Origin of the sequence: Sphingomonas parva (ex Maeng et al. 2020) (genome assembly GCF_004564275.1) — a bacterium.
In the GTDB taxonomy this organism is placed as follows: Bacteria; Pseudomonadota; Alphaproteobacteria; order Sphingomonadales; family Sphingomonadaceae; genus Allosphingosinicella; species Allosphingosinicella parva.
Genome location: NZ_SPDV01000007.1, coordinates 1 through 56159 on the forward strand (window position 1 = coordinate 1; position 56159 = coordinate 56159).

At 66.6% G+C, this 56159-nt stretch carries 54 protein-coding genes and 1 other RNA gene (1 of these 55 running past the window's edge); 24 read left to right on the plus strand and 31 right to left on the minus strand.

Annotated elements, in window-relative coordinates; genetic code table 11:
* Window positions 1–96 precede the first annotated feature (96 nt).
* From E2493_RS04040 to E2493_RS04055, 4 genes are all read right to left on the minus strand, one after another.
* Window positions 97–1296 carry a DUF932 domain-containing protein gene (locus tag E2493_RS04040; RefSeq protein WP_135083985.1) on the minus strand — a complete coding sequence of 400 codons (1200 nt, stop codon included), beginning with the start codon at window positions 1294–1296 and terminating at the stop codon, window positions 97–99.
* Between the two features lie 144 nt (window positions 1297–1440).
* Window positions 1441–1902: a DUF6527 family protein gene (locus tag E2493_RS21695; protein ID WP_225421133.1), complete on the minus strand. Its 462-nt coding sequence runs from the start codon at window positions 1900–1902 to the stop codon at window positions 1441–1443.
* The gene (locus tag E2493_RS04050) at window positions 1903–3087 is read right to left on the minus strand and encodes a ThiF family adenylyltransferase (RefSeq protein ID WP_135083987.1); all 1185 of its coding nucleotides are present in this window, start codon (window positions 3085–3087) and stop codon (window positions 1903–1905) included.
* Window positions 3062–3721, minus strand: a complete 660-nt coding sequence (locus E2493_RS04055) for a multiubiquitin domain-containing protein (RefSeq protein ID WP_135083989.1) — start codon at window positions 3719–3721, stop codon at window positions 3062–3064. Before E2493_RS04055 ends, E2493_RS04050 begins: the two co-directional genes overlap by 26 nt.
* Window positions 3722–3860: 139 nt before the next feature.
* Between E2493_RS04055 and E2493_RS04060 the strand changes: the two genes are divergently transcribed.
* Together E2493_RS04060 and E2493_RS04065 are read left to right on the plus strand one after the other, a co-directional pair.
* On the plus strand, window positions 3861–4250 hold the full coding sequence (locus tag E2493_RS04060; RefSeq protein ID WP_135083991.1) for an MbcA/ParS/Xre antitoxin family protein: 390 nt from the start codon (window positions 3861–3863) through the stop codon (window positions 4248–4250).
* Window positions 4225–4947 carry an RES family NAD+ phosphorylase gene (locus E2493_RS04065; RefSeq protein ID WP_135083993.1) on the plus strand — a complete coding sequence of 241 codons (723 nt, stop codon included), beginning with the start codon at window positions 4225–4227 and terminating at the stop codon, window positions 4945–4947. Before E2493_RS04060 ends, E2493_RS04065 begins: the two co-directional genes overlap by 26 nt.
* Window positions 4948–5308: 361 nt before the next feature.
* Here E2493_RS04065 and E2493_RS04070 read toward each other — a convergent pair whose 3' ends face one another.
* From E2493_RS04070 to E2493_RS04085, 4 genes are all read right to left on the minus strand, one after another.
* On the minus strand, window positions 5309–7159 hold the full coding sequence (locus E2493_RS04070) for a HipA domain-containing protein (protein ID WP_135083995.1): 1851 nt from the start codon (window positions 7157–7159) through the stop codon (window positions 5309–5311).
* Window positions 7160–7466: 307 nt separating this feature from the next.
* Window positions 7467–8357, minus strand: a complete 891-nt coding sequence (locus tag E2493_RS04075) for a plasmid partitioning protein RepB C-terminal domain-containing protein (RefSeq protein WP_135083997.1) — start codon at window positions 8355–8357, stop codon at window positions 7467–7469.
* Between the two features lie 7 nt (window positions 8358–8364).
* The gene (locus E2493_RS04080; protein ID WP_135083999.1) at window positions 8365–9243 is read right to left on the minus strand and encodes a plasmid partitioning protein RepB C-terminal domain-containing protein; all 879 of its coding nucleotides are present in this window, start codon (window positions 9241–9243) and stop codon (window positions 8365–8367) included.
* On the minus strand, window positions 9240–10808 hold the full coding sequence (locus E2493_RS04085; RefSeq protein ID WP_135084001.1) for a recombinase family protein: 1569 nt from the start codon (window positions 10806–10808) through the stop codon (window positions 9240–9242). Before E2493_RS04085 ends, E2493_RS04080 begins: the two co-directional genes overlap by 4 nt.
* Window positions 10809–10881: 73 nt before the next feature.
* On the opposite strand from E2493_RS04085, the gene E2493_RS04090 reads away from it, so the two are divergent.
* Window positions 10882–11298 carry a hypothetical protein gene (locus tag E2493_RS04090; RefSeq protein WP_135084003.1) on the plus strand — a complete coding sequence of 139 codons (417 nt, stop codon included), beginning with the start codon at window positions 10882–10884 and terminating at the stop codon, window positions 11296–11298.
* A gap of 284 nt (window positions 11299–11582) precedes the next feature.
* Complete coding sequence (locus E2493_RS04095; protein ID WP_135084005.1) at window positions 11583–12071, plus strand: hypothetical protein; 489 nt, start codon at window positions 11583–11585, stop codon at window positions 12069–12071.
* Between the two features lie 38 nt (window positions 12072–12109).
* Here the strand turns inward: E2493_RS04095 and E2493_RS04100 are convergent, their stop codons facing one another.
* On the minus strand, window positions 12110–13261 hold the full coding sequence (locus E2493_RS04100; RefSeq protein ID WP_135084007.1) for a PQQ-dependent sugar dehydrogenase: 1152 nt from the start codon (window positions 13259–13261) through the stop codon (window positions 12110–12112).
* A 230-nt stretch (window positions 13262–13491) separates the two neighbouring features.
* Here E2493_RS04100 and rimP point away from each other — a divergent pair, with 230 nt between their 5' ends.
* The 11 genes from rimP to pnp all read left to right on the plus strand — a co-directional run bounded on the left by rimP (window position 13492) and on the right by pnp (window position 25102).
* Entirely contained in the window at window positions 13492–14019 is a 528-nt protein-coding gene (gene rimP, locus E2493_RS04105; RefSeq protein ID WP_135084009.1) for a ribosome maturation protein RimP, read from the plus strand.
* Window positions 14020–14021: 2 nt separating this feature from the next.
* Window positions 14022–15620, plus strand: coding sequence for a transcription termination factor NusA (nusA, locus tag E2493_RS04110; protein ID WP_135084011.1), 1599 nt, complete (start codon window positions 14022–14024; stop codon window positions 15618–15620).
* A 46-nt stretch (window positions 15621–15666) separates the two neighbouring features.
* Window positions 15667–16344, plus strand: a complete 678-nt coding sequence (locus E2493_RS04115) for a DUF448 domain-containing protein (RefSeq protein WP_225421134.1) — start codon at window positions 15667–15669, stop codon at window positions 16342–16344.
* Window positions 16345–16346: 2 nt separating this feature from the next.
* Window positions 16347–18905 carry a translation initiation factor IF-2 gene (infB, locus tag E2493_RS04120; protein ID WP_135084015.1) on the plus strand — a complete coding sequence of 853 codons (2559 nt, stop codon included), beginning with the start codon at window positions 16347–16349 and terminating at the stop codon, window positions 18903–18905.
* Between the two features lie 161 nt (window positions 18906–19066).
* Entirely contained in the window at window positions 19067–19480 is a 414-nt protein-coding gene (gene rbfA / locus E2493_RS04125; protein WP_135084016.1) for a 30S ribosome-binding factor RbfA, read from the plus strand.
* Window positions 19477–20022, plus strand: a complete 546-nt coding sequence (locus tag E2493_RS04130; protein ID WP_318531673.1) for a GNAT family N-acetyltransferase — start codon at window positions 19477–19479, stop codon at window positions 20020–20022. Before rbfA ends, E2493_RS04130 begins: the two co-directional genes overlap by 4 nt.
* Window positions 19997–20689: a site-2 protease family protein gene (locus E2493_RS04135; RefSeq protein ID WP_225421135.1), complete on the plus strand. Its 693-nt coding sequence runs from the start codon at window positions 19997–19999 to the stop codon at window positions 20687–20689. Before E2493_RS04130 ends, E2493_RS04135 begins: the two co-directional genes overlap by 26 nt.
* Before the next feature lie 45 nt (window positions 20690–20734).
* Complete coding sequence (locus E2493_RS04140; RefSeq protein WP_135084018.1) at window positions 20735–21361, plus strand: thymidine kinase; 627 nt, start codon at window positions 20735–20737, stop codon at window positions 21359–21361.
* A gap of 1 nt (window position 21362) precedes the next feature.
* On the plus strand, window positions 21363–22274 hold the full coding sequence (gene truB / locus E2493_RS04145; RefSeq protein WP_225421136.1) for a tRNA pseudouridine(55) synthase TruB: 912 nt from the start codon (window positions 21363–21365) through the stop codon (window positions 22272–22274).
* Window positions 22275–22290: 16 nt separating this feature from the next.
* Window positions 22291–22560 (plus strand): 30S ribosomal protein S15, encoded by a 270-nt coding sequence (gene rpsO / locus E2493_RS04150; RefSeq protein ID WP_135084022.1) that lies wholly within the window; start codon window positions 22291–22293, stop codon window positions 22558–22560.
* Window positions 22561–22732: 172 nt separating this feature from the next.
* Window positions 22733–25102, plus strand: coding sequence for a polyribonucleotide nucleotidyltransferase (gene pnp, locus E2493_RS04155; RefSeq protein ID WP_135084024.1), 2370 nt, complete (start codon window positions 22733–22735; stop codon window positions 25100–25102).
* A 92-nt stretch (window positions 25103–25194) separates the two neighbouring features.
* Here pnp and E2493_RS04160 read toward each other — a convergent pair whose 3' ends face one another.
* The 4 genes from E2493_RS04160 to ssrA form a co-directional block, all read right to left on the minus strand.
* A complete protein-coding gene (locus E2493_RS04160; RefSeq protein WP_167737376.1) occupies window positions 25195–26238 on the minus strand; it encodes a sensor histidine kinase in 1044 nt (347 codons plus the stop codon).
* A 268-nt stretch (window positions 26239–26506) separates the two neighbouring features.
* Complete coding sequence (locus E2493_RS04165) at window positions 26507–26758, minus strand: hypothetical protein (RefSeq protein ID WP_225421137.1); 252 nt, start codon at window positions 26756–26758, stop codon at window positions 26507–26509.
* 60 nt (window positions 26759–26818) lie between these two features.
* Window positions 26819–27286, minus strand: coding sequence for a GreA/GreB family elongation factor (locus E2493_RS04170; RefSeq protein ID WP_135084031.1), 468 nt, complete (start codon window positions 27284–27286; stop codon window positions 26819–26821).
* Window positions 27287–27418: 132 nt separating this feature from the next.
* Window positions 27419–27784: a transfer-messenger RNA gene (ssrA, locus tag E2493_RS04175) on the minus strand.
* A gap of 62 nt (window positions 27785–27846) precedes the next feature.
* Between ssrA and E2493_RS04180 the strand changes: the two genes are divergently transcribed.
* From E2493_RS04180 to E2493_RS04195, 4 genes are read left to right on the plus strand one after another with little or no spacing between them, the layout of a single operon-like run.
* Window positions 27847–28452, plus strand: coding sequence for a LemA family protein (locus tag E2493_RS04180; protein ID WP_135084033.1), 606 nt, complete (start codon window positions 27847–27849; stop codon window positions 28450–28452).
* A 9-nt stretch (window positions 28453–28461) separates the two neighbouring features.
* On the plus strand, window positions 28462–29256 hold the full coding sequence (locus E2493_RS04185; RefSeq protein ID WP_135084035.1) for a TPM domain-containing protein: 795 nt from the start codon (window positions 28462–28464) through the stop codon (window positions 29254–29256).
* Complete coding sequence (locus E2493_RS04190; RefSeq protein WP_167737377.1) at window positions 29250–29930, plus strand: TPM domain-containing protein; 681 nt, start codon at window positions 29250–29252, stop codon at window positions 29928–29930. The genes E2493_RS04185 and E2493_RS04190 overlap by 7 nt, the downstream gene beginning before the upstream one ends.
* Complete coding sequence (locus E2493_RS04195; RefSeq protein WP_135084039.1) at window positions 29927–30475, plus strand: NUDIX hydrolase; 549 nt, start codon at window positions 29927–29929, stop codon at window positions 30473–30475. Before E2493_RS04190 ends, E2493_RS04195 begins: the two co-directional genes overlap by 4 nt.
* Here E2493_RS04195 and E2493_RS04200 read toward each other — a convergent pair.
* The 3 genes from E2493_RS04200 to hrpB all read right to left on the minus strand — a co-directional run bounded on the left by E2493_RS04200 (window position 30425) and on the right by hrpB (window position 33869).
* The gene (locus E2493_RS04200) at window positions 30425–30742 is read right to left on the minus strand and encodes a hypothetical protein (protein WP_135084041.1); all 318 of its coding nucleotides are present in this window, start codon (window positions 30740–30742) and stop codon (window positions 30425–30427) included. The genes E2493_RS04195 and E2493_RS04200 overlap by 51 nt on opposite strands.
* Window positions 30743–30999: 257 nt before the next feature.
* Window positions 31000–31278 carry an ETC complex I subunit gene (locus tag E2493_RS04205; RefSeq protein ID WP_135084043.1) on the minus strand — a complete coding sequence of 93 codons (279 nt, stop codon included), beginning with the start codon at window positions 31276–31278 and terminating at the stop codon, window positions 31000–31002.
* Window positions 31279–31331: 53 nt separating this feature from the next.
* Window positions 31332–33869 carry an ATP-dependent helicase HrpB gene (gene hrpB / locus E2493_RS04210; protein ID WP_135084045.1) on the minus strand — a complete coding sequence of 846 codons (2538 nt, stop codon included), beginning with the start codon at window positions 33867–33869 and terminating at the stop codon, window positions 31332–31334.
* A gap of 68 nt (window positions 33870–33937) precedes the next feature.
* Between hrpB and E2493_RS04215 the strand changes: the two genes are divergently transcribed.
* On the plus strand, window positions 33938–34249 hold the full coding sequence (locus tag E2493_RS04215) for an ExbD/TolR family protein (RefSeq protein WP_135084047.1): 312 nt from the start codon (window positions 33938–33940) through the stop codon (window positions 34247–34249).
* Between the two features lie 6 nt (window positions 34250–34255).
* Here E2493_RS04215 and E2493_RS04220 read toward each other — a convergent pair whose 3' ends face one another.
* The gene (locus tag E2493_RS04220; RefSeq protein ID WP_135084049.1) at window positions 34256–34471 is read right to left on the minus strand and encodes a hypothetical protein; all 216 of its coding nucleotides are present in this window, start codon (window positions 34469–34471) and stop codon (window positions 34256–34258) included.
* Window positions 34472–34639: 168 nt separating this feature from the next.
* Here E2493_RS04220 and E2493_RS04225 point away from each other — a divergent pair, with 168 nt between their 5' ends.
* From E2493_RS04225 to E2493_RS04235, 3 genes are read left to right on the plus strand one after another with little or no spacing between them, the layout of a single operon-like run.
* Entirely contained in the window at window positions 34640–36454 is a 1815-nt protein-coding gene (locus E2493_RS04225) for an ABCB family ABC transporter ATP-binding protein/permease (RefSeq protein ID WP_135084051.1), read from the plus strand.
* Between the two features lie 40 nt (window positions 36455–36494).
* On the plus strand, window positions 36495–38282 hold the full coding sequence (gene recQ / locus E2493_RS04230) for a DNA helicase RecQ (protein ID WP_135084053.1): 1788 nt from the start codon (window positions 36495–36497) through the stop codon (window positions 38280–38282).
* Window positions 38279–38674, plus strand: coding sequence for a TIGR01244 family sulfur transferase (locus E2493_RS04235; RefSeq protein WP_135084055.1), 396 nt, complete (start codon window positions 38279–38281; stop codon window positions 38672–38674). Before recQ ends, E2493_RS04235 begins: the two co-directional genes overlap by 4 nt.
* 28 nt (window positions 38675–38702) lie before the next feature.
* On the opposite strand, the gene E2493_RS04240 is transcribed toward E2493_RS04235, so the two are convergent.
* From E2493_RS04240 to E2493_RS04265, 6 genes are all read right to left on the minus strand, one after another.
* A complete protein-coding gene (locus E2493_RS04240) occupies window positions 38703–38903 on the minus strand; it encodes a putative signal transducing protein (protein WP_135084057.1) in 201 nt (66 codons plus the stop codon).
* A 7-nt stretch (window positions 38904–38910) separates the two neighbouring features.
* Window positions 38911–39453: a DUF924 family protein gene (locus E2493_RS04245; RefSeq protein ID WP_135084059.1), complete on the minus strand. Its 543-nt coding sequence runs from the start codon at window positions 39451–39453 to the stop codon at window positions 38911–38913.
* On the minus strand, window positions 39453–40883 hold the full coding sequence (gene tldD, locus E2493_RS04250) for a metalloprotease TldD (RefSeq protein ID WP_135084061.1): 1431 nt from the start codon (window positions 40881–40883) through the stop codon (window positions 39453–39455). The genes E2493_RS04245 and tldD overlap by 1 nt, the downstream gene beginning before the upstream one ends.
* Window positions 40880–41488: a hypothetical protein gene (locus tag E2493_RS04255; RefSeq protein WP_135084063.1), complete on the minus strand. Its 609-nt coding sequence runs from the start codon at window positions 41486–41488 to the stop codon at window positions 40880–40882. The genes tldD and E2493_RS04255 overlap by 4 nt, the downstream gene beginning before the upstream one ends.
* Before the next feature lie 98 nt (window positions 41489–41586).
* A complete protein-coding gene (locus E2493_RS04260) occupies window positions 41587–41793 on the minus strand; it encodes a zinc-finger domain-containing protein (protein WP_135084065.1) in 207 nt (68 codons plus the stop codon).
* A 43-nt stretch (window positions 41794–41836) separates the two neighbouring features.
* A complete protein-coding gene (locus tag E2493_RS04265) occupies window positions 41837–42565 on the minus strand; it encodes an SIMPL domain-containing protein (protein ID WP_135084067.1) in 729 nt (242 codons plus the stop codon).
* A 124-nt stretch (window positions 42566–42689) separates the two neighbouring features.
* On the opposite strand from E2493_RS04265, the gene E2493_RS04270 reads away from it, so the two are divergent.
* Window positions 42690–43256 carry a hypothetical protein gene (locus E2493_RS04270; RefSeq protein ID WP_135084068.1) on the plus strand — a complete coding sequence of 189 codons (567 nt, stop codon included), beginning with the start codon at window positions 42690–42692 and terminating at the stop codon, window positions 43254–43256.
* Window positions 43257–43261: 5 nt separating this feature from the next.
* Here E2493_RS04270 and E2493_RS04275 read toward each other — a convergent pair whose 3' ends face one another.
* From E2493_RS04275 to E2493_RS04310, 8 genes are all read right to left on the minus strand, one after another.
* Entirely contained in the window at window positions 43262–43804 is a 543-nt protein-coding gene (locus tag E2493_RS04275) for a hypothetical protein (RefSeq protein ID WP_191992962.1), read from the minus strand.
* Complete coding sequence (locus E2493_RS04280; RefSeq protein WP_135084350.1) at window positions 43801–44274, minus strand: DUF2269 family protein; 474 nt, start codon at window positions 44272–44274, stop codon at window positions 43801–43803. Before E2493_RS04280 ends, E2493_RS04275 begins: the two co-directional genes overlap by 4 nt.
* Window positions 44274–45560 (minus strand): SDR family oxidoreductase, encoded by a 1287-nt coding sequence (locus tag E2493_RS04285; protein ID WP_135084070.1) that lies wholly within the window; start codon window positions 45558–45560, stop codon window positions 44274–44276. The genes E2493_RS04280 and E2493_RS04285 overlap by 1 nt, the downstream gene beginning before the upstream one ends.
* A gap of 54 nt (window positions 45561–45614) precedes the next feature.
* Window positions 45615–48131, minus strand: a complete 2517-nt coding sequence (locus E2493_RS04290) for an ABC transporter permease (protein ID WP_135084072.1) — start codon at window positions 48129–48131, stop codon at window positions 45615–45617.
* Window positions 48132–48141: 10 nt separating this feature from the next.
* Entirely contained in the window at window positions 48142–50622 is a 2481-nt protein-coding gene (locus E2493_RS04295; protein ID WP_135084074.1) for an ABC transporter permease, read from the minus strand.
* Window positions 50623–50631: 9 nt separating this feature from the next.
* Complete coding sequence (locus tag E2493_RS04300) at window positions 50632–53133, minus strand: ABC transporter permease (protein WP_135084076.1); 2502 nt, start codon at window positions 53131–53133, stop codon at window positions 50632–50634.
* A 14-nt stretch (window positions 53134–53147) separates the two neighbouring features.
* Window positions 53148–55643 carry an FtsX-like permease family protein gene (locus E2493_RS04305; protein ID WP_225421138.1) on the minus strand — a complete coding sequence of 832 codons (2496 nt, stop codon included), beginning with the start codon at window positions 55641–55643 and terminating at the stop codon, window positions 53148–53150.
* Window positions 55644–55746: 103 nt separating this feature from the next.
* A protein-coding gene (locus E2493_RS04310) for a GIN domain-containing protein (RefSeq protein ID WP_135084078.1) crosses the window boundary here: on the minus strand, window positions 55747–56159 show its 3' portion. It continues 145 nt past the right edge of the window; the window shows 413 of its 558 coding nt (coding positions 146–558); its start codon lies off the right edge, out of view — the gene reads right to left on this strand; its stop codon occupies window positions 55747–55749.

The following is a 56159-nucleotide window of genomic DNA, read 5'->3' on the forward strand; positions in this document are numbered from 1 at the left end:
ACTCTCCCGACACCTCGAACCGTCACGAAGCGCAGCGCCGCCCTCTTCCGCTGAAGAAGGCGACGCCGCGCACCGACATAGCGATGACAGGCAGGGCTATGCCGCCACCCGGTCGAACAGCTTCTTGGCACGACCCTCCAGATCGAGACGCGCATCCTGCTGGGACTTGCTCCGGGCGAAAGCGGTGATGCCCTGGACGAAGTCGAACACAGACTCGGGCGGGCGGGCCTCTTCGGCCAGCACGGTGTCGATGATCTTGGCGGTCTCGGCCTTGCCGAACCCGCGCTTTCGTAGGAAATCGGTGCGGTCCTCGTCGGAGCGCGCGACGATGCGCTCGCGCGCCTGCCGGATGCCGTTGACGAACGGGAGCGGCGAGGAATCGGCGAACCGGGTCAGCGCCGGTGCCGCCTCATGTGCAAAGCGGTTGGCGGCGTACTTGCTGTGCCGGATGCTGATCTCCTCGAAATCTTCAACGCCCCAAAGGTTGCGGTTCTGGCAGACGGCGCGGAGGTAGAAGCTGGCGATGCCGAGCGTCTTGGCGCCCACCTCACTATTCCAGCAGTAGAAGCCGCGGAAATAGAGGTCGGGCGATCCATCGGGCAATTTGCCCGCTTCGATCGGGTTGAGATCGTCAACCAGGAACAGGAAAATGTCGCGGTCGCTGGCATAGAGCGTGGTCGTATCGACGCTGATATCGACCATAGGATTGTAGATGCCGGTCGACCAATCGAGTACGCCGGGCACTTTCCAGCGCGTATCGCCTGTGCCGTTGCCGGCGATGCGCTGGACGGCGGCAACCAGTTCATGGTCATAGATGCGGCCATAGTCAGGGCCAGTGACGGCGCGCAATTCCATCCTGCCGTCCTCGGTCTCCAGCGTCTTGACCTGCTCGGCGCGGTGGTTGGTGAGGCCATATTGCAGGTTGATGCCGGCGAGGGGTGCCGGAAGCTGACGCAGGTACGCCGCTGGCGCACCGACCAGCGCCGCCAGCTGGCCGAAGCTCCAATGGGTCGGAGCAATCGGCTGCTCGGCGCCGGGCAGGATCAGATCGAGCCGTTCGGCATTGTCGCGGCTGGCTTCGACCCGGACGGCGGCGCTCTCTACCGTCCGCGTTCGGCTGCGCTCGGCCCGGCCTTTCACCGATGCCATTAGCGCATCGAGCGACAGATAGCGTTCATCGGCCGGACGGCTGAACCATTCCGACGATACCCGCCCGATCCGCTGGCCGCGACCGACATCGACCTTGTAGCCACCGCTCCGGTCGGGGCTCGCATCGAGAACTTGAACTTGCGTCATGACTTGTCTCCGCGACGGCCCGGCCGGAAGCCTCTCTCCCGACACTCGAACCGTCACGGCGACAGCCGCCGCCCTCTTCCTCTCATAACGCCAGGTCCTAAGGTTAAGCGCTGCGGCAAAGTCGGTGAACTCTGCCGAAGTACTTTATTGTAAGCCGATGAGTTTGCGATAGACCGCCTTGACCCAGTCAAGTGTGCGTTGGGCCAAACCAATTCTAGACGGCGGCGCGGGCGTGGGTGCTGGCATTGAGGAAGGCACCGGGATTGATGCTGGAGGTCGCTTCAGCCTACGATCCCGCTCTCGTCCCGCCTCGATCGCAAACCGAGACATCCTGTCTGCCCAGAGGATTTCGCCCTGCTTGATCACATAATGTGAAGCACAAGCGAAGTCGTGATTGCCGATCGAGGGCCAGATCGATGCTGCACCCCCTTCCATCGTCAGTCGATATTCGGTGCGCACGAGAGGCGTGGACACTTCTTCCCCGCACCCACATGCGCAATTATGCAGGGCGACGTAGCATTCCTCCGAGACATACAGAATACCGTCTTCGAGGATCTCGGGTATCGCATCCACGAAAACGGTTTTGAGCCTATCGACCCGGGCCATTTACGCGGCCCTGTTCGAGATGTTGTTGCCTTCGATCATGTAAACCGAGTTCACCTCGTTCCGCTCGTCGCGAAAATAGTTCGACCATCGCTTCCATCGCATGATCGCCATGATGGCGTTGAGCGAATTGACGGCCGCGATCTGAATATCCGTGCGATAAAGGTCGTCCTCCTCCTTATCATCGCCGAATGGCAGTAACCGTTCGACTTCGGACCAAGCCATGCCGGGGCGGATGAAGGTTGCTCGGGCGCAACCATCAAGACAATCCTCTTCCAGGCCTACTCCGATCCCTGTGTCGACGAAGGGGACCTCCAACCGAAGCAACCCATTGGCTATCTCACGACGTGAAGACCCCTTATCCACGCAGACGAACACGAAATCGAAGCCTGCCAGCTCGTCCACATTGGCCTCCGTCACCCGAACAGGATGTGGGGTGATGCCGGTATGCATCCGGGCATAGACCTGCGCGTAATAGGCTACCTTGTACGGGAAATCCTTGAGCAGTTCCGGCTCCGGCGAGCCAGGGGACCGGAATAGATTGTGGTTCAAGAGTTGGTCGCCATCATAAAGATGGATTTCGGTGACCCAGGTCTTCGCCAAGAGATCGAGCAGAAAAGATCCGGTTCCTCCCAGACCAATGATCGCGACCCGCCCTTTCAGTTTGCGGTTCACGCCGCCGATCCGATAGCGGGCCGAGGCAGAATCGGGAATGGCGAACGGGCTATCGTCATTGGCGATCATCGCCTTGGCATGAGTCCGGGCGTTGGCCGTCAGATCGAGAGACCGGGCGGCACCGCCGATCAGGCGTTCATAGGCGACCACCTTGTCATAGATATTCTCGTACCGGTGGGTGACCTCGGGCTTGGACGAGAGATAATGATCCACGTCCAATTCGCCGCAGCGCTGTTTCTGGGAATTGTTGATGATGTTTGCCATTGGGGCGCCATTGCGATGGCACGGCGTCCCGCCAGCGAAATACATCGTGTGATCGCCCTGCGGCGTTGCAGTGAGGCCAGTCCCGTCGAGCGACAGGGCGCAGGTGAGGACGCCCCTTGCCAAATTCCCGTCAACCGTGACGTGCGGAACGCTCCGCACGATCAAATGGCTGTTGCACACCTCGATCTCAAAGCCCTCGTCAGAGAGGCGCTTGAGATGGGGATCACGACTTATCAGAGCGGCGGACATTGAAGACCATCCCTTTCTTCACCTGAATGGTCTCGCCTTCGACGAGATCGCCCTCGGCGCCATCGACGCCGTAGAGATAGGTGATCGTGTAGTTGAAGTTCTCAAAGTCGGGGTTGGGGTATGCGATCGCCGCGATCTCCCGGTAGCTGTGCGGGCGCTTTTCCACGGACCTGGGGCGTCCATTGACCTTGATGGTTACCAACTTGGGTTCACGACTGCGGATCCGTTCGACCCCGGCGCCATCCAGCGTCACCTCACCATCGCTGGAGATGACGGCATCGCCAGCGCTGTCGAGGATGAGCTCAAGCTCTTCGTCGATCTCGCCATAGCGATAGAGGTCGGCGGCGAGGATCGTCGGGGAACCCCATTCCCAGCCCCGCTCATTGACGGTGAAGTTGTAGGTGCGGTCGCTGGCGAAAGAGAGAAAGGCCGCGATCTCGCCGTTGGCGAACTTGACCTCCTCCTCGATGCTGATCGAGCGGGCGAGCCCTGCGGCAATCTGGATCAGAACGAAATCGCTGGCGGGTGACAGTCCCGCAATCTCGCGAATCTGGCTACCATCCAAGACTTTATCGTTGGTGCCATGAAGAGCACCGTTGACGGTAAACTGAAATTTTTCGCGGCCTTTGGCCATAACGGTGCTCCATCTTCTGGCGACTCTTGATCCCAACTCCACCTTGGACTAGGATTGCCATCGAGTCCCGATGTGGACCATCTATATCGGGACTTTTTGGCGTTTCAAGTCCAAATTTGGATGAGAGGGAGAATTATGCGTGGCTAAGCTCGAACCCACCGCCCAACCGGGCGAGGGTCGATCTGCGATTCCAGCGGCAATGGAGGCATTCCAGGGGCTGGCGGAATTGTGGCAGCTGTCGACCGAGGACCAGTTACTACTTCTAGGGTCACCCGGCCGATCGACCTTTTTCAAATGGAAGAAGGATGGCGGATCGCTCCCGCGCGACACGGTCGAACGCGTTTCCCACCTGCTGGCGATTCATAAAGCGCTTGAGATTCTTTTGCCCGACGCTCGCGCTGCCGATGGTTGGATTCGCCGTCCCAATGCCCAGTTCAACGGGCAAAGCGCCCTTGATGTCATGCGCTGCGGTCAGGTGATGGATATCTATCGCGTGAGACAATATGTGGATGCGCAACGTGGCGGATGAATTCATCGCGGAAGATATAGAGCAGCCCTTTTTCACGCTCATTCCATCGCGTTTCCCTACCATCGACGTTTTCGCCCGTGTGGCGAATGATCGCAGCGAAGCGCTGGCCGAGATTGAATCGCTGACCAATCCGCGCTTGCGCGAACGGAACCGTCTGATGACCGGGGCGAAAGTCGTGGATGGCAATGGTCCCCTTCTGCAAAACTGGAACCACGCGCCATTCACCTACCCGAACCCGGACGGCACGCGTTTCTTCGACGCGGATCGCCCCGCGCTCGAGTTGGCTGCGGATATGCAGACGGCACTGGCCATCTCGATCCGAAAGCGCGAGACGTTCCTCAGCAAGACTGGTGAAGCACCGATCGGCCTGGAAATGCGCGAACTCTCGCGGCAGGTTAAGGGACGATTTGTCGATGGGCGCGACTGGGATCCGGAGCTTGATCTTGCGGAACGGCGCCGTCGCGGTCGGCAGATCGCAGAAGCGGGCTTCGATGGACTTCTTTTCCGGCCCGCAGAGCGACCGTCAGGCCTTTGCGTGAGTGTGCTTAGGGGCGAGGTGCTGGAGCGCGCCGTTCAACGCGATCATTTCAAGTTCGTTTGGGATGGCAGCCGTGTATGCACCGTTTACTCATTCGGCTCTAGCGTCCAATATTCCCGGGACGACTTGTGCGGGATCGACCAAGTTCTTGCTGCCTAGCGGGGTGTCGACGGGTTCATTGGGCCTAGCTGAAATCCCAAGCCTTGAAAGTACGTCCAGCGAGAACAACGGATCGAACAAATTTTGGAGCTGACTGAAGCCGACTTGCGTTCATCCCGGGCGCTAGACCGTCGACCAATTCGACAGTCTGACGGCAGGTAAACACATCTTGCCTGTTAGCATTGCCGGCCCAAGGTCTGCCTCGTCCAAATGGCGGCTTCCTACAGTGCTAGGTCTTAAACAGATAGCGCATGGAAGAGTGCGCTTACCTAATGTGATCAAGTCGAAAAGCTTTCAGTCGGCTATAAGGTATGCCGATTTGTTGGCGTGTAGGCGTTTATTTTGAAGTCGGCGCCTGGTTTTATCGCGCGGCCGCCAGCGCAGTGCAGCGGTCTGCAATGATCGATGCCATCTGATCCTGGATAACCCGCGCGCCATCGATCTCGGCCGCGAATGCGGGAAGGCGCAAGTGCGGTGTCGCCGCTTGGACTTGTTCGACGAGTTCGGTCAGTGCTGCGTTGGCCTCGCCCTCGGTAAGCCCGATGGTGCGCGCCGCAGCGAGAAAGTCTCCGCACGACAGCCGATCATCTTTGCCATTGAGTTTGAGAGCCATCCGATCACTGCCGAGGCCTGGAAAGACCCGGGTGGTGACAGCATCATAGAGCGGCGCAAAGCGAACCGATGTGAAGACTTTCGCATCGGGCTCGGCGATTTTGAGGAGAGCCAAGTTCTTGAGATGCATGTCGCCATCGGCGATCAGCCAGGCAAAGATCGCACGGCGAAACAGAATAGCGAGGTCGGCGGCTGGATCCGTCGAGAGCGATCGCAATCCGCGTGCCATGCGCTCGATTGTGCCATCATATTTGGCTGACGACGGAAGATCGAGGACCGAGCAAAAGTCTTCCAGCGCAAGTCGGCGCCGGTCATCGTTTCTAAGACGAATATCGAACCGCTCGACGAGGAGCGCTGGGGACATTCCATCCGGCATCGGGGTCAGCGCGATATCGGGTGTTACGAAACCGGCAGCGCGGCCCAGTTCCAGACAGAGCCACTCGACGATCGGCAGCATTTCGAAACCCGCTGTCCCGGCAGGCTTCAAGATATGGGTGAATGGCAGGTCGATGGCCGGAGAGAGCGCGCCGTCGGCTGCGAGATGCATCGGGGCCTTGATCTGAACGCCGGAGAGGCGCGGCGTCTCCGCACGCGCGAAGATCTGCGCGAGGTTCTTCTCGAAACCCCCCTCGATCGCGCCACGCGTCGGCCCGTGGTAGCGGCCAATGAACTGCCCGGCCTCTACGAAGCCGTCCAATCTCGTTGTCAGGACATCCGATGGCAGGGCCGTCAGCTGATCGCGAGCCTCGACTATGTTGACATTGGACATGTAGCGTCTGCCACGCTTGAGCGCTTCACGATCATCGCGCTCATGAAGCACCCGTGCCAACCAGCCTTCTGGCAACAGTGATTCGACGAACGCCGGAAGTTTTCCCGGTTTGGTCTCGCGAACCAGCGGTGGCGCGGATCTTCTCGCTGGCTTCCAGCGCCATTCGAAACCATCATGGGTCAGGTGCCCGAGCGGTTCGCCATGCCAGGCCACGACCAGATCAAGCGCCGCCTTGTTGGCGGGTGCCTTTGCCGCTCCGATCTGCGCCAGCAGATAGCGCGCAGCGCCTTCGCCCTCGCGATACCAGCCATTCTCGCGTGCCAGCGCCCACACCGCATCTGCCGCCTCCTCAGGCGTGCCATGCTCCTCCACGAGCCGCGCGGCCATTTGCGCCCGCATCTCGGCTGTAATCCCGCTGGCATGTTCGCTGCGCAGCCGGAAAGCTTCGAGGAAACGCTGCCGCGGTGAGGAGACGTCGATGCGCAATTCGCCTAAGTCGTCGCCGACCACCGCTGCGGCGGTCGAAGGATGGGGCGGCGCCTCGTTCTGAACGATCTCTAGGCTGCGCAACCGGGTGCGTTGATTGCGGCGACCGCTGATGAACAGCCGTCCATCCGGTGTTGACGCAAGCAGCGCCGCACTGGCTGAGGAGAGATAGGCGTTGGGATAGAGGTAATGCGCAATGCGCACTGCATGGCTGAGGATGGCGGCATCGACATCGACGCCCTGCTCGACATAGATGCCCCGCATGAGCTGGACAAGTTCGCCCGACTGCGCGCGTTGATGCGCGCTCTTTGCATCGATCGTCTCGCCTACCAGATGCATTGCCATAGAATTATCTCGCCTCTCAGATGCGTGATAATTCTATGGTCGATCAAAAGGCAAGGATTATCTCGCATCTCACATGCGCGATAATCCTAAGTAGAAAGAGTGGAGCGCGCCGACCGCCGCCTCGGATCGGCGCGCTCCTTGGACCATCATGCCGAAAGCACGGCATGCAGCCAGCCCTATGACGGCTGGCCTAGCGGGCTCCGAACGGGTTCGCCGCCATCCCCGCCACCGTCCTTGATCCGCCCGACACGACGGCTTCTCCGACGGTCCCGGCGCTTTTGGGTCCCGGTCCCCACATCTTGAGGTGTCAGGTCGATATCGATTGATCTAGCGATGTCGCCTGCACGATAGACCGGAAATTCTCCAGAAACTCAGGATGGCGGCGCGCCAGAAAGCCCTCAATCTCGGGTTTGGAAAGGAGCCGCTCGATAAAACCCGAAGCGACTACGAGGACAAGCATGTCGTCGCCATAGGAGGCTTCGAGTTCCTTATAGTCTTCGCTCACCGCCGCCATCTCGCGCTCAAGCCGAGCCATCTGCTCGGCAGATAGTCCGGTCGCCTTTTTCAACTCATCCGGCTTATGGAGATCCGCCGGCTTCGATGTGGCGAGCAGCGCCTTGGCATAGCTCACCGTGTAATTGTTCGCCGAAACCATCAGTTCTGCTACCTCGAGCTGGCGGATCGGCTTCATCTTGCGCAGCTTCTGAAAGGCATGATGCCCGACTGGCTTGTCCTTGAGCAGCTCCGCGACATCCGGGCAAATCCCGGCCAACAAGTGGCGGCGCTGCCGGATCACCTTCACATCGACATTGAGCGCGCGCGCAAGCTTCTCCTCGGGCACGCCTCGATCAAGCGCGCGTACGATCATATAATGCTCCTGGATCGTGGCGAGGCGATTCACCCGCTTGTTGTATGTGAACGACTCATCGTCATCGGCCACAACACAAGGTGCCTCGGCAGTACCCAGCGATCGCAGGGCGTCGAGGCGCATATGGCCGTCGAGAAGCAGATAGCTCCCATTCTTCTGCCGGGCGATCGACAAGGGTTCAATCAGGCCCACCTCAGCCACAGAGGCCGCAATCCGACGGTATTTGACCGTCTCGCGGACGCCGGCCGGTAGTGCCTTGGTCGGTAGCAGCTCGGTGATCGGCAAGATCAGGACCTTTTGTTCGAAGGCGATCTTCACAAGTTCAGACATGCTGCACCTATGCCGGCTCGATGCGCTCGGCGAGCGCGCGCGGAAGCGTGCTGAGGCCTTCGGCGCGCAGCAGCGTCACGAAATGCTCGTCTGCGAGGAGGCGGCGCATCGCATTGGCAACGAACAACAGGCGGCTTCGCGCCAGCGAAGCGCGTTTGATGAGGAGCTTCTGCCTTTCGGTCTCACGCTGATAGGCGCGTATCAAGTTCTCCGAGGTGACTGGCCTTGCGACACGGCCCACCCTTGACCCTTGCTTATGAAGCTGTTTGCCACTGGTGTTACGCTGGTCGATGATCTTTCGGATGGCGAGCACCTGATTGCCTGGGATCGTCTTTTCCTCATAGGCTTGTGCAAGCGCGCGCTGGACCTCGCCATCCTTGGCCCGGGCTATCTCCATGGCGATTGTGTGCGGTATCACCCCTCGCTCGACCGCAGCGATCAGCTTCTCTTCTCCATTGTCGAGCAGCAGACAGATGGCGCTTACATACTCAACCGAGAAATCCACCTTCGCGGCGATCTCAGCGTAAGAATAGCCACGCGCATGGAGCGCGCCAATGGAATGGACCAGCTCGAGCGGGCTGTGCTGACGCCGCGCGAGGTTCTCGACGAGGCTCATCACGAAACAGTCTTCTTCAACCGCATTGACCACGATCGCCGGAATTTCTGTCTGACCAAGAGCGATGAACGCCTCAAGGCGGCCTTGGCCGCAAACCAGATCGTATCGTGCCTTCCCCGGGCGTTGGCTCACGGTAATCGGCTTCTTGAGCCCAAGATGAGCGATGCTGTTCACGAGTTCCTGAAAAATGCGTTTGTTGCGCACCCGAGGATTGAGGATCGTGATTAGATCGATCGGGACTGACCGAATTTCTGGGGTAACCTCGGTCATGCCGCAACCTTGAGCGGCACCCGCCGAGACAGTTCAAACAGCGCGTCGAGTGTGTCGAACCGATAGGCATCGAGGAGAGTGCCGTTTTCTGGGGCGAGCCGCAGATTGGCGGATGAGCCGAAATCCAGCCAGGGCAGGAGGTAGAAGTCGCGGATTGCGCGATTATCTTCGTCCATCCGCGCAACGATCGTGATGCTGGGGCGCAGCCCGCCGTCGAACCGCACTTTCCAACGCGAACCGCCGGCACCGGTCATGTTGCAACGAGCAATCACCAGCGAAGCGCTGAACTCCTCGTTGATGTAGAGAAGATCGGTGGCTGGGTCGCGACGCACCGATCCACCGGCCGCAACAATATCCTCAACCACTTGAGCGACGACATCCGGATGAAGCGCCCGAAGCGCCCGGTTCGTCTCAATGTAGCGATAATCTCGCGACGGGGTGTAGCCGACCAGTTGGTAGGCCCGAACGAGGCTTCCGAAGCGATGTCGAAAAGTTGAACTCGACGGCATATCCTCGATCTCGTCGATGACGAGCCCGGATAGCCAACCCTTGTCGGCAAGTAGGGCCGACAAACGGCTCAATAACTCTTCATCTGTGAAGCGCCGGCTGCGCTCCTGGATAATGCGTTGGGCCGCTTCGAAAAAATCGCGCTCCACGATTGCTTCGAACGCTCCGTCACTGCGGACCCACATATCGGGGGTGTTCACAACACGCTTGGCCTTCAGCTTGAATGAGGCACGGTTATAGACGTTGTTCCCGATATACTTCTCGTTGGTCAGCACTTGATGGACGGTCCCTCGTGTCCAAGGGCGGCCCAGATCGGTGAGGATGCCTTCCTCATTCAGCACCTTGGCGATCTCGGTTTCGGTGCGCCGCTGCACCACGAACATCCGATATAGCCGCCGCACCACTTCCACCTCTTCGGGCGGCCCAGGCTTTAGGATCACGCGGTCGGTTTGTAGGCTTTTCTGCTCGCCATGATTGAGTACGGCCTTGGTTTGGCGATGCTCATCTACGAGGTAGCGCCGCAATCCAAACCCCGCAGCGCCGCCCTGCCGAAAACCAAGGCGGATCAGACGGCATTGGCCAGTAAAAACCTTTACCGACAGTTCGCGGCTGTATTCGCCCGCCATCGCTCGTTTCATGCTTTTGATGATTGTGGCGCTCAGGCTGCCATCATTTTCGAACTGTTCGGCACAGTAGTGGACTGCGATCCCAACCTCCCGGCAAATGAACTCATAGTAGGCGCTCTCGTCGGCATCCTGAAAGCGACCCCAGCGGCTGACATCGTAGACGAGTATAGCCTTGAAGTCGGTCTCGCCGCTTCGCACGTCAGCGATCAATTGCTGAAGTGAAAGACGCCCGTCCAGGCGTAGGCCGCTCTTGCCCGAATCTTCATATGTTTTGACGATCTTGAATCCGCGGCGCGCGGCATATTGGGCGATGACTTCAGCCTGATTCTCGGTTGAGTACTTCTGATGCTCGGTCGACATGCGGACATATTGTGCGGCGCGGATCGGTTCGCGCGGCACAGAGTCAGCAGAGGTCGGTTCCGGCAAATTCATTACGCATGCTGCTTTCGTTGACCTCAAGCGGACTGGTTCGAATTCCCGCCAATCTTATTGGGAGTGCGAGCGAATGTCGTTTTCCAAAAAAGACCGAAAACTTCAGCCCAAAACCGGAAAAACTTTTCCTTCGTCGATCAAGGACGAGCCGTTGGCGATCGCCATCGCGGCAGCGCTCAGGGAGGAGTTTGGCGATACGCCGTCCGCCCTCAAAACGATTGCACGCCTGACCCGGTCGAATGAGCGTGCTGTGCGTAACTGGTTTGAGGGCAAAAACAGCCCCAGCGCAGCGAACCTCGTCATTCTGATGCGCAATTCCGATCGCATTTTGCGGACGGTTCTTACGCTTGCTGACCGGCACGATCTTGTCGTGGCGGCAGGCTTGGCGGGGCTCAGGAGGCAACTCTTGGATGCCGTCGCGGCGATCGATGGGTTGCCGGTCGGCGGGTTCAGCAGCGGTTCGCACAATGCGGAATCCGATACGACCTAAGGAAATTGGAAGTTTGCTATAAGCAAGATGATCTTTGCAGCAGTCTCATGGTGCAGCGCGACAGCCGTCCCCGCTGGACAAGCGCATGCGAACTCATATGTTCACAGATACGACATAGGCCGCCATCTGCGCGAAAAACGGTGATTACCCGGTGCTTACTTCAGCAAAATCTACTGATGCAATGTCGAAGTTTTTTCACATAATATCAAATATATATGCCGAATTCGTAACCAAGGTATGGTATTTCCGCTACCGCAGAGCGTGAGACGCGAAAGGGCCGTGAGATGCGAAAGGCAATCGCCGGACTGCTGCTGATCCTCGCCGCCGAGGGGACGGCGCTCGCCTGCTCCTGCCTGCGGCCCGGGACCCCGGAGCAATCGCGCAGCCATGCCCGCGAGGCGGTGAAGCGGGCGGTCGCGATCGTCCAAGCCGAGGTGCTGAGCGAGTATCGCCCAGGCGGCCCCGGCGAGCGGGTGCGGGTCGACAAGGTGCTGTGGGGCGAGTCGCCGGCCGAGCTGCGCATCGCGCGCGGCGAGTTCGCCAGCGGCGCATCGTGCGACCTGCTGCTCGGCGCGGGCCAGCGCAAGGTGCTGATCCTCTACGATCCCGGCGACGCGCCGCACCGGCTTGACGACCGGCGTGCCCCGGCGGGCAGCTACGCGATCCAGAGTTCCTGCTCCGACTATCTGGTCAGCGAAGACGAGTTCCTCGCGGTGACGCTCGACGAGGCGCGGCGGCGAGAAGCTTTGCCGGTCACGGGCGAGCGGGGCTAGACGCGCTTCATCCTCCCCTTGCAGGGGAGGATGAAGCTCTACCGTGCCGGAACCAGCCTCAGCAACCGGGCCCCGTCGCCGTCCTCGAGCAAATAGACGGAGCCGTCCTGGCCCTGCTCGACCTCGCGGATGCGCTTGCCCATCGGGAAGCGCTCGGCCTCGCGGGCAGAGTCGCCGCTGAAGCTCACCCGGATCAGCGCCTCGCTGGACAGGCCGCCGATCAGGGCGCTGCCGCGCCACGCCGGGAAGCGATTGCCGGTGTAGAAGATCATGCTGGAGGGCGAGATCACCGGCGTCCACCACGCTTCCGGCGCGTTGAATTCGGGCCGGGTCGGGTGGTCCGGAATGTCCTTGCCGTCGTAATGATCGCCGTTCGAAACGATCGGATAACCGTAGTTCGAGCCGCGCTCGATCCGATTGAGCTCGTCGCCGCCCTTCGGCCCCATCTCGTTGGTCCAGAGCCGACCGTCGGGTGCGAAGGCGATGCCGAGCAGGTTGCGGTGGCCGAGCGTCCAGACCTGGGCCGCGACCCCGCCCTGAGCCGCGAACGGATTGTCGGCGGGCACCGAGCCGTCGTCGTTGAGGCGGATCACCTTGCCGAGGTTCTGGTTCATGTCCTGGGCCGGGGTGAACTTCTGCCGCTCGCCGCTGGTAATGAAGAGCTTGCCGTCCGGGGCGAAGGCGATGCGATGCGAGAAATGGCCGCGCCCTTCTACCTTGGGCGACTGCCGCCAGATCACCTGTAACCCGTCGAGCCGCGCCGCACCGCCGTCGCGGACCAGCCGGGCGCGGCCGACCACGGCGCCGCGGGTGTCGCCGTCGCCCGCCTCGACCCAGCTCAGATAGACGAGGTTGTTGGTGGCGAAATTCGGGTGGAGCACGACGTCGCCGAAGCCGCCCTGGCCGCCGTAATCGACCCGCGGCACGCCGGCGACCTCGATTCGCGACGCGCCGTTCGGCGCCAGCAGGATCAGCTTGCCGGCTTTCTCGGTGACCAAGGCGTGGCCGCCGGGCAGGAAGGTCATCGCCCACGGCTCTTCGAAGCGAGCGACCTCCTCGATGGCGAACGGGCGCTCTCCGGTCGCCGCCGGAGCGGCGCCGTTGCCGCTGGCCAAGCCGTCGCCCTGGGCGTTGCATGCCGCCGCGCCGAAGGCGAGGACGGGAAGGGCGAAGAAGCTGAACGCGCGCATCGGGGCCTCCTGTAAGTGTCGTCCCGAGCCCTGCGCACCGGGCGCGGATGCGTCAAGCGGCCTTTGTAAGGGGGCGGGCCGAGTTGCTCCGCAGCGGAGCTTTGGCGGCTTGTGGTCTCCTGCGTTCACGCCTATATGGCCTCCACCTTCCTCGACATCGTTAAAGTGTTGAGGCTGGTCCCGGGGGTTCGGGGCCGGCGCGGGGAAGCATTGTTTTTGGGAAAGACCGGATGGCGGATCTCGCCGCATTGCAGGAACTGATCGAGCCCGCGGCGCGCTCTGAGGGGCTGGCGCTGGTGCGCGTCAAGATGATCGGCGGCACCTCCGATCCGACGCTGCAGGTGATGGCCGAGCGCCCCGATACGCGCCAGCTGACGCTCGAGGATTGCGAGCGGCTGTCGCGCCGGATTTCCGATATTCTCGACGAGACGGACCCGATCGAGCACGCCTACCGGCTCGAGGTCAGCTCCCCGGGCATCGACCGGCCGCTCACCCGGCTCCAGGACTTCGCGGACTGGAAGGGCCATCAGGCCCGGGTGACGCTGAAGGAGCCGCTCGCCGGCCGCAAGCAGTTCACCGGAGACCTGATCGGCACCGAGGGCGAGACCGTGCTGATCGAGGTTCCGGGCATGGGTCCGACCGGCCTGCCCTTCGCCGGCCTCCATTCCGCCAAGCTCGTCATGACCGACAGGCTCATCGCCGCGACCGCCCCGCTGTCCGCCGAGGGCGCCGATCGAATTCAAGTAGAGGAAGACTGACCATGGCCACCGCCGTTTCCGCCAACAAGGCCGAGCTGATCGCGATCGCCGACGCCGTCGCCCGCGAGAAGCTGATCGACCGCGGCATCGTCATCGAGGCGATGGAGGACGCGATCCAGCGCGCCGCCCGCGCCCGCTACGGCGCCGAGAACGACATCCGGGCAAAGCTCGACCCGCAGTCCGGCGACCTGCGCCTGTGGCGCGTCGTCGAGGTGGTCGAGGAGGTCGAGGACCATTTCAAGCAGGTCAGCCTGAAGGACGCGCAGAAGCTGCAGAAGGGCGCCGATCTCGGCGACTTCATCGTCGATCCGCTGCCGCCGATCGAGTTCGGCCGCATCGCCGCCCAGGCCGCCAAGCAGGTGATCTTCCAGAAGGTTCGCGACGCCGAGCGCGAGCGCCAGTACGAAGAGTTCAAGGACCGCGTCGGCGAGATCATCACCGGCGTCGTCAAGCGCGTCGAGTTCGGCCATGTCGTCGTCGATCTCGGTCGGGCCGAGGGCGTCATCCGCCGCGACCAGCAGATCCCGCGCGAGGTGGTTCGCGTCGGCGACCGCGTGCGCTCGCTGATCATGTCGGTGCGCCGCGAGAACCGCGGGCCGCAGATCTTCCTCTCCCGCGCCCATCCGGACTTCATGAAGAAGCTGTTCGCGCAGGAAGTGCCCGAGATTTACGACAACATCATCGAGATCAAGGCGGCGGCGCGCGACCCGGGGAGCCGCGCCAAGATCGGCGTGATCAGCCACGACAGCTCGATTGACCCGGTCGGCGCCTGCGTCGGCATGAAGGGCAGCCGAGTCCAGGCCGTCGTGCAGGAGCTGCAGGGCGAGAAGATCGACATCATCCCCTGGTCCGAGGACCTCGCGACCTTCGTCGTCAACGCGCTGCAGCCGGCGACGGTCAGCCGCGTCGTGATCGACGAGGAAGAGAGCCGGATCGAGGTGGTGGTGCCCGACGACCAGCTGAGCCTGGCGATCGGCCGCCGCGGCCAGAACGTGCGCCTCGCCTCGCAGCTGACCGGATCGGCGATCGACATCATGACCGAGGCCGACGCCAGCGAGAAGCGCCAGCGCGAGTTCGTCGAGCGCTCGCAGATGTTCCAGGAAGAGCTGGACGTCGACGAGACCCTCGCCCAGCTGCTGGTCGCCGAAGGCTTCGGCGCGCTCGAGGAAGTCGCTTATGTCGAGCTCGACGAGCTCGCCTCGATCGAGGGCTTCGACGACGAACTGGCCAGCGAGCTGCAGAGCCGCGCCGCCGAAGCGCTCGAGCGCCGCGAGGAAGCCTCGCGCGAGGAGCGCCGCGCGCTGGGCGTCGAAGACGCGCTCGCCGAGATGCCCTACCTCACCGAGGCAATGCTGGTGACGCTCGGCAAGGCCGGCATCAAGACGCTCGACGACCTCGCTGATCTCGCCACCGACGAGCTGGTGCAGAAGAAGCGGCCCGAGCAGCGCCGCCAGCGCGAGAGCAACCGTCCCGAGGACAAGGGCGGGATCCTCGCCGAATACGGCCTCTCGGACGAGCAGGGCAACGAGATCATCATGGCTGCCCGCGCGCACTGGTTCGAGGACGAAGGGGAGGACGCGGTTGCGGACACCTCCCAATGAGAGCCTAGGACCCGACACCTCCTCCCGTCCGCGGGAGGGGAGCCACGTGCCCGAGCGCAAGTGCATCCTCTCCGGGGAGCATGAGCCGCGCGCCGATCTCATCCGCCTCGCTCTGGGACCAGACGGCCAGGTGGCGCCCGACGTGCGCGCCAAGGCTCCCGGCCGCGGCGCCTGGATCGGTGTGGACCGGGCGACGCTCGAGCAGGCGCAGGCCAACGGCAAATTGCGCGGCGCGCTCGCCCGCGCCTTCAAGGGACCGGTCGCCGCGCCGGCCGATCTCGGCGCGCGGATCGAGGCGGCGCTCCGCCAGGCCGTGCTCGACCGACTCGGCCTGGAAGCGCGCGCCGGCACGCTGATCACGGGCAGCGAGAGAATCGAGGTCGCCGCGCGCAAAGGCGACGTCCACCTGCTCCTCCACGCGGCCGATGCCGGCGAGGACGGCAACCGCAAGCTCGAACAGGCGCTGCGCGTCGGCGGCCAGGACGAGGACGGCAACCAGATTCGCGAGGCCCAAGGGCTGGTTTTTCCAGCGGATAGGACCATATTGTCGTTGGCCCTGGGGCGGCAGAATGTGGTACATCTCGCGATGATCGATCGCGCTGCCGCTCAGCGCGTACGCCATGCGCTCCAGCGCTGGCGCGATTTTATTGGGCAAGAGGTCGGGGCAAGCGCCGCATCGGCGGGTACGCCGGGTGCGTCGGCTATGGATGTGAACGAAGGATAGTAATGAGCGATACGACTGATAAGCCGAAGCTTGGAGCGCGCGCGCCGCTGGGCCTGAAACGGACCGTCGAGACCGGCAAGGTGAAGCAGAGCTTCAGCCACGGCCGTTCGAACACCGTCGTCGTCGAAGTGAAAAAGCGCCGCGTCCTGGGACGCCCGGGCGAGGAAGCGCCGCGCACCGAGGAAGCGCCCGCCGCGGCTGCGCCCGCGCCGGCTGCCGCCGCCCCTGCGCCGAAGCCCGCCGCCCCGGCCGCACGCCCGGCGGCCCCGGCCCGTCCGCCGGTGAACGACGCCGCCTCGCGCCGCGAGCTTCAGGAGCGCCTGCTCCGCGAGGCCGAGGAAGCACGCCTGCGCTCGCTCGAGGAAGCGCGCCGCCGTGAGGATCGCCAGGCGCAGCAGGCCTCCGAGGAGGAGCGCCGCCGCGCCGAGGAAAACCGCCGCGCCGAGGAAGAGGCGCGCCAGCGCGCCGAGGCCGAAGCCGCCGAGGCTGCCCGCCGCGCCGCGGAGGAGGCTGCCGCCCCGGCCCAGTCCGCGCAGCCGGCCGCGCCCGCCGCGACTCCGGCAATCCCGCGCAACACCGACGAGGACCGCCGCGGTCCCGCGCCGCGCCCGAAAGCGCCCGCGCCCGCTCCGAAGCGCCCCGAGCCGGCCCGCCCCGGCCGCGGCCGCGATGATCGCCGCCACGCCGGCAAGCTCACCGTCACCCGCGCCCTTTCGGACGACGACGGCCGCGCCCGCTCGCTGGCGGCGCTGCGCCGCGCCCGCGAGAAGGAGAAGCGCTCGCACCAGCAGTCCGGCCCCTCGGCCAAGCAGGTCCGCGACGTCGTCGTGCCGGAGACGATCACGGTCGGCGAGCTCGCCAACCGCATGGCCGAGCGCGGCGCCGATCTGGTGAAGTCGCTGTTCAAGATGGGCATGGTCGTGACCGTCAACCAGGCGATCGACCAAGACACCGCCGAGCTGCTGGTCACCGAGTTCGGGCACAACATCAAGCGCGTCTCCGAAGCCGACGTCGAGATCGGCATCGGCGGCGAGGACGATGCGCCCGAGACGCTGCAGTCGCGTCCGCCCGTGGTCACGATCATGGGTCACGTCGATCACGGCAAGACCTCGCTGCTCGACGCGATCCGCGGCGCCAACGTGGTGTCCGGCGAGGCCGGCGGCATCACCCAGCATATCGGCGCCTATCAGGTCCAGTTGCCCAACAAGGCGAAGATCACCTTCCTCGACACGCCGGGCCACGAGGCGTTCACCGAGATGCGCCAGCGCGGCGCCAACGTCACCGACATCGTCGTGCTGGTGGTGGCGGCCGATGACGGCCTGAAGCCGCAGACGGTCGAGGCGATCAACCACACCAAGGCGGCCGGCGTGCCGATGATCGTGGCGATCAACAAGATCGACAAGGACGGCGCCCGTCCGCAGCGCGTCCGCGAGGAGCTGCTGCAGCACGAGATCGTGGTCGAGGATCTGGGCGGCGACGTCCAGGACGTCGAGGTCTCCGCGCTGAAGAAGACCAACCTCGACGGGCTGCTCGACGCGATCGCGCTGCAGGCCGAGATCCTCGAGCTCAAGGCGAACCCGGACCGGGCCGCGGAAGGCGCCGTGGTCGAGGCCAAGCTCGACAAGGGCCGCGGCCCGCTCGCCACCGTGCTCGTCCAGCGCGGGACCCTGCGCGTCGGCGACGTGTTCGTGGTCGGCGCGGTGCCGGGCAAGGTCCGCGCGATGATCGACGACAAGGGCCGCCAGGTGAAGGAAGCCGGCCCGTCGGTTCCGGTCGAGGTGCTCGGCCTGTCCGGCGTTCCGTCGGCCGGCGACGTGCTCACCGTTGTCGAGAACGAGGCGCGCGCCCGCGAGGTCGCCGACTATCGTCAGGGCCTGCTCGACCGCAAGCGGACCACCTCCGCTCCGGTCAGCCTCGAGAACATGTTCGCCTCGCGCGCCAGCCAGACCAAGGAATTCCCCCTGGTTATCAAGGCCGACGTGCAGGGCTCGGCGGAAGCGATCGTCAGCGCGGTCAACCGCATCTCGACCGAGGACATTCGCGCGCGGATCCTCCATTCGGGAGTCGGCGGCATCACCGAGAGCGACGTGATCCTGGCCAGCGCGTCCAAGGCGCCGATCATCGGCTTCAACGTCCGTCCGAACGCCAAGGCGCGCGAGATCGCCGAGCGTAACGGCGTCGAGTTCCGCTATTACGACGTCATCTACCACCTCACCGACTGGGTGAAGCAGGCGATGGCGGGCGAGCTCGGACCGGAGATCGTCGAGACCGTGCTCGGCCGCGCCGAGGTCAAGGAGGTCTTCCCGGCCGGCAAGAAGGACAAGGCCGCGGGTCTGCTGGTGCTCGAGGGCGTCATTCGCAAGGGGCTCCACGCGCGCCTCACCCGCGACGACGTCATCGTCTCCAAGACGACCATTTCGTCGCTCCGCCGGTTCAAGGACGACGTCGCCGAGGTCCGCGCGGGCCTCGAGTGCGGCGTGCTGCTGGCCGACACCAACGACATCAAGGCCGGGGATCACCTCGAGGTCTTCGAGGTCGAGGAGCGCGCCCGCACGCTGTAAGGCGTCCGCCGGCATCAAGCTCTCTCCCCTTCAGGGGAGAGGGTTGGAGAGGGGCAGTCTCCAATTTCTCAGTGGTCGGCGAGACTCCCCTCTCCCGGCCTCTCCCGCAGGTTCCATCAAAGTAATACTTTGATGAGGTCCCTTGTTGGGGAGAGGGGAAGATGAAACGCAACGAGAGCCCCGAGGGACGTTCGGTCCGCCTGCTTCGCGTCGGCGAGCAGGTGCGCCATGCCCTCTCCGACATATTGATGCGGGGCGACGTCCATGACGCCGTCCTCGCCAGCCACCTCGTCTCGGTGACCGAGGTGCGCATGTCGCCGGACCTGCGCCACGCGACCGTGTTCGTGAAGCCGCTGCTCGGCCAGGACGAGGCGACCGTCCTGAAGGCGCTGAGGACCAACACCGCCTATCTGCAGCGCACCGTCGCGCAGCGGGTGAACACCAAATATGCCGCGAAGCTGAAGTTCATCGTCGACGAGAGCTTCGACGAGGGCAGCCACATCGACCGCATCCTGCGGTCCCCGGTGGTGGCGCGCGACCTCGGCGAGCAAGACGAACCCGCAGGGGAAGAGTGACGCTCGGCGATGTCATGCAGGACGGCCTGCTCCGACTGGAGCCCCTGGCCGAGCATCATCGCGCCGCGCTGAAGGCTGCCTGCGCTGAGGATCGCGAGATCTGGGCGATCTACGCGACATCCTACGATCCAGAGCATTTCGACGCGAGCTTCGACAGGATTCGCGCGCGGCCCGACTGGCGCTGCTTCGCGATATTCTCCTACGAGCGACTGATCGGGATGAGCTGCTTCCTCGGGATCGACGAGGAACGCCGCGTGCTCGAGATCGGCAACACCTATTATGTGCCGGACGTGCGCGGCACCGGCCTCAACCGCAGGATCAAGGATCTGATGCTCGGCCGGGCTTTCGGCTGCGGTTTCCGCCGGGTCGAGTTCCGGGTCGACGCGCGCAATCGCCGCTCGCAGGCGGCGATGACGAAGATCGGCGGCGTGCGCGAAGGCGTGATCCGTCAGGACCGCATCACCTGGACCGGTCATGTCCGCGACACCGTGCTGTTCTCGATCCTCGCCGACGAATATGAAGATCGCCGTGCAGAGCGATAACATCGTCTTCCGGATCGCGACCTGGCTGGTGCCGCTGGTCATCGCGATCGTGCTCCACGAGATCTCGCACGGCTGGGTGGCGAATGCGTTCGGCGATCCGACCGCCAAGGAGCGCGGCCGGCTCAGTCCCAATCCGATCCGTCACGTCGATCCGCTGGGCACGGTCATCCTGCCGCTGGCGCTCGCCGTCGTGGGCGCGCCGGTGTTCGGCTGGGCGAAGCCGGTTCCGGTGGTGGCCAAGCGCCTGCGCAACCCCCGCGTCCACATGATGATCGTCGCTTTGGCCGGGCCGGCCATGAACCTTGCCCTGGCCCTGCTCGCGGCGCTCGGCCTCGCCGCCGTGGTGCCGGCGGCGGAGCAGGGTTCGACGGCGATGGCGTTCGTCGCGGCGAACCTCGCCAATTTCCTGATGATCAACCTGTTCCTCGCGATCTTCAACCTGCTGCCGATCCCGCCGTTCGACGGCAGCCATGTCGTGGAGGGCCTGCTGCCCCGCTCCGCCGCGAGGCGCTATCGCCGGCTCGGCCGCTTCGGCTTTCCGCTGCTGCTGTTCCTGCTGGTGATCCTGCCGACCATCGCGCCCGATGCGAACGTCGTCGCCCGCCTGGTCGTGCCGCCGGTCCGCGCGATCGCCGGCTTCCTGTTCGGCCTCGTCGGGCTCGCCTGATCTTCCTGGCTTCCGGCGCGGCCACCAGCCGCTAAAGAGAGAGGCATGGCAAAGCTCTATTTCTATTATGCGTCGATGAACGCGGGGAAGTCGACGATCCTGCTCCAGACCGACTTCAACTATCGCGAGCGCGGCATGGAGACGATGCTCTACACCGCCGGAATCCACGACCGATCCGGTTTCGGCATCATCGACTCCCGCATCGGCATCACCGCCAGGGCCAATACCTTCGATCCGAAGACCAACATCCGGGCGGAAATCGAGGCCGAGCTGGCGAAGCGGCCGCTGCATTGCGTGCTGATCGACGAATCCCAGTTCCTCAGCCGCGAGCAGGTGCTGCAGCTTGCCTCGGTCTGCGACGAGCTCGACGTTCCGGTGCTCGCCTACGGTCTCCGCACCGATTTTCAGGGCAATCTGTTCGAGGGCAGCGCCACTTTGCTCGCCCTGGCCGACAAGCTCGTCGAGCTGAAGGCGATCTGCGAATGCGGCCGCAAGGCGACGATGAACCTGCGCGTCGACGCCGAAGGCCGCGCGGTGCGGAGCGGTGCCCAGACCGAGATCGGCGGCAACGACCGCTATATCGCCATGTGCCGCCGCCACTTCCATGAGCGGCTGCGTGAGGCGGAGGCCCGGCAATTGCCGCTGCAGCTGGCCCAGACCGGACGCGCCTGACGTGCACGGCTGGCTGGTGATCGACAAGCCGGTGGGCCCCGGCTCGACCGACGTCGTCTCGCGCGTGAAGAGGGCGTTGCGTGAGGGCGGCTATCCGAAGACGAAGGTCGGCCACGGCGGCACGCTCGACCCGCTCGCCAGCGGCGTGCTGCCGGTCGCGCTCGGCGAGGCGACCAAGCTCAGCGGGCGGATGCTCGATGCCGACAAGATCTACGACTTCACAATTGTGTTCGGCGTGGAGACCGACACGCTGGATGCCGAAGGCCGCGAGGTCGCCGCCTCGGACGTGCGGCCGACGCGCGCCGCCGTCGAGGCGGTGCTCGGCCGTTTCACTGGCGAGATCGACCAGGTGCCGCCGGTCTATTCCGCGCTGAAGGTGGACGGGAAAAGAGCCTACGATCTGGCCCGCGCCGGCGCCGAAGTGGAGATGAAGACGCGGCGGGTGACGGTGCACGAGCTGCATATCCTCCCTGCAGGCGGGGAGGATCGAAAGGAACTGGAGGAGGTCACCCTCTCCGCCCGCGTCTCCAAGGGCACCTACATCCGCAGCCTCGCACGGGACATCGCGCATGCTCTTGATAGCGTCGGCCACGTCACCATGTTGCGCAGGACCAAGGCGGGCCCGTTCGTGCTCGATCAGGCGATTTCTCTGGACAAATTGGGCGAAGTCGCTAAGGCCCGCCAGCTTGAACAGACACTCTTGCCGTTGACGGCGGGGCTGGACGACATCCCGGCTCTACCCGTCACCCCCGATCAGGCAAGGCTGCTCCGCCAGGGGCGGGTTTTGATCGGGATCGCCGCACAACAAGGCCTCCATCTTGCGACCGACCAGTCTGTTCCGGTTGCGCTCGTGGAAGCCGGCGGAGACCCTCTCCGCCCCGAGATCCGGGTGGTGCGCGGCTTCAACCTCTAGTTTGAAAGGATAGACGATGTCGGTTACCGCCGAGCGCAAGCAGGAAATCATCAGCGACAACGCCCGTGGCACCACGGACACCGGTTCTCCCGAGGTCCAGGTCGCGATCCTGACCGAGCGCATCACCAATCTCACCGAGCACTTCAAGACCCACGCCAAGGATAACCACAGCCGTCGCGGTCTGTTGATGCTCGTCAACAAGCGCCGCTCACTCCTCGACTATCTCCGTCGCAAGGACGAAGCGCGCTACCAGGCACTGATCACGAAGCTCGGTCTTCGCAAGTAACACAAAGCGGCCCCACGGGGCCGCTTTGCATATCGGGCGCCTGCAATCCGGCAGCGCCCGATCGGGCCATCGAGGTCCATCAAGACGGGCGATAGCGCCCGCATGGCTCCGGCGGACAAGCCGAGCCGCACAGGCCCCGGCCGCATAGGGCGGCCGGACGGAAGGAAACCACATGTTCGACACGAAGAAAGTAGAAATCGAGCTGGGCGGAAAGACCCTCACGCTCGAAACGGGGCGCGTTGCCCGCCAGGCCGACGGCGCGGTGATCGCGACCATCGGCGAGACCGTCGTCCTCTGCGCAGTGACGGCCGCGAAATCGGTGAAGCCGGGGCAGGACTTCTTCCCGCTGACCGTCCACTATCAGGAAAAGTTCGCCTCCGCCGGCCGCATCCCGGGCGGCTTCTTCAAGCGCGAGCGCGGCGCGACCGAGAAGGAGACGCTGACCAGCCGTCTCATCGATCGCCCGATCCGCCCGCTCTTCCCGGAAGGCTTCTACAACGAGATCAACGTCATCGCCCAGGTGCTGAGCTATGACGGCGAGAACGAGCCGGACATCGTCGCGATGATCGCCGCCTCCGCCGCCCTCACCATCTCCGGCGTTCCGTTCATGGGCCCGATCGGCGCCGCGCGCGTCGGCTACAAGGACGGCGAGTATCAGCTGAACCCGAGCCTGGAGCAGACCAAGGAAGGCGAGCTCGACCTGGTCGTCGCCGCCACCCACGAGGCCGTGATGATGGTCGAATCCGAAGCCAAGGAGCTTTCGGAAGAGGTCATGCTCGGCGCCGTGATGTTCGCGCACGAGGCGAGCCGCAAGGTCGTCGAGGCGATCATCCGCCTCGCCGAGCAGGCCGCGAAGGAGCCCTGGGAGCTCGAGCAGGGTCCCGACCAGTCGGCGCTCAAGAAGAAGCTCAAGGACCTCGTCGGCGACGATATCGCCGCCGCCTATCGCACGACCAGCAAGTCCGAGCGTTCGGGTCTGCTCAACGCCGCGCGCGACAAGGCGAAGGCCGCCTTTGCCGATGCCGAGCCGCAGGAGCAGCTCGTCGCCCAGAAGCTCGTCAAGAAGCTCGAGGCGGAGATCGTCCGCGGTGCCATCCTGAAGGAAGGCCGCCGCATCGACGGCCGCGACACCAAGACGGTTCGTCCGATCGAGGCGATCGTCGGCTTCCTGCCGCGCACCCACGGCTCGTCGCTGTTCACCCGCGGCGAGACCCAGGCGATCTGCACGACCACGCTCGGCACCAAGGACGCAGAGCAGATGATCGACGGCCTGGAGGGCCTCTCCTACCAGCGCTTCATGCTGCACTATAACTTCCCGCCCTATTCGGTCGGCGAAGTCGGCCGCTTCGGCGCTCCGGGCCGCCGCGAAGTCGGCCACGGCAAGCTCGCCTGGCGCGCGCTGCACCCGGTGCTGCCGAGCCATGAGGAGTTCCCGTACACGATCCGCGTCACCTCCGACATCACCGAGTCCAACGGCTCCTCGTCCATGGCCTCGGTTTGCGGCGGTTCGCTGTCGATGATGGACGCCGGCGTTCCGCTCAAGCGGGCGGTGTCGGGCATCGCGATGGGCCTGATCCTCGAGGGCAAGGACTTTGCCGTCCTCTCCGACATTCTCGGCGACGAGGATCATCTCGGCGACATGGACTTTAAGGTGGCCGGCACCTCCGAGGGCATCACCAGCCTCCAGATGGACATCAAGATCGCCGGCATCACGCAGGAGATCATGAAGGTGGCGCTCGAGCAGGCCAATGCCGGCCGCGCGCACATCCTCGCGGAGATGGCGAAGGCGCTGGGCGAGACCCGCACCGAGCTTTCGGCGCACGCCCCGCGCATCGAGACGATGACGATCGACAAGTCGAAGATCCGCGACGTCATCGGCACCGGCGGCAAGGTGATCCGCGAGATCGTCGCCACCACCGGCGCCAAGGTCGACATCGACGACGAGGGCGTGATCAAGATCAGCTCGTCCGACCTGTCGCAGATCGAGGCGGCGCGGAAGTGGATCCAGGGCATCGTCGAGGAGGCGGAAGTCGGCAAGATCTACACCGGCAAGGTCGTGAACCTCGTCGATTTCGGCGCTTTCGTGAACTTCATGGGCGGCAAGGACGGTCTCGTCCACGTCTCGGAGATCAAGAACGAGCGCGTCGAGAAGGTCGCCGACGTTCTCTCCGAAGGCCAGGAAGTGAAGGTCAAGGTCCTCGAGATCGATCCGCGCGGCAAGGTCCGCCTGTCGATGCGCGTCGTCGACCAGGAGACCGGCGAGGAGCTGGAGGACACCCGTCCACCCCGCGAGGAGCGGCCGCGCGGCGAGCGCGGTGACCGCGGCGATCGTGGCGACCGCGGCCGTGGCCCGCGCCGTGACGGCGAAGGCCGCGGCGGACGTGACCGCGGTGACCGCGGTGATCGCGGCGGCCGCGAGCGCGGAGATCGCGGGGACCGCGGTGACCGCGGCGATCGCGGGCCCCGTCGTGAGCGCGAAGGCGGCAACGAGGGCGGCGATCCCGAGTTCGCCCCCGCCTTCCTGACCCGCAACGACGACTGATCCTCGGATCTGCGAAAGCAAGAAGGGCTGCCGGAGCGATCCGGCAGCCCTTTTTCGTGCCCCGGATGGAGCACGGAAACGCGAGCGTTCCGTTATTCCGGCGTCGGGAAGGGGATCACGATGCGCGAGGTCCAGCCGCCTTCGGGCCGCTGCTCCGTCTCGAGCCGCGCCGCTTCGCCATATTGCATGGCGAGGCGTTCGCGGGTGTTGGTCAGGCCGATGCCCATCCCGGTCACATTGGAGGGGCGATCCTCGGCTCGTGCTCGCCCGTCGTCGGAGATCTCCAGAACGGCATTCTGCCCCGCGACGCGCGCGGAAATCGTCAGCGACACGGGACCGGGGGTGGGGGCGACCGCATATTTGATCGCGTTCTCGACCAGCGGCTGAAGCACGAAGTTCGGGAGCCTGAGCTGGTCGGCGAGCGAGGGATCGATCTCATAGCCGACGTTCAGCCGCTCGCCGAAGCGCACCATCTGCATGCCGAGATAGGTCTCGATCGTCGCCAGCTCGTCGTCGAGCGTCACCAGCGTGTCGTCGCTGGTCTCGAGCGAGCCGCGCAGGAAGTCCGACAGCAGATCGATCATCTCGTCGGCCTCGCGGTGGCGGCCGACCGTGATCAGGCTCGAGATCGAATTGAGGGCGTTGAACAGGAAATGCGGATTGAGCTGTAGCCGCAAGGCGCCGAGCCGCTCCCGATCCGCCGCGGCCCGCGCCTCGGCCAGGGCGACCGCGCCGTCCGCGGAACGCCGCACCTGGACGATGAAGGCGATCAGCGCGACGTTGGCGAAGGTGATGTACAGGTGCCCCTGGAAATTGCGCGAGAAGCGCTGCCGGATCAGGTCGAAATGGTCCGCGCTCAGCGCCGGGATGACGCCCAGGATCCGGTTTTCGAACATGTTGACGACGCTCTGGGCAAAGGAGATCAGGAGGCAGGCCACGCCGAGCACCGCCCAGCGCTCGACGGACGTGCGCCGTCCCAGCGCCAGAACCAGAGGATAAGCCGGCAGCACCAGGGACGCGACGATCAGAACGGCGACGAAATCGATCGGGAAATCGGCGAGGAACCCGTAACGCCCGGCGATCAGCTCACCGACGCCGTACGCGAACAGGACGAGCAGCCAGAGGCTGAACGTCATCCAGGCCGACTGACGGAAATCACGATCCTGCCAGAGCAATGCATCCCCCCAAGACACCGGCCCCCGCCGGCATGCGACATCCTGATCGCGTCCCCGGCCGCCCCCCGGCGCCGGGCTGCCGATCGCCATCAGTCTGCGCCGCGAAGATGCGGAAGGACTGGCGGACGCGGCCGTGTTCGTGCCTTTGCACGCGGCACCGCCGCAAGATCAAGCCGGAGAAGAGCAGCGGCCTGCTGCAGTACCCTTCACGGGATCGGGAACGCCGGGCCTATTGCGCCGCGTTTCCGGTCATATTGCCGGCGTCCTCGGCAACATTGCCGGCCTGACTGAGGAGGGCATTGGCCTGGCTGTCGAGCGGCGCCACCGCGGCGTCGACATCATTGGCCGCCTCCGCCTCCAGCACCTGCGCCTTGTTCTCGAGGCTGCGCGACAGATTGTCGGCCTTGGTCTGGATGTTCTCGGGCTCCTCGCTGCAGGCCGCGAGCGCGCCGAGGATCAGCAAGGGAAAGAGTGCGCGCATCATCAGGAGCTCCGTGGTCGTTCACGGGCGATCAAAGCATGACGGCGCGAAGGAACGCAATCAGGCGCCGCGCGGCCCGACCTCAAGCAATTCGATCGCATCGGCTTTGCCGGCGAAATCGGCCGTGTCGCCGGGCGCCGCGCCGAGCAGCGCCCGGGCGAGCGGCGCCGAAAAGGCGATCACGCCGTTATGCGGATCGGCCTCGTCGTCGCCGACGATCTCGACCGTCTTTACCTGCCCATTGAGGCGGAAGGTAACACGGGCACCGAAAGCCGCCTCCTCGCCGTCCGGCTCGGGCATCAGCTGGGCGGTAGCTTGGCGGGTGCGCCAGTAGCGCAGTTCGCGTTGGGCGGCGGCAAGCGCGTCCTCGTCGAGCGGCTGCTGGACCCGCGCCTCGAGCTCGGCAACCCTGGTCTCGATCGCGGCGAGGCCGCGAGCGGTGACGAGATTCGGGCCGGGCGGGAGCGGAAGCTCGAAACGGGGCTCCTTATGCTCTTCGTCGCTCTCGCGGCGGAAGGCTACGCTCACTTCGTCTCTCCTGACATCGTTCAGCGCCGAGGATACGCCCGCACGGCTCCGGCGACAAATCGCCGGGGGTGCAATTGCGACGTCGCGGGAAGAAGTGGGGAGCTTCTGTTGCTCGGTGCTCCCCGTACCGCCGGAATCCGCTTCTGTTGCCCGGTGCGGCCCGAACCGCGCTTTTGTCCTTAGTAACTCAGTCCGTGAGGACCAGGTTACGCGGCAATCGCGAGCGCCTCGTTATCGTTGGCACTTGTGGTTTTGAGCCTTTTACGGGTTACTCAGCCCGGGCAAAAACAGCGCGTTTCAACACACGTCGATCCTAGTTCGGCCCCATCAGCTGAGCCGCTCGGCCGGCACGCTTGCGTGCTGGTCGGCGGATCAAGTGGTGGAGCCGCCGGGTACCGCCCCCGGGTCCGCTGCGCCTATTAAACGCTGCACTTTATCGCCATAGCCGGCCGAAGCCGGCACGACCCATATAGGCCATTCGCGCGGATTTTAAAGGGCGCTCCCGTTGCGGAGGCGGATCGAAGCCCCTACGTCCGCAGCCAAGATAAAGGGGAGAGCCGATGAAGAAGTCCCTGATGAGCGCCTTCCTGCTGCCCGTTGCCGGCGTGTCGCTGGCCGGTTGCGGCGTGAATTCGGTGCCCACGGCGGAGGAAGAGGCGAAGGCCCGCTGGGCCGACGTCCAGGCCGCCTATCAGCGCCGCGCCAGCCTGATCCCGAACCTCGTCGCCACCACCAAGGGCGCTGCCGCTTCCGAGCAGCAGATCCTGACCAATGTCACCGAGGCACGGGCCAAGGCAGGGTCGATCCAGATCACCACCGACGATCTGTCGGATCCTGCCAAGCTGCGCCAGTTCAGCGAGTCGCAGAATCAGCTCACCCAGGCGCTCGGCCAACTGCGCACCGTCGTCGAGGCCTATCCGGACCTCAAGAGCCAGCAGAATTTCCAGAGCCTGATGCAGCAGCTGGAGGGCACGGAGAATCGGATCAACATCGCGATCCGCGACTACAATTCGGCGGTGCAGGCCTATAACACGCGCATCCGCACCTTCCCCGACGTGATCGGCGCCAAGGTCTTCTACGGCGCCGAGCCGATGGCGACCTTCCAGGCGACCACGCCCAATGCGGACCAGGCGCCGACGGTCGACTTCGGCAACTCGGGCGGCTGACCGGCTCGCGTGCCGAGAGTCCTCCTCCTTTCGCTCCTGCTGCTCTTTGCGGCGCCCGCCGCCGCGCAGGACTTTCCGCCGCTCAGCGGCCGCGTCGTCGACCAAGCCGGCATCATCCCCGATGCCGAGGAGGCGCAGCTGACGCAGAAGCTGGAGGCGCTGCAGAATGCCAGCAGCCGCCAGCTGGTCGTGGCGACGATCAAGGATCTCCAGGGCTATCCGATCGAGGATTACGGCTACCAGCTCGGCCGCCACTGGGGCATCGGACAGAAAGGGGCGAACAACGGCGTGATCCTGCTCGTCGCCCCGAATGACAGGCGGGTGCGGATCGAGGTCGGCTACGGACTGGAGCCGATCATCACCGACGCGCTGTCGAGCACGATCATCAATCAGCAGATGCTGCCGGCCTTCAAGGACGGCGACTTTCCACGCGGAATCAGCGCCGGCGCCGACGCGCTGATCCAGCAATTGGGCGCGCCGCCCGAGGAGGCCGAGAAGCGCGCGCTCGAGGCGCAGCAGCAGCAACAGGCGCGCGCGGCGGAGGAGAGCGACGGCGGGTCGATCGTCCCTCTGCTCTTCTGGGTCTTCATCCTGTTCTTCGTGATCATCCCGATGCTTCGCGGCCGGCGCGGGCGGCGCTATCGCCGCCGCCGCGGCGGCGGCGTCTTCATCTGGGGACCGGGCCTTGGCGGCTGGGGCGGTGGCGGCGGCGGCTGGGGCGGTGGCGGCGGCTGGGGCGGCGGCGGCGGCTTCTCCGGCGGCGGCGGCTCGTTCGGGGGCGGCGGCGCTTCGGGGGGATGGTGACCATGCCACTGAGCGAGGCCGAGCATCAGGCGGTGAGCGCCGCGGTGGCGCGCGCCGAGCAGGCGAGCGACGGCGAGATCGTCACCATCGTGGCGCCGCGCTCCGACGCCTATCACGACGTCGGCCTTCACTATGCCGTGCTGGCGATGCTGCTCGTGCCCTGCGCCCTCGCCGTGCTGCCGCAAGCCTGGATCGACTGGGGCCTCGGCCTGGTGTTCGGCTGGAACGCGGCGCCCGGCCGGGCGGCGCTGATGGTGCTGCTGTTCGTGCTGATGACGGTCAAGTTCCTGGCGGTGCGCTTCCTGCTCGCCTGGATGCCGCTGCGCATGGCGCTGACGCCGGCGATCACCAAGACCCGCCGGGTGCGGCGGCGCGCGATCGAGCTGTTCCGCGCCTCGGCCGAGCAGCGCACCGCCGGCCGCACCGGCATCCTCCTCTACCTCTCGCAACTCGAGCATCGCGCCGAGATCGTCGCCGACCAGGCGATCCACAGCCGGGTCGATGCCGATGCCTGGGGCGAGGCGATGACGGAGCTGATCGAGCAGGTGAAAGCGGGGCAGACCGGCGCCGGCATGGCCCTCGCTGTCGAGAAGATCGGCGCGGTGCTGGCCGAGCACCTTCCCGCCTCCCACGAAAATCCTAACGAGATACCGGACAGGCTGATCGAATTGTGAGCGACAAGACAAAGGGCGAAGGCGAGATCGTCTGGCAGGGGCGGTTCATTGCCGCCAAGAAGCTGGGCACCTGGGAATATGTATCGCGAACCCGCGACGTCACCGCCGCGGTGATCCTGGCGGTCCACGACGGCGAGGTGATCCTGGTCGAACAGCACCGGGTGCCGGTCGGCGGGCCCTGCCTCGAGCTTCCTGCGGGCCTGGTCGGCGACGAGCAGGAAGGCGAAGAGCTCGAGATCGCCGCGGCGCGGGAGCTCGAGGAGGAGACCGGCTATCGTCCCGAGCGCATCGTCCGTCTCGGCAAGTTCTACGCCTCGCCGGGCATGTCGGCGGAATATTTCTGGCTGGTTCGGGCGGAGGGCCTCACCCGGGTGAGCGAAGGCGGCGGCGTCGAGGGGGAGGACATCATCGTCCACCACGTCCCTCTCGCCGAGGTGCCCGCCTTCGTCGAGCGCAAGCGGGCCGAAGGCTATGAGATGGACGTCAAGCTGCTGCTATTGCTCGGCGCCGTCCTTCTTCAGCCAGGGAGCGCTGCGGGCGACTGATTCGACGGTGAACTCCGGTTCCTCGTCCTGCATCGCGTGAGACCAGCTGCGGCCGCTCAGTTTCTCCGCGAGACAGCGCTGCTCGGTGATACGGTGGCCCGCGCCTTCCGCCCGGACCATATGGATGCGAACGTCGCCGGCGGCGACCTCATAGGGTCCTTCGACCGCATCAAAGGCTTCGCCGCGTGCCGCCGCGACCATGGTCACGAGGCGGGCGCGGCAGGCGGCCGAATCGGCGAAGCTCTCGCCGCTCGCCTCGAACGGCACCTCATCTTCGGCACAGACAAGCAGGAGGAATGGAAGCGGGAGAAGCGCGCGGATCATTGTGAGAGGGTGCGCGTGGCCCCGTGAATGGGCTGTGAACTTCGTCCTTCGGCCAATCCCCAGCCCGTCATCCCGGTGAAAACCGGGATCTCAGCGAGGCCTCACGCCGGCGGTTGGGGCAGGCGCTGAGCGAAGCCTCCCTGAGGTCCCGGCGTTCGCCGGGACGACGAGTTTGCCACGAACGCGCTGCGCCGTTGCACCTATTTGAAATTGTCGGCGTAGCTCTGGATCTTGAGCGTGCGCTGGGTCGGCGGGACGAGGTGGTAGGGGATGGCGTTGCGCTCGGCATAGGCCTTGGCGGCGTCCATCGTCGGGAAGCGCAAGGTGACCTGCGACTGGGTGTCGCCGCCGCCCGACCAGCCGGTCAGCGGATCGGGCGTGTGGGGCCGCTTCGATTCGAACTGCAGGATCCACTCGTCGGCCGTCGCCTTGCCCGACTGCATGGCGTTCTTGGACCGCTGGAAAATGCGCGCTGCCATCTGATTCTCGCTCCTGAACTTGGCTAGGCGCCTGCAATAGCTTGGCCAAGGAATCAACCGCTGCGGTGGCGGGTGGTTGCCTTCTTGGTCCTCAGCGTCGGATCGGCCGCAGCCGGGTCCTCGGGCCAGGGATGCCTCGGATAGCGGCCGCGCATCTCCTTTGCCACCTCGGCCCAGCTTCCCGCCCAGAAACCGGGAAGGTCGCGCGTCGTCTGGATCGGCCGTGCCGCGGGCGAGGTCAGCGACAGCACCAGCGGCACGCGCCCGCCGCCGATCGAAGGGTGGGTCGAGAGGCCGAAGAAGGCCTGGACCCGGGCGGTGACCGTCGGCCCGGCCTCCGCCTCATAGTCGATCGCGTGGCTGCTGCCGGCCGGAGTCTCGAAGCTGTGCGGCGCGAGCCGATCGAGCGACTTGCGGCCATCCCAGCCGAGCAGGGCATCGAGCACGCCGGAGAGGGCCGAGGAATCGACCTCGGACAGCCGGCGCCGACCGGCGACGAGCAGCGGCAGCCACTGGTCGAGGCTGGCGAGCAGCGCCTCGTCGGAGAGATCGGGCAGCGACGGATCGTGCGTCCGGGCAAAGACGGCACGCTTGCGCAACGCCTTTGCGCCCTCGCTCCACGGCAGGAGATCGAGGCCATGGGTGCGGACGCCATCGACCAGCGCCGCGGCCACTTCCTCGGGAGAGGCCTTCATGTCCTGTCCCTGGCTCAGGGTGATCGCGCCCAACCGGCGGCCGCGGCGCGCCAGAACGTTTCCGGTCGCGGGATCGAATCGAACCTGCGCTCCGGTCTCGATTCGATCGGCAAACAGTCCGAGCACCGCCTCCTCTGCGATCGCCGCGGCGGAGAGGATCCGCGCGCCGGCGGCGCTGCCGCTGACCTCGGCGACCGCCAGCCAGGCCTCGCGGGCGAGCGGCGAATGAGGATCGAGCCGGAAGCCCCGGCCGCCGACCGAGATCCAATCCTCGCCGGAGGCGGAGCGACGTTTGGCGACGCGATCGGGGTAAGCAAGGGCGACGCACAGGGCGGTCGCCTCGTGAAACTCGGTCGATGATGCCGAGGGGGCGGCCCCTTGACCGCGAACCAGCTGGTGCCATCTTCGCGCCAGGCCGCGCGAGGCCTCGGCCCGCTTGCCGCGATCGGAGCGCCAGCGGCGCAGGCGAAGCTCGAGGTCCGCGTCGCTGCCCCCGAGGCCGCGCTCGGAGAGCAGGACGGCAATCTCGGCGGCAGTGCGGCCGTGGCCCCGCGCCTCCGCCTCGATCAGCATGTGCGCCAACCTCGGCGGCAACGGCAGAGCGGCAATCGCCTTGCCGTGCGGCGTCGGCCGTCCATCGGTGCCGAGCGCGCCGAGCGACGTCAGACGCCTTCGCGCCTCGTCCACCGCCGCCGGGGGCGGCGGATCGAGCCAGGCGAGCTCGCGCGGATCGGCGACGCCCCAGAGCGCGCAGTCGAGCAGCAAGGCCGAGAGATCGGCTTCGAGGATCTCCGGCGGATCGAAGCGCGGCAGGGCGGCGGTCGCCGCCTCCTCCCAGAGACGGTAGACGGTGCCGGGCGCCTGCCGGCCGGCGCGGCCGGCGCGCTGGGTGACCGCCGCCTGGCTCGCCCGCTCGGTCACCAGCCGCGTGATGCCGGCGGCACGATCATAGCGCGGGCGGCGGGCGAGGCCGCTGTCGACGACGATTTGGACCCCGTCGAGGGTGAGGCTGGTCTCGGCGATCGAGGTCGCCAGCACGACCTTGCGGCGTCCCGGAGGCGCTGCGGCAATCGCAGCGCGTTGGGCGCCCGGCTCGAGGCTGCCGTGCAGCCGGTGGAGATCGACGCCGGCCGGCAGCGTGCCCTCCAGTCGCTCGGCAGTCCGCTCGATCTCGGCCACGCCGGGGAGGAAGGCGAGCAGGCTGCCCTCGGCCTCGGCCAGCGCGCGGCGGATCGCCGCGGCCATCTCGTCCTCGATCCTCTTCTCGGACGCGCGGCCGAGGTGGCGAAGGTCGATCGGATGGCTGCGCCCCGCGCTCTCGATCACCGGTGCAGCCTGACCCGCACCGGCCATCAGCGCGGCGAAGCGTTCCCCGTCGAGCGTTGCCGACATGGCAAGGATGCGGAGGTCCGGCCGCAACGCGCCCTGCGCGTCCAGCGCCAGAGCGAGGCCGAAATCACTGTCGAGGCTGCGCTCGTGGACCTCGTCGAACAGCACCGCGGAGACGCCGGCGAGCTCCGGATCAGCCTGGATGCGATTGCGGAAGATCCCTTCGGTGACCACGGTGATGCGGGTCCGCGCCGAGCGCTTGCTGTCGAGCCGCGTCGCATAGCCGATCGTCTCGCCCGGACGTTCGCCGGCGAGCTCGGCCATACGTTCGGCGGCCGCGCGGGCAGCAAGCCGGCGCGGCGAGAGCAAGAGGATCTCGCCGACGCACCAGGGCTCGGCGAGCAGGGCCGGCGCCACCGCGGTCGTCTTGCCCGCCCCCGGCGGTGCAACCAGCACGGCGCACGAGCCGCCCCGCAGGGCGGCGAGAAGGTCGGGCAGGACGGCGTGGATCGGCAGCGACACGCGAGGCTTCAGCCAGAAGACCGAACCGAGGGGAAGCCTTTTCATTCCTTCCGGCTCGGGAGGAATCGGGACGGCGTCTCGTGGACAGGCTTACAACCCGCTAGAATGAATGGATGATCGTGATCGCTGCCCTGCTCGCCTTTGCCGTCCCGGCCGCGCCGCTGCGTGTCTCGGACCTCGAATCGACGTTCGAAGTGACGGTCGCCCCCGGCAGATCGGGCTGCACCATCGCGTTCGACCGTCGCCGCTTCGACCGGCAGGGCTACGAGGAGGAGCTGGCGCGCTTCGTCAGGAAGCGGGGCGCAACGCGTGCGGTAGTCCGGTCCGACCGTCGGACACCGCTTCTTTGCCTGCAGGATGTCGTGGAGGCGCTGACCCGCGCCGGCGTTCGCGACGTCAGCGGAGTCGAGGACGAGCCCCGCTAGGTGAGATCAGCTCCGGCGCTGGACCGGGCTGTTCCGCGTATCGATAATGCCGCCGTCGGGCAGCTTCACCTCGCCGCTGCGCAGCTGCGGTGTCTTGCCGCCGGCGGCGACGCACTGGGCGACCACGACCGGATAGTCGACGTCCGACTGCGACGGCAGCACGGCCTCGGTGGCGGCGGTGCAGGCCGCCTGGCTCTCGTAGCGCGCGTCGAGAGTACGCACCTGCGTGCAGGAAGTGTCGCCTTCGCCGCAGCCAAGGATTGCGATGATGAAGATGCCCGGTCCCATGATCTGCCAAACCCTTGGGACAAAAGGCCGTTCCAATAGTTTCACCGGCGTACCGGTGGATGTTCTTGGTTCGGCCGGGCAGTCTCACTACCTTAGGAAGACATGCGTCCACTCGAGAATTCCGACACCTCGCCCAAGGCCGGCTGGTCGGCCCTGCGCCGCTTCCTGCCCTATCTCTGGCCCGCCGGAGAGCCGGCGCTGCGCGCGCGGGTCCTGATCGCCGTTCTCCTGGTGTTCGTCGCCAAGGGCGCGACGCTGATCATGCCCTTCGCCTACAAGGCCGCGATCGACCGCATGTCGGCGGGCGCGGAGGCCGGAGTGGGCCTCGCGATGGCGCTTGTCATGGCCTATGCCGGGGCGCGGTTCGGCGGCGTGCTGTTCGACAATCTGAGGAACGCAATCTTCGAGCGGGTCGGCCAGGACGCGGCGCGCCGGCTGGCCGAGACGGTGTTCCGCCACGTCCACCGCCTGTCCCTCCGCTTCCATCTCGAGCGACGCACCGGCGCGCTCACCAAGATCGTCGAACGCGGCACCAAGAGCATCGACATGATGCTCTATTTCCTGCTGTTCAACATCGCCCCGACGATCATCGAGCTCACCGCCGTCTGCATCATCTTCGGCGTGAAGTTCGGCCCCGGCCTGGTGGTCGCGACGCTGGTGATGGTGGTCGCCTATATCGTCTTCACCCGGGTGGTGACCGAATGGCGCAGCAAGCTGCAGCGCCAGATGAACGAGGTCGACAACCAGGCGATCGCCCGCGCCGTCGATTCGCTCCTCAACTACGAGACGGTGAAATATTTCGGCGCGGAGGAGCGCGAGGCGCGGCGCTACGGCGATGCGATGCGGACCTTCGCCGGCGCGGCAGTCAAGAACGAGACGTCGCTCGCCTGGCTCAACATCGGCCAGTCGCTGATCACCAACCTGATGATGGCCGGCGCGATGGCCTATACGGTCTGGGGGTGGAGCCGCGGCGCCTTCACCACCGGCGACGTCGTCTTCGTCAACACCTTCCTCGCCCAGCTCTTCCGGCCGCTCGACATGCTCGGCTGGGTCTATCGGACGATTCGCCAGGGGCTGATCGACATGGAAGCGATGTTCGGCATCGTCGATACGCCCCAGGAGGTGCGGGACGCTCCGGACGCGCCCGATCTCCAGGTCTCGGCCGGCCACATCCGCTTCGAGGACGTCCGCTTCGGCTACGAGCCGGAGCGCGAGATATTGAAGGGCATCGACCTGGAGGTGAAGCCCGGGACGATGGTGGCGGTGGTGGGGCCGTCGGGCGCCGGCAAGTCCACCCTGTCGCGCCTCCTGTTCCGCTTCTACGAGCCGACCGGCGGCCGCATCCTGATCGACGGCCAGGACATCAGCGAGGTCAGCCAGGCGAGCTTGCGCCAGGCGCTCGGCATCGTCCCGCAGGACAGCGTGCTGTTCAACGACACGATCGGCTACAACATCGGCTATGGCCGGGACGGCGCAAGCCAGGACGAGATCGAGGGCGCGGCCCGCGGCGCGGCGATCCACGACTTCATCGCCGCCCTGCCGCAGGGCTACGCTAGCCAGGTCGGTGAGCGCGGACTCAAGCTCTCCGGCGGCGAGAAGCAGCGGGTGGCGATCGCCCGCACCCTGCTCAAGAACCCGCCGATCCTGATCTTCGACGAGGCGACCAGCGCGCTCGACAGCCGCACCGAAGCGGCGATCCAGGAGACCCTGCGGTCGGTGGCGGCGCGCAAGACCTCGGTGGTGATCGCGCACCGGCTCTCGACCGTGGTCGATGCCGACCAGATCGTCGTGCTGCACGAGGGCCAGGTGGCCGAGCGCGGCACCCATGCGCAATTGCTGCGCAGGAACGGCCTCTATGCCGAGATGTGGAACCGGCAGCAGAGCGAGCGCGACGAAGAGGCCGAAGCGGCCGAATAGCCGTCTCGACCGCCTCCCTCCCGTCGGTTAGGGCAATTTCGTGGTCTCCCCCCTCGACATCCTGCACGACACGTTCGGTTTCCCCGCGTTCCGCGGCGTTCAGGAGGACGTGATCGGCCGGGTGATGGACGGCTGCCACACGCTCGCCGTGATGCCGACCGGTGCGGGCAAGTCGCTCTGCTATCAGGTGCCGGCGCTCGCCCGCGAAGGGACGGCGATCGTCATCTCGCCGCTGATCGCGCTCATGCACGATCAGATCCGCTCGGCCGATGCGTTCGGTATCCGTGCCGCTTCGCTGACCTCGGCCGACAGCGATGCCGACCGCCAGCAGACGCTGCAAAGGCTGAAGGCGGGCGAGCTCGACCTGCTCTATGTCGCGCCGGAGCGGGCGAGCAGCGGCCATTTCCGCGAGCTGGCGAGCCGGATCAAGCTGTCGCTGGTGGCCGTCGACGAGGCGCATTGCGTGTCCGAATGGGGCCACGATTTCCGGCCCGACTATCGGCTGCTTCGGCCGCTGCTCGACAGCTTCGGCAACGTGCCGCGATTGGCGCTGACCGCCACCGCCGACCGGCAGACCCGCGCCGACATCCTCGTCCAGCTCGGCATCCCCGAGGACGGGCTGATCGTTGCCGGTTTCGACCGGCCCAACATCCGTTACCACATCCGCCCGCGCGACGGAGTCAGCACCCAGCTCAAGGGGCTGCTTGCAGAGCAGGAAGGCGCCGGCATCGTCTATGTGCCCAGCCGCGACAAAGCCGAAAGGCTCGCCGAGCAGCTCGGCCAGAACGGGCGGCGGCGCGTTCTTCCCTATCATGCCGGCCTCGATCCGCAGGTCCGCGTCCGCAACCAGGCCGCCTTCGTGAAGAGCGAGGACATGGTGATGGTGGCGACGATCGCGTTCGGCATGGGCATCGACAAGCCGGACGTGCGCTTCGTCGCCCATGCCGGCCTCCCCAAGTCGATCGAGGCTTATTACCAGGAGACCGGCCGCGCCGGGCGGGACGGCGACCCCGCCGAGGCCTGGCTGTTCTGGGGCGCCGAGGACTTTTCGCGCGCGCGGCGCCGCATCGAGACCGAGGTGCCCGACGATCGCCGCGGCGGCGAGCGCCAGCGGCTGAATTCGCTCGCCGCCCTGGTCGAGACCGCCGACTGCCGCCGCGCGATCCTTCTCCACCATTTCGGCGAGGACCCGCCGGCGCGCTGCGGCAATTGCGACAATTGCCTCGCGCCGCCCTCCACGGTCGATGGCACCGAGACGGCGCGCAAATTGCTCTCGGCGGCCTTCCGCACCGAGATGCGCTTCGGCCTCGGCCATCTCACCGACGTGCTTGCCGGCCGCGACACCGACAAGGTGCTGAACTTCGGCCACAACCGCCTCTCCGTCTTCGGGATCGCGACCGAGGACGAGCTGGCTCTGGTCAAGCCGGTGGCGCGGGCGCTGATGGCGCGCGACGCGCTGCGCGCCGACGATTTCGGCGGCCTCTCCTTCGGGCCGGGCGCGCGGCCGGTGCTGAAGGGCGAGGAGGAGGTGCGGATCGTCCTGGCGCCGAAGAAGAGCGGGCGGCGCCGGCGCGGCGGCGATGCCGCCGACCATCCGCACGATCCCCTATTCGAGGCGCTGCGCGCGCGCCGGCGCGAGCTCGCCGCCGAGGCAGGCGTGCCGCCCTATGTGATCTTCCACGATTCGACGCTGCGCGAGATGGCCGGCCTTCGGCCGACGACGCTCCACGGCCTCTCGCAAGTCGCGGGCGTAGGCGTCGCCAAGCTCGAGCGCTATGGCGAGGCGTTCGTCGAGACCATCCGCAACTTCGAGGAGAGCCCCGCATGATCCGGCAGCTGGATGAAGGAATGATGGTGGGCGGGCAGCTCTATCCGGAGCGGATCGCCGGGCTCGACGTGAAGATGATCGTCAACAATCGCCCCGACGGCGAGGAGCCCGGCCAGCCGACGTCCGAGGAGATCGCGGCGGCGGCGAAAGCGGCGGGGATCGCCTACCGACACATTCCGGTCGCCGGCCTGTCGCAGCCGCTGGTGGCGGAGATGGAGGAAGCACTGGCCGCGGCGGAGGGGCCGGTGCTCGCTTTCTGCAAGTCCGGCACGCGCTCGGCCTTCCTCTGGGCGCTGGCCCGGGCGCGGATGGGCGACGATCCCGACGCGCTCGCAGAGAAGGCGGCGGCGGCGGGCTACGATCTTACGCCGATCAGGGCCTATCTGGGCTGAATTCGATTGGGCGCCGCCCGCGGCCGGCCTAGATACCGGCGGCGAGCACCCTCTTCGCCTGGGCGAGATCCTCGTCGAGGACCATCAGGCGGATCGGGATCAGCCCGCCCATGCCTTCCCATGTCATCTCGGTGTCGAACAGCACGGCACCGATGCCTTCCGCCTCCAGCGTCGAACGCGCAAGGCCGGCCTCGAGGCTGTTCGAGAAGCGAGCGGCCTCGAGCAGCATCAGCGGGTCACCAGGGGACGACCTCGCCGGCGGCGAGCTCCTCAGGACGGGGTGCCCTTCCGAGAATGGCGTTGCGATGGGGGAAGCGACCGAAGCGCTCGATCACGTCGTGGTGGAGACGGGCGAAGCGCAACTGCTCCGGATCTCCCAGCGCGGTGAACAGCAGGACCGATCTCTGCTGGTCGACGAGCTCCTCGCTGTGCTGGAACGGCATGTAGAGGAAGCCGCGCTCCTGCGGGGTCAGCGCCTCGTCATAGCCGCGCTCGATCGCCTCCTTGGCGACGGCGAGGGCGAGCGTGTCGGTGGAGAATTGGTCGGCGTGCGCGCGAAACATGTGGCGCGGGAATTGATCGAACAGGAGCACCGCGGCGAGGGCCTCCTGCGCCGAGCCGAGGAAAGCCTGCGGCGGGAGCGGCCGTTTCTCCTTCCAGAGCCCGCCGAAGCGTTCGGCGATTTCTCCGTCGAGGCTGCTGTCGCGCCACCATTGCTCCGGGCGGAGCGAGAACCAGTAGCGCCGGACCGCGTCGGCCCAGTCCTCCGCCGCCACCATCAGGCGGCGGTGCCGCCGACGGTCAGGCCCTCGACCAGCAGGGTCGGCTGGCCGACGCCGGCCGGGACCGACTGGCCACCCTTGCCGCAGATGCCGATGCCCTCGTCGAGCGCCATGTCGTTGCCGATCGCCGCGACCTTGGTCAGCACCGTCGGGCCGTCCCCGATCAGGGTCGCGCCCTTGATCGGCGCGCCGAGACGGCCGTTCTCGATCCTGTACGCTTCGGTGCAGGAGAAGACGAACTTGCCGGACGTAATGTCAACCTGGCCGCCGCCGAAGCTCTTGGCGTAAATACCATTCTTCGCCCGCGCGAGGATCTCGCCCGGATCGTCCTTGCCGCCGAGCATGAAGGTGTTGGTCATCCGCGGCATCGGCGCGTGGGCGAAGCTCTCGCGGCGGCCGTTGCCGGTCGGCGCGACGCCCATCAGCCGTGCGTTCAGCCGGTCCTGGATATAGCCCTTGAGGATGCCGTCCTCGATGAGGGTGGTGCATTGGGTCGGCGTGCCCTCGTCGTCGATGCTGAGCGAGCCGCGGCGATCGGCGATCGAGCCGTCGTCGACCACGGTGACGCCCGGCGCGGCGACGCGGTCGCCGATCCGGCCGGAGAAGGCCGACGTGCCCTTGCGGTTGAAATCGCCCTCCAGACCGTGGCCGATCGCCTCGTGGAGGAGCACGCCGGGCCAGCCGGGGCCGAGCACGACCGTCATCTCGCCCGCGGGGGCGGCGACGGAATCGAGGTTCACCAGCGCCTGGGCGAGGGCGATGTCGATCGCGCGATTCCAGGTCCCCGGATCGAACAGGCCGTCGTAGAGATAGCGGCCGCCGACGCCGTGGAAGCCGGTCTCGCGGCGGCCGTTCTGCTCGACGACGATCTGGACGTTGAGGCGAACGAGCGGCCGCACGTCATGAGCGACGAAGCCGTCGGCGCGGACGATTTCGATCACCGACCAGGAGCCGGAGAGGGAGGCCGAGACCTGGACGACGCGCGGATCGCGGGCGCGGGCAGCGGCGTCGATCTGCTGGCAGAGGGCGACCTTCTTCGCGAACGGCACCAGGCTCAGCGGATCGGAATCGGTGTAGAGCGTCGCGTTGGTGCGGCGCGGCGGGGCGGCGCGGCCCGCTCTGGACGGATCGAGTACCGACATCGTCTCCGCGGCCCGACGGATCGCCGCTTCCGAGAGCTCGTTGGCATGGGCGAAGGCGGTGGTCTCGCCCGAGACTCCGCGCAGGCCGAAGCCCGCCTGGGTGTTGAAATCCGCCGTCTTTAGCCGGCCGTCATCGAAGCCGAAGCTCTCCGAGGCGGTGTACTGGAGGTAGAGCTCCCCGTCGTCGCAGCTGTTCAGCGCCTCCGCGGTGAGGCGGAGGGCGGAGTCCGGGGTGAGGGCATCGCTCCGGTAGAGGAAGCGGCGGGGATCGGCGGTGAAGGTCATGGCCTCGATATAGGCGGCCCGGGAGCAATGTCTAAGGGCCTGTCGCTCGCATCGCCGCGCGTGCGGAGCGCCCTGAGCCGCGCCTGGCGCTGGTCGCGGGTGAGGGCGAGCGCCCAGGTCCAGGCCGCCTCATAATCCTCCGGCCCGGGGATCCGCCGCTCGATCGCCACCATGCGATCGGCGAAGTCGCGGCCGTAGAGGTCGGTCCAAACGTCGTAGAGGAAAAGGTAGAGCAGGCGATGGTCGTCAAGGCCGCCGCGGGACGGCAAGGTGAGCGCCAGCCGATGGCCGAGCTCGTGGACCAGCGTGGCCTTCTTGTAGGCAGGGGAATAGCCGGCGCGCAGGCGGATCGTGCGGCCGTCGAACGTCGTCATCGGGCTGCCCTCCGAGACGATCACGTCGATTCGCGCCGCCGGGAAGGTCAGGCCGCTGGTCTCCTCCAGCAGGGTAGCGATGCGCGATCCGTCGGCGCGCCAGAGCGCCTCATACTCCGCCGAGGCGGCGGCGAAGCGGGAATCGACCGGCGCGAACGAGACCGGTGGCGCCGCCGCGCACAGCAGCATGGCCGCGAAGGTCACCGGCAGCGCAGCGAGCCAGCCTTTCATGCGCATGCGCCGATCCTCCGTTCGCAGAATGGCGAGCGGCTCCGGCGCCGGCAATCGAAGAGTGGATAGAACCTCGGCCGTGACGACCGGGCAAGCGGTCAGACCTGGCTGCCGCCCTGGTCGGCCGGGCCGCCCTTCAGCACGAAGCGCTTGTCGCAATAGCCGCAGTCGACATAGCCCTTCTCGTCGATCTGCAGGTAGACGCGCGGATGGCCGAGCGCGGGATGGGTCTCGCTCGCTCCGTCGCAGGCGACGCGCGGCGTCGTGACGTAGCTGATTTCCGGCGTGAAGCGATCGGTCTGCATGGCGCCGCCCTTAGCAACGGCGGCGGCGGGCGGCAACGGCCACCTATCTGGGCGCCAGGGCGAAATCGACGCGGATATTGACCTCGCTCTCGTTCATGCCGGCGCGGACGATAGGGCCGGTGGCGACCGGCGGCGGCGCCGCCTGCTCCGCGGCGACGGCATCGCCGACGGCATAGGGAAAGGGACGCGGAATGCCGCCCTCCTGCGCGTCGCGAATGACCAGCACCCGCGCGACCTTGAGACCGGCGGCGGCCGCATAGGCCTCGGCGCGAGCGCGCGCCGCTCTATAGGCCTGGGCGTAGGCCGAGCGGTTGCCGGCCTCCTGATCGGAGACCACCAGATCGGGGCCGCTCAGCACGTCGGCGCCGGCCTCGGTGGTGCGGCCGATCGCTTCGCCGGCACGTTCGACGTCCCGCATGCGGATTTCGATCATGTTGTTGGCCTGAAAGCGGCCGCGATTGGGGCCGTAGCCGATCCGCGAAAGGCTGACGTTGCGGGTCTGGACGTCGTCCTTGCGCACGCCGAGCGGCTCGAGCGACGCCAGAACCTTGTTGATCACCTCGCTGTTGCGGCGGCTCGCCTCGCCCGAACTCGCGGCGATCGTCTCCACGCCGGCGACGAAACGGGCCTGGTCCGGCCGGGTGTCGGCGCGGCCGCTGGCGACGATCTGGACGAGAACCTCGTCGTGGGCGACACCCCGCGGATCGCGGTCCCGGTGCCCGCACGCGGCAAGCGCCAGGCATGTCGCCAGCAGGAAGCGCTTATGGTGCATGGCCTCTCCCCTTCCCGGCCATCCTAACCCTCGTCCGCGCTGCAGGACAATCGGCTGCGAGGCGGCGCTTGAACGACTCCGCCGGCCATGATCAACTCCCCCAAAACGAGGGGGGAGACTGATCATGAAGGGACGTGCTTTTGCCTTTTGCCTGCTCCTGGCGACGCCGCTCGCGGCCACTGCGGTCCTGGCCCAGGACGCCGAGACCGACGCGCTGCTGAAGCAGATCATCAACGTCCCCTCGCCCAAGGCCTTCAGCGTCCAGGGCATGAAGCCGGCGCCGAAGGTGCGCAAGGACGGGACGGTGCAGGGCGGAGAGGCGCTTCGCATCTCGGTGCCCGGCAAGGGCGCCAACGCCTGGGACATCGCCGTCTCCGATCCGATCCAGAAGCCGGTCAAGGCCGGAGACCGGCTCGTGCTCGCCTTCTGGGCGAGACTGGAGAAGGGCGCGGACGGGGCGACGACCGCCACGCTTCCCTACAACGGCATCCAGCTTTCCAGCCCGCCTTACAGCGCGCTGCTCAGCGCGCCGGTGGAGATCGGGCCGGAGTGGAAGATGCACGAGATCCGCGGCGTCGCCGACAAGGATTATGCCGCCGGCGCGCTCGGCGTTACCATCCACCTCGCCACGGCGAAGCAGGTCGTCGACATCGGCCCGATCTTCGTCCTGGACCAGGGGCCGAAGCCCTGACCGCTTCAATCGCGGGTCGGCAGTTCCGGCGTGCCGCGCCCCGGCACGTCCTTGTCGGGCCCTGCCGCAAGGATCGTCTCGCGCGCCGCGACCAGCTCGCGCATCGCGGAGGCCGTGGCGGCGCCCCAGACGATGTGAACGCCGATCATCAGGAAGTTGCGCCGCTTCGGGTGCTGCGTCGCTGGCTCGAGCACGTTGAGCGCCGGAATCCAGCCCATGTAGCTGGCCAGCCAGACGGCCGTGCCGGCGAGCGCCCCGCTCTTCTTCGACGGCGTCGGGTTCATCACCGAGATCAGGGCGCCCATCGCGGCGCCGTAGGCGAAGTGGCCGATCGTCGTCAGATCCTTGGCAGTTTCGTCGGGCAGATCGACCTCGGCCGCGTCCGCGACCGAGTCGACGATCTCGCGCGGCGTGAGCGGATAGCGCTCCTCCTCCGGCAGGCGGCGGTGGAGCCGCTGCATCGCCGAGGTCATCGCCATCGTGCCGACGAAGCCGGCGATGCCGCCGATCAGCAGCCTGGTGCCGAGCTTCAGTCTCTCGTCTTTCAAAAATGGATCTCCGGTCGGGTGATCATCAGCCAGAAGATGGCGAGCACCGCTGTAAAGGCCGGGAAGCCGAATGCGAACCACCATCGGAACAGCCGGTGATATTCGGCCGGCAGCGGCGTGCCGCCGGCGGCCGCGGCGGCGGCGAGATTGCGCATCCGCGCCTGCATCCAGACCACCGGCAGCCAGAAGGCACCGGTCAGCAGGTAGAGCGCGATCGACGCGACGATCCATCCCTCAGCCAGCGAATAGCCGGTGGTGCGGGCGAGCAGCACGCCGGTGATCGGCTGGGCGACGACGGCAGTGGCGGTGAAGACCCAATCGGCGATGACCACGATCCGCGCGACGCCGGCGATCACGCGGACCTCGCCGGTGCGGTGCGCCATCAGCATGAAGAAGGCGATTCCGGCGCCGGTGCCGAGCAGCACGGTCGATCCGATGACGTGGAGCCATTTGAGGAAGAAATAGGTCATCATCTTTCGTCCAATATGGCCAGGCACAGGAAGTTCAGGGCGAGGATCGGCCAGACCTTCATCATCGGCCCGAGCGGATCGCGCCAGAGCTCGGGGAGCAGGATCGATCCGGCGATGATGTAGAAGACCGAAAGCAGGACCGCCGCCCAGAGGCCGAGCCGGGTGGTCGGCCGCCACACGATCGCGCAGAAGACGCCGATGTCCGCCAGCGCCCCGGCGACGACGCTCGGCGCGCTCAGCGGCCCCGCCCCGGCACGCATCATATAGGCCTTGGCGAGCTCGTAGCCGGGTCCGAGCGAGATCAGGCCGGTCATCAGCCAGAACAAGGCGAAGGTGACGAACGCGAGCGGCTTCAGGAAATAGAGCCTGGCGAACCATCGTTCCTGGACTCCGGCCGGGCGGGCGGCGAGCGCCTCGGTGAGGCCCTGCGGCGCGAGGCCGGTCGCCGCGCGCCAGGGGGCCGCGTCACCCGTCGCGCCGCGGACGATCTCGCGCCGGCCGGTGGTGCGGATCGCCGGCCGCCAGCCGAGCCAGGCGACGGCGTCACCCGCCCGATAGGCGAGCCCCATCAGCCAGGCGGGGAGCGAGACCAGCCGCGCCGGGCGCCAGCCGAGCCAGCGGCGATAGGCGGCAATCACCTCGTCGAAGCCGAGCCGTTCCGGGCCCGGGAGATCGAGTGCGATACGGCCCGGCGAGCCGGGGCGCAGCAGCCGCACCACCGTCTCCGCGACGTCGGAAAGCTGGACGACATCGACCGCGCCCGCGTCCGGCATGCGCGGCAGCAACGGCAGCGCGGCGAGGCCGCGGAACAAGGCGCTGCCGCCGTACGCCGCGTCGCCGACAACGATGGAAGGGCGGAGGATGACGTAATCGAGGCCGCTGGCCTCCAGCGCGGCATCTCCCTCGGCCTTGGTCTCCGAGAAGCGCGACAGGGCGCCGCGATCGACTCCCATCGCCGAGAAATGGATCACCCGGCGGACCCGCGCATCGCCGCAGGCCTGCCAGAGCGCGGCGGGCGCGTCGCGATGCACGCGCGCGGTGGAATCGCGGACATTGTCCTGCAGGGTGCCCGCGCAATTCACCACCGCATCGATGCCGGCGAGATGTGGCGCCCAGATGTCCGGAGAGGTGGCGCGGCGAAGGTCGATGGTTACCCATTCATCGGCCGCCACTCGTCCGGGAGCGGGGCTGCGCGCCACGGCGACGACATGATGCCCCTCCCCCTTCAGACGTGCGGCGACTGCCGATCCAATCAGGCCCGTCGCTCCGAGCAGCAATATCCGCAATCCGCGCTCCCTTCCCCGCTTGAACAGAGCGGGAAAGGGAGCGTTCCGCCAGCCCTATTCGTAGCGCAGGGCGTGGATTGGGTTGGCGCGGGCGACCTTCAGAGCGTGGCTGGCGATCGTGCCGAGGGCGATCACCAGGGCCAGCATCCCCGCCAGCAGGAACGGCGTCGGCCCGAGCGCGATCCGGCTGTCGAAGCCGTTCAGCCAATCGCGCATCACCCACCAGGCGACCGGCCAGGCGATGAGGTTCGCAACGATCACCGGTTTCGAGAATTGCCAGGCGAGAAGGCGGACGATGTCCCGCGAGCGGGCGCCGAGCACCTTGCGGATGCCGATCTCCTTCGTCCGGCGCTCGGCCGTGAAGGCGGCGAGGCCGAACAGGCCGAGGCAGCCGATCACCACCGCGAGGATCGCGAAGGCGCCGAACAATTGTCCGCGCGCCTCCTCACGCTCGTAAAGCTCGCGCAGGCGATCGTCGACGAACTCTGCATTGAACGGGACATCGGGGACCAGCCGCTTCCAGATGGTCTCGATGTCGGTCAGCACCTTCTTCGGCTGGTTGCCGACGTAGCGGACCATCAGCGCATTGTGGAAGTTGCGGGCGTAATAGAACATGATCGGCTGCAGCGGATCCCGGACCGAGCGGAAGCGCGCGTCCTTCACCACCCCGACGATCGTGGTCGGAACCATGCCGAACTCGGGATAGGTGAGGCCCGAGTTGACCTGCTTTCCGATCGCTTCCTGCGGCGTGTAGCCGAGCCGCTCGACCGCGCTGCGGCTCATCACCACGTTGATGCCGCGCTTGACGATCGCGCGCTCCGCATCCGGATTGACCGGGAACGGAGTGGTCGCATCGTCCATGGCCACCGCCACATCGAAGTTGCGTCCGGCGAGGAGCTCCATCCCCATGGTCGAGAAGAAGTCCGGATCGACGCCGTAGGTGCCAAGGTCGATCGACTTGGGGTTGCCCGGCAGATAGACGCTGGTCACGGAATTGTTGCCCGGATTGACGCCGATGCCGGTGCGGGCGACGGCCTGGACGCCATCGACCTTGCCGATCTCGCGCTTCAGCGTCTCCATGATCGGCTCGATCTCGCGCGCGCCGACGTTCTGGATCTGGAGCAGGCCCTCGCGCTTGTAGCCGGCGTCGGCGGTGCGGGCGTAGAGCGTCTGCGCATAGATCACGCCGGTGCAGATGATCAGGCCGATCGACACTGCGAATTGCGAGACGACGAGGATGTTGCGCAGGCTGCCGGTGCCCTGCGCCTCGGCGGCCGACTTGTTCGCCTTCAGCACTCGCGCCGGCTGGAAACGCGACAGATAGAAGGCCGGGTAGAGCCCGCCGACTCCGCCGACGATCAGCACCAGCAGCACGATCGGCAGGAGGAGGCCGCCGCTGCCCACATAGGTGACCGCGATGTCCGCATCGAGGAAGTTGTTGAACACGGGCAGGGCCAGCTCGACCATCGCCAGCGCGAGCAGCATCGCGATCGCCACGACCAGGACGGATTCGCCGAGGAACTGAACGATCAGCTGCTTGCGGTTGGCGCCGAGCACCTTGCGCAAGGCGACCTCGCGGGCCCGCTGCGAGGCACGGGCGGTGGCGAGATTGGTGAAGTTGACCACGGCCATGCCGAGGATGAGCAGGGCGATGACCGAGAAGGTGACGATCGTCCGCCGATCGTTCCCCGGGGTCATCGAGGCACGCTGCCCTTCGCCCATGTGGATGTCGCGAACGTTGACGAGACGCCAATCCTGGGTTTCGCCGGGGTTCGTCACTTCGCCGCCGGCCGCGGCACCCTGGGTGTCGTCGGGGATGTTGCGCTTCTCCCAGGCGGGGAGCTGGCGGTTGATCTCCGCGACGTCCGCGCCGGGGCGGAGCTTCGCATAGACCCAGCCGCCCTGACTGTTCCAGCTCGACAGGAAATACGGATTGTCGGCGAAGAAGGTCTTCGGGTCGAAGCGGGCGACCACGCCGAGATCGAGATGGCTGTTCTTCGGCAGGTCCTTGATGACGCCGGTGACCTTGTAGTCCCAGCTCTTGCCCTGCGCCATCAGGGTCAGGGTCTTGCCCATCGGATCGGCCGAGCCGAAGCGCTTGGTCGCTTCCTCCTCGGTCAGCACGAGCGAGCTCGTGTCGGCGAGGGCGGTCTTCGGATCGCCCTTGACGAACGGCAGCTGGAGGATCTCGAATATGTTGCCGTCGACGAAGTTGAACCGGTCGGCGAAGCTCGCCTTGCCGTCCTGCTTGATGACGGCGCCGCAGGAGCAGACGTAGACCGCCTTCTCGACCTGCGGGAAGTCCTTCAGCAGGGCGTCGCGCGAGACGAACTCCGTCATCTGGAGCTTCATCTCCTCACCGCCGCTTTCGGACGGCTTGTACCAGGCCTGGAACTGATAGGCCCGGTCGGCCTCCGGCATCCAGCTGTCGTAGCTCATCTCGTACCGGACGTAGAGCAGGATCAGCAGGCACGCGGCGAGGCCGAGCGCGAGGCCGAAGATGTTGATGAAAGCGTAGGTCTTGTTCTTGGCGAGCGCCCTGAGACCAACGGTGACGTAGTTCCTCCACATCGGCTGTTTCCTACTCGTATCTGAGAGCGTGGATGGGATTGAGACGCGCAACACGTAGAGCGTGGCCGGCTACGGTGGCGATCGCGATGGCCAGCGCCATCGCTGCGGCGACGACGAACGGACCCGGCGTCAGCGCGATGCGGACGTCGAAGCCGTTCAGCCAGTCCCGCATCGCCCACCAGGCGACCGGCCAAGCGACGAGATTGGCGAGCACGACCGGCTTGGAGAATTGCCAGGCGAGCAGCCGCACGATGTGGCGGACCTTGGCGCCCAGCACCTTGCGGATGCCGATCTCCTTGGTCCGCCGCTCCGTGGCGAAGGCGGCGAGGGCGTAGAGGCCGAGGCAGGCGATCACCACGGCGAGCGCGGAGAAGGCGGCGAACAGCGCGCCCCGTGCGCGATCGGCGGCATAGACTTCCGCCACGATCTCCTCGGCGAAGCGGCCCTGGAAGGGAATCTCCGGCTCGAACTTGCGCCAGACGCGGTTGAGCCCGGCCATGACGTCGCTGGGCCTCGCGCCGGCATAGCGAACGACGACCATGTAGGTCCGATCGGGATCGTAGCCGTAGATCAGCGGCTCGATCGCGTCGCGCGCGGTGCGGATGCGGGTGTCCTCGACGACCCCGACGATCGTCGAGGGGACGAGATCGCCGCCGTCGATGCCGACGCGGATCGTCTTACCGATCGCCGCCTGCGGCGTCGCATGGCCGAGGAGCGTCGCGGCGTGGCGGTTCACCACCACGTTGACGCCGCGGGTCGCGAGCCCCGGATCGGTGTCACCTTCCTCGGATCGCACGATACGGTCTCCGGCGTACCGGTCGCCGAGCATCCGGCCGGCGAGGAGCCGCGCCTCGATCGTCTGCAGGAAATCGGCGTCGATGCCGTAGAAGCCGATCGAGAGCCCTTCCGGCGCCCCCGGCGCTCGAACGGCGAGGATCGTCTTGTTGGTCGCGGCGACGCCGATGCTGGTGCGGCCGACCCCGACGACGCCGGGCACCTTGAGCAGCTCGCGATGCGCCGCTTCATATTCGTTGCTGTCGCCCGCGAGGCGCCAGGCGGAATCGATCTGGATGAGACCGTCGCGCCGATAGCCGGGATCGACCGTCTCGACGTGCCGGGTCTGCGAATAGATGACCGACGTGCAGACGATGAGGCCGATCGCAATGGCGAACTGGACGAGGACGAGCGCGGTGCGCACCCTTCCGCTGCCGGGAGTCTCCGCGCCCGAGCGGTTGGCGCGCAGCACCTGCGCCGGCCGGAAGCGGCTGAGGAACAGGGCCGGATAGAGCCCGCCGAGCAGCCCCGCCGCGAGCATCAGCGCGGCGGCCGGCAGCAGCACGCCGCCACGCCCGAAATAGCCGACCTCGAGATCGGCGCCGATACGCCCGCCGATCCACGGCGCCGCCAGCTCGACCACGCTGAGGGCCAGCAGCATCGCCGCCGCGGCCATGGCCACAGCCTCGCCCAGGAGCTGAACGACGATCTGCCGGCGGCGCGCGCCGAGCACCTTGCGCAAGGCGATTTCGCGGGCGCGCTGGGTGGCGCGGGCGGTGGTGAGATTGACGAAATTGATCACCGCCATGCCGAGGGTCAGCAGGGCGACGACAAGGAAGGTGGCGAGCGCACGCGGATCGCCGCCGGGCGAGAGAGCCCCGGCCTGGGCAGGACCGAGATGGACGTCGGCGATCGGCACCAGTGCGAGATCGAGAATGTCGGCCTGCGACGAGGATCTCCCGTCGATCACCTGCGGCGCGATCGTGCGCTTCTCCCAGGCGGGGAGCGCCGCGTTGATCGCGGCGGCGTCGGCACCGGGGCGCAGCTTCACATAATGCTGCTGGTTCATATTGCCCCAGCCGGCATATTCGGGTGGGGGCGCCTGGGCGGGATCCCGGCGGAAGATGACGGCGAGGCTGAGGCTGGAATTCTTCGGCAGATCCTCGAGCACGCCGCTCACCGCATAATCGCGTTTCCCCTCCCCCGCGCCGAGGCTCATCGTCCGGCCGAGAACGTCGGCGGTGCCGAACTGGCGGACGGCCTCCTCCCGGGTGAGCACGATCGAGTTGGTGTTGGGCAGCGCCCGCGCCGCGCTGCCGTGAAGGAACGGGAGCTGAAAGACGTCGAAGAAGCTCGCATCGACCGTTGCCGCATCGAGGAAAATCGCCTGGCCGTCGCGCATCGTCACGGTCCGGCCGCTGTCGAGCACGGTCAGCGCCTCGATCTGCGGAAAGCCGCCGGGAAAGCTCTCCCGGACCGGATAGGGGCTGGACTGTGAGCGCGTGACGGGCTGGCCCGGTTCATGCCAGGTCGACTGGACCTGATAGATGCGGCCGCTGTCCGGCAGCCAGCCGTCGTAGGAGGATTCGTAGCGGACGTAGAGGAGGATCAGCAGGCAGGCAGCGAAGCCGAGCGCGAGCCCGCCGATGTTGATCGCCGCATAGCTCTTGCTCTTGCCGAGAGCCCGGAAACCGACGGTGACATAGTTTCTCCACATCGGCCGTTCCTATTCGTACCTGAGGGCGTTGATCGGGTTCGACCGCGCGACGCGGAAGGCGTGGCCGGCAATCGTGCCGAGCGCGATCGCGAGGGCGGCGCCGCCTGCGAGAAGGAAGGGCGTCGGCCCGAGATCGATCCGGCTGTCGAAATGGTTGAGCCAGTCGCGCATCACCCACCAGGCCGCGGGCCAGGCAATCAGATTGGCGACGATCACCGGCTTGGAGAATTGCCAGGCGAGCAGTCGGACGATGTCGTGGGTACGGGCGCCGAGCACCTTGCGGATGCCGATCTCCTTGGTGCGCCGCTCGGCAGTGAAGGCGGCGAGCCCGAACAGGCCCAGGCACGCGACGATCACCGCCAGCAGTGCGAAGCCGGCGAAGCTCGCCGCCCGCGCCTGCTCCGCCTGGTAGAGTTCGGCGACGATCTCCTCGCTGAACTGGGCGTCGAACGGCACGTCGGGCGCCAGGCGCTTCCACACCGCCTCCACGCGATCGCGCACCGCGGCGGGATCATGCGAATCGTAGCGGACGACCAGGGCGTTGAAGCCGCGCTCGGAGAGGCGGAAGACGAGCGGCTCGATCGGTTCGCGGATGGAGCGAAGGCGGCTGTCCTTGACGACGCCGACCACGGTCATCGGGACGAGCCCGGCCTCCTCGGCCGCAATCGAGATGCCGAACTGCGCGCCGATCGCATCGGCGGGCGTGCGATAGCCGAGGCGCCGTGCCGCGAGCTCGTTCACCACCACGTTGACGCCGCGGGCGACCAGCGCGCGATCGTCTTCGAGCGTGGGCTGCCAGGGCCGCGGATCGACGTCCAGCTGCCGACCGTGATCGAGGCCGCGGCCAGCGACGATCTTCATTCCCATCGTCCGGAAGAAGCCGTCGTCGATCGTATAGCTGCCGAGGTTGATAGGCTCCTGGCGCCCCGGAATGCGTGCGCCGTTGTTGTTCTGGCTGCGGGTGGCGATTCCGATCGCGGTCCGGCCGACGCCGGTGACGCCCTCCAGCCGCGCGACCTCGCGCGCCAGCGTCTCGCTGCCTCCGGGCACGGGGCGCGCGCCGATATCGACCTGGAGCAGACCCTGGCGCGCATAGCCGGGATCCGCGGTGCGCGCATGGACGGTCTGCCCATAGACCACCGCCGTGCAGATGATCAGGGCGATCGAGACGGCGAACTGGCCGACGACGAGCACGCTGCGCAGCCGGCCCGAGCCCTCGGCCTCCGCGGTCGACTTGTTGGCCTTGAGGACCTGCGCCGGCTGGAAGCGCGAGAGATAGAAGGCCGGATAGACGCCGCCGGCCGCCCCCACGAGCAGGACCAGCAGCAGGATCGGGAGCAGCATTCCGTCGGCGCCGAAATAACGCATGGTCAGATCGGCATCGAGGAAGTGGGCGAGCAGGGGCAGCAGCAGCTCGACCAGGGTCAGCGAGAGCAGCATCGCGAGTCCGGCGACGAGCACCGATTCGGCGATGAACTGGCTGATCAGCTGGCGGCGGGTGGCGCCGAGCACCTTGCGAAGCGCCACCTCGCGTGCGCGCTGGCTGGCGCGTGCCGTAGCGAGGTTGGTGAAGTTCACGCAGGCCATGGCCAGGATCAGCACGGCGACCACCGCGAAGGTGGCGATGCTGCGGTGATCGTTTCCGGCCGTCATCGCCCCGCCCTGCGCGCGGCCGAGATGGACGTCTCGGACCGGCACCAGATCCCAGTCGCCGACATCGCCCTGGTTGACGGTGCGATCGCCGAACCTCTGGTCGGGAATGTTGCGCTTCTCCCATTGCGGCAGCGCGGCGCGGATCGCATCGACATCGGCGCCGTCGCGCAGCACCACATAGTTCCAGCCTCCCATCGTGCCCCACTGGCTGAGGAAGCCGGGGTTGGTCGCGAAGGCCGTCTGGGGATCGAACCGCGCGACGAGCGTGAACCGCAAATGCGAGTTGCGGGGCAGATCGCGCATGATGCCGGTGACGCGATGATCGGCCTTGTCGCTGCCGTTGACGAGGGTGAGCGTGCGGCCGATCGGGTCTTCCGCCCCGAACAACCTGCGCGCCTCGCTCTCGCTCAGCACGACCGATCCGACGTTGCGCAGCGCCGTCTTCGGATCGCCCTTGACCAGCGGCAGCGGCAGAACGTCGAAGAAGAGGTTGTCGACCTGGATCGCATCCTCGATCGGGATCGCCTGTCCGCCGCGAAGCACCACGGGGGAAGCCCCGAGCGCGTAGACCTGGCGCGCGATCTGCGGGAAATCCTTCGTCAGCGTCCTGCCGGTGACGTAGGGCGACATCTGCAGATCGTCCCGCTCGCCCGTGTCCGGATCGCGGAACGTGGTCTGCACCTGGTAGACCTGCTCCGCATTGGGCAGCCACGCATCGTAACTGCGCTCGTAGCGCACAGAGAGAAGGATCATCAGGCAGGCGGCCATGCCGATGGCCAGACCGATGATGTTGATGAACGCGTAGGTCCTGTTCTTCGACAGGGCGCGAACACCGACCGTGAGATAGTTACGCCACATGGCCCGTGGACTTCCTATTCGTAGCGAAGGGCATGGATGGGGTTCAGCCGGGCGACGCGGATCGCATGGCCGGAGACGGTGCCGAGCGCGATCGCGAGCGCGATCAGACCGGCGAGAAGAAAAGGCCCGGGACCGAGCGGAATGCGCGCGTCGAATCCGTTCAGCCAGTCGCGCATCGCCCACCAGGCAATCGGCCAGGCGACGATGTTGGCGAGCATCACCGGCTTGGAGAATTGCCAGGCGAGCAGCCGCACGATGTCGCGCACCCGGGCGCCGAACACCTTGCGGATGCCGATCTCCTTGGTGCGCCGTTCGGCGGTGAAGGCGGCGAGCCCGAACAGGCCGAGGCAGGCGATCAGCGCTGCGAACAAGGCGAAGCCGCCGAAGGCCTGAGCCCGCGCCTCGTCGGCGCCGTAGAGCGCGGCGAGCTCTTCCTCGGCGAAGCCGGCATCGAACGGCAGGGTGGGCAGGAGGCGGCGCCAGATTCCCTCGATCGCATTCCGCACGGCGGCGGGATCGGCTCGCTCGAAGCGCACGGCGATGTAGCGGTAGACCCCGTTATCGTAGTAGATCGCGGGCGCGACCGGATCGCGGACCGAGCGGAAACGCGCGTCCCTGACGACGCCGACGATGGTCGCGGTGGCGTTGCCATAGTCCTCGCCGAAGATCGGAATACCGATGTGCTTGCCGACCGCGGCAGCGGGTGCGCCGAAGCCGAGCTGGCGCGCCGCGCTCTCGTTGACGACGACGTTGAGGCCGCGGGCGACGATCGCGCGCGCTGCGGCTTCGGCCGCATTCTCGTCCAGTTTCTGGTCGATGGCGATGCTGTCGGCGGCATGCGTGCGCGACAGGATGCGTCCGGCGACCCGATCGATCTTCATCGTGTCGAAGAAGGCCGGATCGACGCTGTACCAGCCGAGCTCGACCGGCGCCGAGCGGCCGGGCACCACGACGCTGTTGAAGAAGGTCGGACCCTCGGCGGGAACCAGCCGCGTCGCCGACGCCGCGGTGACGCCGGGCACCTTGGCGATCTCGCGCAGCAACGTCTCCTGCACCGCCTGCGCCTCCGGATTGCGCAGGCCGCGGACGGTGAGCAGGCCGTCGCGCTGGTAGCCGGGATCGACCGTGCGGGCGAAGACCGTCTGGTGATAGACGATCGCCGTGCAGGCGATCAGGCCGATAGAGACGGCGAACTGGCCGATCACCAGCAGGTTGCGTAGGCGCGCGCTCCCCGGCGCGTCGGTCGACGACTTGTTCGCCTTGAGCACCGCGCCGGGCTGGTAGCGGGAAAGCTGGAAGGCGGGGTAGAGGCCCCCCAGCAGGCCGACGAGCAGGGTGAAGCCGACGATCGGAAGCAGCAGGCCGCTGCCGCCGAGATAGGCGAGATCGAGATCGGCATCGAGGAAGCGGGAGAAGGCCGGCAGGGTGATCTCGACCAGCGCCAGCGCGATGGTCATGGCGATCGCCACGACGAGCAGGGATTCGCCGAGGAACTGGCCGACGAGCTGGCGCCGCTTGGCGCCGAGCACCTTGCGCACCGCCACCTCGCGAGCGCGCTGACCGGCCCGGGCCGTGGCGAGATTGACGAAGTTGATCACCGCCATGCTGAGGATCAACAGAGCGACGATGGTGAAGGTCACGATGGTGCGCATGTCATTGCCGGGACGATCGCCGCCCTGGGCGGGTCCGAGGTGGATGTCGCGAACGTTGGTCAGACGCCAGTCGGTGGTGGCGGCGATGTCGCGGCCGCCGATGTCGCGTGCCGGCACATTGCTCTTCTCCCAGGCCGGCATGCGGGCGTTGATGCTCGCCGCGTCGGCGCCGGGCTTCAGCTTCGCGTACGCCATGCCGTTGACACAGCCCCAGGGGCAATCCTCCTCCTCGGCCGAGTTGAAGCGGCGCACCATGGTGAGGTCGAGATGGGTGTTGCGGGGAAGATCCTCGAACACGCCGGTGACGCGCAGATCGAACTTCTCGCCGCCTCGCGCGGTGGTGAGCGTCCGGCCGACGACATCGGTCGTGCCGAACAGCCGCATCGCCTCGGCGCGGCTGAGGGCGACGCTGTCGGTGTCGCGAAGCGCGCCCCGCCGGTCGCCGGCGATGAACGGCAATTGGATGATGTCGAAGAAGCTGGCATCGGCCGCCGCCGATTTCTCGACGCCGATCGCGTTGCCGCCCTGGAGCACGACCGCCGGATCGGTCTCGAGCTTGGCGATCGATTCGATCTCGGCGAAATCGCCGGCCAGCGCGTCTCCGATCGGGCGGGTGACCGCCTGCATCGCGATGTTCTGGCCGGTTTCCGGATCGGTTCCGAACGTCTGGATCTGGTAGACGCGGTCCGCTTCCGGCAGCCAGGCGTCATAGCTGGTCTCGTAGCGCACGTAGAGGAGCAGGATGAGGCAGGCGGCGAGGCCGATCGCCAGGCCGACGATGTTGATCGCCGCATAGGTGCGGTTCTTGGTCAGCGCCCGATAGCCGACGGTCAGGTAATTGCGCCACATCTCGACCATTCCCCTTCGTCCTTGCCCCACAGGCCTCCCCCTGCCGCTCGCGCGGTTCCCCGCCGCGGCGCCAAAGGGATGAGCAAGGCAGCCGCGGCGAGGATGGGTAAGCTCAATCGGCGCGCGTCACTTCGCCGCCGCCGTCGACGACGACCGTCTTGTGCGGATCGCCCCGGTAGACGACGTTGCCGCCGCCCTTGATCGCCGCCGCCAGCGACTGCTGCGGGTTCGTCCTGATCACGCCGCCGCCCTTGATCGAGGCGGCGACCGCCTGTGTCCGCATCGCATCGGCGTCGATCACGCCGCCGCCGGTGATGCTGGCGGCGAGCGCCTTGCGGGCCGGGAACGCGCCTTCCGCGACGATCGAGCCGCCGCCGGTGATGGCGAGCGCGTGGACGTCGGGAGTCACGATCTCGACGACCAGATCATAGTCGCGGCACGTTCTGGTGCAGGCGCGGATCTCAAGGCCGCCATTGCGGACGGTGAAGCGGCTCGTCTCGAGGTTCCCGCGCAGCAAGGTGACTT

What these genes read in the sequence shown, in the direction of transcription:
- E2493_RS04040 (WP_135083985.1), bottom strand. Translation starts at nt 1,296, where the DNA reads ATGACGCAAGTTCAAGTTCTCGATGCGAGCCCCGACCGGAGCGGTGGC.
- E2493_RS21695 (WP_225421133.1), bottom strand. Translation starts at nt 1,902, where the DNA reads ATGGCCCGGGTCGATAGGCTCAAAACCGTTTTCGTGGATGCGATACCC.
- E2493_RS04050 (WP_135083987.1), bottom strand. Translation starts at nt 3,087, where the DNA reads ATGTCCGCCGCTCTGATAAGTCGTGATCCCCATCTCAAGCGCCTCTCT.
- E2493_RS04055 (WP_135083989.1), bottom strand. Translation starts at nt 3,721, where the DNA reads ATGGCCAAAGGCCGCGAAAAATTTCAGTTTACCGTCAACGGTGCTCTT.
- E2493_RS04065 (WP_135083993.1), top strand. Translation starts at nt 4,225, where the DNA reads ATGTGGATGCGCAACGTGGCGGATGAATTCATCGCGGAAGATATAGAG.
- E2493_RS04070 (WP_135083995.1), bottom strand. Translation starts at nt 7,159, where the DNA reads ATGGCAATGCATCTGGTAGGCGAGACGATCGATGCAAAGAGCGCGCAT.
- E2493_RS04075 (WP_135083997.1), bottom strand. Translation starts at nt 8,357, where the DNA reads ATGTCTGAACTTGTGAAGATCGCCTTCGAACAAAAGGTCCTGATCTTG.
- E2493_RS04080 (WP_135083999.1), bottom strand. Translation starts at nt 9,243, where the DNA reads ATGACCGAGGTTACCCCAGAAATTCGGTCAGTCCCGATCGATCTAATC.
- E2493_RS04085 (WP_135084001.1), bottom strand. Translation starts at nt 10,808, where the DNA reads ATGAATTTGCCGGAACCGACCTCTGCTGACTCTGTGCCGCGCGAACCG.
- E2493_RS04090 (WP_135084003.1), top strand. Translation starts at nt 10,882, where the DNA reads ATGTCGTTTTCCAAAAAAGACCGAAAACTTCAGCCCAAAACCGGAAAA.
- E2493_RS04095 (WP_135084005.1), top strand. Translation starts at nt 11,583, where the DNA reads ATGCGAAAGGCAATCGCCGGACTGCTGCTGATCCTCGCCGCCGAGGGG.
- E2493_RS04100 (WP_135084007.1), bottom strand. Translation starts at nt 13,261, where the DNA reads ATGCGCGCGTTCAGCTTCTTCGCCCTTCCCGTCCTCGCCTTCGGCGCG.
- rimP (WP_135084009.1), top strand. Translation starts at nt 13,492, where the DNA reads ATGGCGGATCTCGCCGCATTGCAGGAACTGATCGAGCCCGCGGCGCGC.
- nusA (WP_135084011.1), top strand. Translation starts at nt 14,022, where the DNA reads ATGGCCACCGCCGTTTCCGCCAACAAGGCCGAGCTGATCGCGATCGCC.
- infB (WP_135084015.1), top strand. Translation starts at nt 16,347, where the DNA reads ATGAGCGATACGACTGATAAGCCGAAGCTTGGAGCGCGCGCGCCGCTG.
- rbfA (WP_135084016.1), top strand. Translation starts at nt 19,067, where the DNA reads ATGAAACGCAACGAGAGCCCCGAGGGACGTTCGGTCCGCCTGCTTCGC.
- E2493_RS04135 (WP_225421135.1), top strand. Translation starts at nt 19,997, where the DNA reads ATGAAGATCGCCGTGCAGAGCGATAACATCGTCTTCCGGATCGCGACC.
- E2493_RS04140 (WP_135084018.1), top strand. Translation starts at nt 20,735, where the DNA reads ATGGCAAAGCTCTATTTCTATTATGCGTCGATGAACGCGGGGAAGTCG.
- rpsO (WP_135084022.1), top strand. Translation starts at nt 22,291, where the DNA reads ATGTCGGTTACCGCCGAGCGCAAGCAGGAAATCATCAGCGACAACGCC.
- pnp (WP_135084024.1), top strand. Translation starts at nt 22,733, where the DNA reads ATGTTCGACACGAAGAAAGTAGAAATCGAGCTGGGCGGAAAGACCCTC.
- E2493_RS04160 (WP_167737376.1), bottom strand. Translation starts at nt 26,238, where the DNA reads ATGACGTTCAGCCTCTGGCTGCTCGTCCTGTTCGCGTACGGCGTCGGT.
- E2493_RS04165 (WP_225421137.1), bottom strand. Translation starts at nt 26,758, where the DNA reads ATGCGCGCACTCTTTCCCTTGCTGATCCTCGGCGCGCTCGCGGCCTGC.
- E2493_RS04180 (WP_135084033.1), top strand. Translation starts at nt 27,847, where the DNA reads ATGAAGAAGTCCCTGATGAGCGCCTTCCTGCTGCCCGTTGCCGGCGTG.
- E2493_RS04190 (WP_167737377.1), top strand. Translation starts at nt 29,250, where the DNA reads ATGGTGACCATGCCACTGAGCGAGGCCGAGCATCAGGCGGTGAGCGCC.
- E2493_RS04205 (WP_135084043.1), bottom strand. Translation starts at nt 31,278, where the DNA reads ATGGCAGCGCGCATTTTCCAGCGGTCCAAGAACGCCATGCAGTCGGGC.
- hrpB (WP_135084045.1), bottom strand. Translation starts at nt 33,869, where the DNA reads ATGAAAAGGCTTCCCCTCGGTTCGGTCTTCTGGCTGAAGCCTCGCGTG.
- E2493_RS04215 (WP_135084047.1), top strand. Translation starts at nt 33,938, where the DNA reads ATGATCGTGATCGCTGCCCTGCTCGCCTTTGCCGTCCCGGCCGCGCCG.
- E2493_RS04225 (WP_135084051.1), top strand. Translation starts at nt 34,640, where the DNA reads ATGCGTCCACTCGAGAATTCCGACACCTCGCCCAAGGCCGGCTGGTCG.
- E2493_RS04235 (WP_135084055.1), top strand. Translation starts at nt 38,279, where the DNA reads ATGATCCGGCAGCTGGATGAAGGAATGATGGTGGGCGGGCAGCTCTAT.
- E2493_RS04240 (WP_135084057.1), bottom strand. Translation starts at nt 38,903, where the DNA reads ATGCTGCTCGAGGCCGCTCGCTTCTCGAACAGCCTCGAGGCCGGCCTT.
- E2493_RS04245 (WP_135084059.1), bottom strand. Translation starts at nt 39,453, where the DNA reads ATGGTGGCGGCGGAGGACTGGGCCGACGCGGTCCGGCGCTACTGGTTC.
- tldD (WP_135084061.1), bottom strand. Translation starts at nt 40,883, where the DNA reads ATGACCTTCACCGCCGATCCCCGCCGCTTCCTCTACCGGAGCGATGCC.
- E2493_RS04255 (WP_135084063.1), bottom strand. Translation starts at nt 41,488, where the DNA reads ATGAAAGGCTGGCTCGCTGCGCTGCCGGTGACCTTCGCGGCCATGCTG.
- E2493_RS04260 (WP_135084065.1), bottom strand. Translation starts at nt 41,793, where the DNA reads ATGCAGACCGATCGCTTCACGCCGGAAATCAGCTACGTCACGACGCCG.
- E2493_RS04265 (WP_135084067.1), bottom strand. Translation starts at nt 42,565, where the DNA reads ATGCACCATAAGCGCTTCCTGCTGGCGACATGCCTGGCGCTTGCCGCG.
- E2493_RS04270 (WP_135084068.1), top strand. Translation starts at nt 42,690, where the DNA reads ATGAAGGGACGTGCTTTTGCCTTTTGCCTGCTCCTGGCGACGCCGCTC.
- E2493_RS04280 (WP_135084350.1), bottom strand. Translation starts at nt 44,274, where the DNA reads ATGACCTATTTCTTCCTCAAATGGCTCCACGTCATCGGATCGACCGTG.
- E2493_RS04290 (WP_135084072.1), bottom strand. Translation starts at nt 48,131, where the DNA reads ATGTGGAGGAACTACGTCACCGTTGGTCTCAGGGCGCTCGCCAAGAAC.
- E2493_RS04295 (WP_135084074.1), bottom strand. Translation starts at nt 50,622, where the DNA reads ATGTGGAGAAACTATGTCACCGTCGGTTTCCGGGCTCTCGGCAAGAGC.
- E2493_RS04300 (WP_135084076.1), bottom strand. Translation starts at nt 53,133, where the DNA reads ATGTGGCGTAACTATCTCACGGTCGGTGTTCGCGCCCTGTCGAAGAAC.
- E2493_RS04305 (WP_225421138.1), bottom strand. Translation starts at nt 55,643, where the DNA reads ATGGTCGAGATGTGGCGCAATTACCTGACCGTCGGCTATCGGGCGCTG.